The sequence below is a fragment of the Kitasatospora cinereorecta genome (genome assembly GCF_024172095.1).
In the GTDB taxonomy this organism is placed as follows: Bacteria; Actinomycetota; Actinomycetes; order Streptomycetales; family Streptomycetaceae; genus Kitasatospora; species Kitasatospora cinereorecta.
The window spans coordinates 224504-279085 of sequence record NZ_JAMZDX010000003.1; the positions used below are offsets into that span (position 1 = coordinate 224504).

Genomic DNA, 54582 nt, shown 5'->3' on the forward strand with positions numbered 1-54582 from the left:
GGTGCCGGTCGACATCCTGTACACCGAGTACTCCCGCTCCAAGGGCCAGTCCCTCATCAACGGCGTCAACATCCTCTTCGACATCTCGCTCCGGGAGCGTGCGCGCAAATGAAGTACATCTGGATTCAGCTGCTGCTGCTGGTCGGTACCGGCGCCCTGGTCCTGACGTTCGTCCGGCGCTGGGACCGCGCGCACACCCGTGCCTGGAAGCGGATGGCGTTCGCCGCGTTCGTGATCGCCAACGTGTACGCGGTCTTCCGCCCGCAGGACGTCACCTGGATCGCCAACCAGCTCGGCGTCGGCCGCGGCACCGACCTGGTGCTCTACCTGCTGGTCGTGGCGATGGCCTTCATGACCCTGAACAGCTTCATGCGCTTCCGCTCGCTGGAGGCCAAGCTCACCGACCTGGCGCGGGCCATCGCGGTCAACGACGGCCAGCGGGTCAACGACGACCGCTTCACGGCCGAGCAGGCCGAGGTCCGGGCCGAGACGGCCGACCGGTAGCATCCCGTTCGAGAACGAAGGAACAAGGGGGGCCCATGGCTTCGCTCCCGACGGGTCAGACGCCCGTCGCCGTCCATGACGGCGCCGACACCGCGACCGGCCGGTCGATACCGGCCCAGGCCGGCGCGCGGCCGGCAGCTGCGCGGCCCGCGGGTCCGCGAGCGGGCCTGGTAGCCCTGGAGGCCGTGCTGGCCGTGGCGGTGGCCTTCGGGTTCACCGTCCTCAGCATGGCGATCAAGGTGAACCCGATGACCCGGGTCGGCCAGGTCAGCGGCCTGGCCGCGCTCCAGCTGCGATTCATCCTGGTCGCCATCGTGCTGGCGCTCGGCTGGTGGGCGGTCAGCCGCCGCATCTCCCCGGGCACCGGCCTGCGGCTGGCCTGCGCGTCGCTCGCCGGCCTCGCCACCGGCCTGTACGCCGGCGGCATCGCGGTCGCGCTGCGGGGCACCCCCTGGCCGCTGAACGGCTTCCACGGCGACGCCGGACAGCTGGAGGACTGGTCCGTGCTGATCCAGCACGGCAAGCCCATCTCCGGCGTCTACCCGCCGCTGTTCCCCTACCTGCTCAGCTACTGGACGCAGTTCCTCAACCCCGGCCAGCCGGGCGCGGCGCTGAAGATCCTCACGCTGATCCTCACCGCCCTGGCCGGACCGGCCGTCTACCTCGCCTGGCGACTGCTGCTCCCGCCGGTGTGGGCGCTGGCGATCGGCGTGGTCCCGGTCTTCCCGATCTTCACCGCGGCCAAGCCGTACGTCGACATCGTCCTGCTGGTCCTGGTGCCGGTCTTCGCGCACTTCCTGGGCCGGCTGCTCAGGTCGGGCGGACGCACGACCAAGGGCGCGCTGCTGGTCGGCGCCGCCTACGGCGTGGTCTTCGCGCTCTTCTTCCTCTGGTACTCCGGCTGGTTCGTCTGGTCCGCGCCGGGCGCGCTGGCCTGCCTGGTGGCCACCCTGGTGGCCGTCTCGCGCGGCGGCCGGGCCGCCACCGTCCGGGCGCTGCTCACCCTGGCCGCCACCGGCGTGGTGTTCCTGGTGATGGCCGGCCCGTACCTGCTGCGCCTGCTGGCCGGCTCGGGCACCCCCGACTCGTACATGTACTTCGACACCCAGACCGACCCGGCGTACTTCACCATGTGGCTGGGCGACCTGCCGGGCGGCTACACCCACGCGACCTGGCCGCTGCCGGGCGAGCTGGGCGGCGTCGGGGTGTTCGTGGTGCTGCTGCTGATCGGTGTCGGCGTCGCGCTGTGGCTGGGGGCCGAGCTGCCGGTCGTCCAGGTGGCCGGCTTCTTCATGGTCGGCTCCTTCCTGCTCCGCTACTGGTTCGCCTCGCACATGGAGCGCGACCAGTTGGTCCAGCTCTACCCGAGGACCTCCTCCGAACTGCTGTACTGCTGCCTGGCGATGGTCGGAATGGCCGCGTACCTGGCGGTGCGCCGGTTCTCGGTGCGCACCCGCGCGGTGGACGCGCCGCGACGCCCGGCCGGGTCCGCGATGCGCGCCGGCGGCGCCGCGCTGGCCGCCCTGACGCTGTTCTTCGCGCTCGCCGGCTCGGCGACGGTGGACCGCTTCATGCCCTCCAACGAGCACTCGCTCGGCTGGCTGGCCTGGGTCGCGCACAGCAGCCAGCTGCCCAACGGCAAGTGCCCGAAGTTCGCGCCGAACCACGTCTGCGAGGCTCCGCTGCCCTCGCGCTAGGCGCCGCCCGCAAGACTTGGTACCGACCAGCACGCCCGTGTGACCGTTCCCGGGCCGTGTCACACGGGGAGTGTGTGATGGATCAGACCTTGACCGCCGTGGAACCGAAGCCGGGGCCCGAACCCGCCGAGCGGGGTGAGGCCGACAGACCGGCGTCCGGCACGGACCGCGCACTCGAGCGGCTGCGGGCGATCGCCGCCCGCCGCTGGTTCTGGCCCGCGGCCCTGCTGCTCGGCTACCTCTTCCAGGTGGCGTTCCGCGCGTCCCTGGTCGTGCACCGCGCGTACCCGTCGGTCCACGCCGACGAGGACTCCTACCTGGTGCTGGCCCGGGTGCTGGCCGGCCACTCGTCCACCGAGATGCCGGTCGGCGTGGTCATCCCCGGCGGTTATCCGCTGCTGCTGGCCCCGGCGATCCGGTTCGCCAACAACTCGATCACCGCGTACCACCTGATCATGGGGATCAACGCGGTCCTCAACGCGCTGGTCTTCGTGCTGCTGTTCGCGGCGCTGCGCCGGGCCGGCCTCGGCCGCCCGCTCGCCTACCTGTTCGGCACCGCCGCCGCGCTGATGCCGCCGGTCGTCTTCTACTCGCAGTTCGTGATGACCGAGACGATCTTCCCGGTCCTGCTGCTGGGCTGGCTGCTGTGCATGCACGGCTGGCTCTCGCCCGGCACCACCCGGGCCCGCTACCTGTACGGCATCGGGATGGCCGCCACCGCCGCGTACTCGATGGCCACCCACGACCGCGGCGGCGTGATCTGCGCGATCACCGGCGTGGTGCTGCTGGCCGTCCTGGTCCTCGGCTGGGCGCCGCGGCTGACCGCGGTGGTCTCCGCCGTGGTGATGGGCGCCGGGATGGGCGCGGCCAAGCTGCTGGCGTCGTACCTGGAGTCGAAGTTCGACACCACCCCGCCGAGCCAGGTCGGCAACCTGGTCTTCGAGGCGCTGTTCGACCCGGAGAAGCTCCCCCGGACGCTCACCCGGGTCGCCGGTGAGCTCTGGTACTTCATGATGTCCACCTGGGGCATCGGCGCGATCGCGCTGGCCTTCTGCCTGGTGGCGCTGTTCACCTCGCGGGTCGAGCGCCCGACCCGGCTGGTGGCCTTCTCGCTGCTGGCCTCGGTGGTCGGCATCGCGCTCGCCTCGGCGGCCGGCCTCGGCGACGACCCCCGGGTCGACAACTGGGTGTACGCCCGCTACCTGTCCTCCCTGGTCCCGGTCGTGACCGTGATCGGCGTCGCCCTGCTGGTCCGGGCCGGCCGCCGCACGCTGCTGCTGCTGACCGCCGGCGGGCTGCTGCTGATGGGCGCCCTGGGCGAGACCGTGGTCTGGTACGTCGGCCGCGACCTCAAGGGCTACGTCATCCCCTGGGGCGTCCCGGACGCGATGCTGCTGGGCTTCAACTGGACCACCCTGCACCTGGTCCGGGCCACCGAGGTGGCCGTCGTGATCGCCGTCCTGTTCGTGCTGTTCCGGGTGGCCGGCGGCCGCCAGGTGATCTGGGTGCTCGGCCTCGGCCTGACCGCCCTCGCCTTCCTGGCGACCACCGTGATCACCGCCGAGGTCGCCAAGCCGCACTACGACACCCGCAAGTTCGCGGCCACCGGCTTCATCAAGGACGCGGGCATCAAGCGCACCGACAACCTGGTGATGGACTGGGACAACGACTGGGGCATGCGGATGGCCCAGCCGTACGAGGTCTACTGGGGCCGGGTCTGGACCACTGACCTGAAGGGCGGCACCACCCCGCCGGCGCAGGCCACCGTGGCCCTGCTGCGCCTGCCGACGGTCGACCCGAAGGCCCCCGACGCCCCGCGCGACCCGCGCGACCCGAAGGACCCGCACGCGGTCAACCCGGCGGACAGCTGGAAGCTGGCGCCGGCCGGTTGGTACGTCGACAAGGTCAGCTGGAAGGACGGCTGGGTGCTGTGGCGCCATCGCTGACGTCCGCGCCGACGGGCGCGGACGAGGGGGCGGGGAACACCGGGGGAGCCGGGCGGCCGTCGCGCCGCCGGCTCCTGCCGGCCGCCGAGGCCGCGACCGCCGTCGCGGCCTCGCTGGTGTACCCGTGGATCTGCACCACGGTCGACGTCGACCCGGTGGTGCGAATAGGCCAGGTCAGCGGCCTCGGCGCGCTCCAGCTGTACGGCGCGCTGCTCGGGCTGCCGCTGCTCGCCGTCCTGCTGTTCACCGCCCACCGGGGCCCGCTCGCCCGCCACCTGCTGGTGCGCCGCCTGGTCTGCGCGGCCCTCGCCGGCCTGGCCGGCGGTGTGCTGGCCGGCGGCACCGTGATCGCGCTGCACGGCACCCCCTGGCCGCTCGGCGGTCAGGACGGCGACCCGAGCACGCTGGTCGCGATGGCGAACTCGATGATGCACGCCCACCACCTCCCGGGCGTCTACCCGCCCGGCTTCCCCGCCGCCATCGCGCTCTGGGCGAAGCTGAAGTACGGCGGCCTCGGCGGCGGCGGCTTCGCCCTGCACGACCTGCAGATCGTCTGCACCGCGCTGGCCGGCCCGGCCGCGTACCTGGCCTGGCGGCTGCTGCTGCGGCCGGTGTGGGCGCTGGCGATCGCCGTCCTGTCGGTGATCACCTTCCTGGACCCGATCCGGCCGTACAGCCACACCGCGATGATCGTCCTGCTGCCGGTGACCGCGGCGGCCCTGCGCCGGCTCGCCCGGGCCGGTGAACTGTCCACCCGCGCCGCGGTGTTGCGCGGCGCCGGCTACGGCGCCGGGTTCGGGGCGCTGTTCCTCTGGTACTCCGGCTGGTTCCTGTGGTCCGCCCCCGGCGTCCTGGTGCTGGCCCTGGCGGCCCTCCCGTGGCGCGCCGGACGGGCGGCTGTCCTGCGGGCGCTGGCCTTCGCCGGCAGCGCGGTGGCCGGCTTCGTGGTGGTCGGCTCCCCGCTGCTGTACGAGCTGGTCCGCTTCGGCGCCGGCGCGCCGGACCGGTACGCCTACCTCGGTGTGTACGCCGACCCGGGCTACGTGCTCGGCTGGGCCACCGACCGGCCCGGCCAACTGACCTACCACAACTGGCCCGTGCCCGGTGAGCTCGGCGGACAGACCGGGATCGCGGTGCTGCTGGTGGTCGGCGCCGGCCTCGGCGTGGGCCTGGGCCTGCGCCACGTGGCGGTGCGGGTGGCGGCCGCCACCCTGGCCGGCTCCTGGCTGCTGCGGTTCTGGTTCGTCTCCGCCCTGGAGCGGACCCAGACCGTCCAGCTGTATCCGCGGACCACCTGGATCATCATGTACTGCCTGATCGTCCTGGGGGTCCTGGGCGCGATGGCGGCGGTCCAGCGCGGCTCGGCGCTGCTGCGCCGCCCGGACGGCCCGCTCGGCGGCGCGGTGCTGCCCCGCACCCGGGTCCAGCTCGCCGCCGGCCTGGTCTGCAGCCTGGCGCTGTTCGCCGCGATGGGCGGCTCCTGGTCGGTCAACCGGTACATGCCGGAGGACCCGCAGGCCGGAACCATGGGCACCGACGCCTGGCGGGCCCACACCGTCAAGAAGCCGGACGGCAGCTGCCCGGAGCACTCCCCGGTCAAGCAGTGCGAGGACATCGACATCGCCTTCTTCGGTCCGGGCCAGGACCTGGAGGACAAGCTCTGGTGCGGCGCGCTGCCCACCGCCGAGTGGCCCGTCGTGTGCGGACGCCCGGCCCCCTGGACCAAGGGCTGATCCCGGACCGTCCGACGGCGGGGCCCGGTTCCGCCGTTCGGTCGATTGGCGTTTGATCCTCCGGGTGTGGCAGTATGTCCAAGTTGCTCGGTTGAGTGCCGATGCTGCGCGCCTCCCGCCGGGAGGACCGGAAGCGAGTCCCATGTACTCGTCGTTCCCGTGATGGCCGTTCATACGTCCGCGTTCACTGCTTCTGCGGTGGGCGTGTGGGCGTAGTGGTGTGTAACCGACACCGCGGCAGCTGCGGGGCGGACGTACGGGAATCTTCCGGGAAGCGTGGGCGGGGCCTCGACCCGGTACTTCGAAGAACCCACCGCAGGAACCGACGGAGTCATTCGCCGGTTTTTTGCAAGCGCGAGTGCGACACGCCCGAGCGCGGGGGCCGGAGAAGCGGCCGCGTGGCAACAGACGACACAAAGGACTACTGAGTAGCCATGGCGGGACAGAAGATCCGCATCCGGCTCAAGGCCTACGACCACGAGGTCATCGACTCCTCGGCGAAGAAGATCGTCGAGACGGTGATTCGTACTGGTGCGCAGGTCGCGGGCCCGGTGCCGCTGCCCACTGAGAAGAACGTGTACTGCGTCATCCGCTCGCCGCACAAGTACAAGGACTCGCGCGAGCACTTCGAGATGCGTACTCACAAGCGTCTGATCGACATCCTCGACCCCACGCCGAAGACGGTTGACTCGCTGATGCGTCTCGACCTGCCGGCCGGTGTCGACATCGAGATCAAGCTCTGAGAGGCGCACCGAAGATGGCTAAGCAGATTAAGGGCATCCTGGGCGAGAAGCTCGGCATGACCCAGGTCTGGGACGAGAACAACCGGGTTGTCCCGGTGACCGTCGTCAAGGCTGGGCCCAATGTCGTGACCCAGGTCCACACCGCCGACAGCCCGGCCGGCTACGACGCCGTCCAGATCGGCTTCGGCGAGATCGACCCCCGCAAGGTGAACAAGCCCCTCCAGGGCCACTTCGCCAAGGCCGGTGTCACCCCCCGCCGCCACCTGGTCGAGCTCCGTACCTCGGACGCGTCCGAGTACACCCTGGGCCAGGAGATCACCGCCGAGCTGTTCGAGGCGGGTGTCAAGGTCGACGTGACCGGCACCTCCAAGGGCAAGGGCTTTGCCGGTGTCATGAAGCGTCACAACTTCAAGGGCCTCGGCGCCGGTCACGGCACCCAGCGCAAGCACCGTTCGCCCGGCTCCATCGGTGGCTGCGCCACCCCGGGTCGTGTGTTCAAGGGCATGCGCATGGCGGGTCGGATGGGTCACGAGCGCGTGACCACCCAGAACCTGACCGTGCACGCGGTCGACGCGGAGAAGGGTCTGCTGCTCATCAAGGGCGCGATCCCGGGCCCGAACGGCGGCCTCGTCCTCGTCCGCACCGCGGCGAAGGGGCTGTGAAGGAAATGACGACCATTGACATCCTGTCGCCGGCTGGCGACAAGGCCGGCAGCCTCGAGCTGCCCGCCGAGATCTTCGACGCCAAGGTCAGCGTTCCGCTGATGCACCAGGTCGTCGTGGCGCAGCTCGCTGCGGCCCGTCAGGGCACTCACAAGGTCAAGACCCGTGGCGAGGTCCGCGGCGGCGGCAAGAAGCCGTACCGCCAGAAGGGCACCGGCCGCGCCCGTCAGGGCTCGACCCGTGCGCCGCAGTTCGCCGGTGGTGGCGTCGTGCACGGTCCCGTGCCGCGCGACTACTCGCAGCGGACCCCGAAGAAGATGATCGCCGCCGCCCTGCGCGGTGCGCTCACCGACCGGGCCCGCCACAACCGCATCCACGTCGTCACCGGCGTGACCGCGACCGAGGCGCCGTCGACCAAGGCCGCGAAGAGCCTGTTCGGCAAGATCTCCGAGCGCAAGAACCTCCTCCTGGTGGTCGAGCGCGAGGACGAGCTGGGCATCCTGTCCGCTCGCAACCTGGCGAACGTGCACATCCTGGACGCGGGCCAGCTGAACACCTACGACGTGCTCGTCTCCGACGATGTGGTCTTCACCCAGGCCGCCTTCGAGCGTTTCGTGGCCGGTCCGGCCGCGTCCGCGAAGGCCGTTGCCGCTGAGGGCGAGCTCGAAGGGAGCGCCGCCTGATGGCTGCAGAGATCACGAGCAAGACGTACTCGGACCCCCGTGACGTCCTGATCAAGCCGGTCATCTCCGAGAAGAGCTACTCGCTCCTCGACGAGAACAAGTACACGTTCGTCGTGGCTCCCGGTGCCAACAAGACCCAGATCAAGCAGGCCGTCGAGGCGGTCTTCTCGGTCAAGGTCGAGGCCGTCAACACGCTGAACCGTCAGGGCAAGCGCAAGCGCTCCAAGACGGGCTTCGGCAAGCGCAAGGACACCAAGCGCGCCATTGTGACGCTGGCCGAGGGCAACCGCATCGACATCTTCGGTGGTCCGGTCTCCGCCTGACGGGGATCGTGATCGTCGATTAGGACGAGGACGAAAATGGGTATCCGCAAGTACAAGCCGACTACGCCGGGCCGTCGTGGCTCGAGCGTGGCCGACTTCGTCGAAATCACGCGGTCCACGCCGGAGAAGTCGCTGGTTCGCCCCCTGCACAGCAAGGGCGGCCGTAACAACGCCGGTCGTATCACCGCTCGCCACCAGGGTGGCGGTCACAAGCGCGCCTACCGCGTGATCGACTTCCGTCGTCACGACAAGGACGGCGTGCCGGCCAAGGTCGCGCACATCGAGTACGACCCGAACCGCACTGCGCGCATCGCGCTCCTGCACTACGCGGACGGCGAGAAGCGCTACATCATCGCCCCGCGCGGCATCACCCAGGGTGACCGGATCGAGAACGGCGCTGGCGCCGACATCAAGCCGGGCAACAACCTGCCGCTGCGCAACATCCCGGTCGGTACCACCATCCACGCGGTGGAGCTCCGTCCCGGCGGTGGCGCCAAGCTGGCCCGTTCCGCGGGTTCCGGCATTCAGCTGCTGGCTCGTGAGGGCAAGATGGCGCACCTGCGCATGCCCTCCGGCGAGATCCGCCTGGTGGACGCGCGCTGCCGCGCCACCGTCGGCGAGGTCGGCAACGCCGAGCAGTCGAACATCAACTGGGGCAAGGCCGGCCGTATGCGCTGGAAGGGCGTCCGCCCGACCGTGCGTGGTGTGGCCATGAACCCGATCGACCACCCGCACGGTGGTGGTGAGGGTAAGACCTCCGGTGGTCGCCACCCGGTCTCGCCGTGGGGCAAGCCCGAGGGCCGTACCCGTCGCCCGGGCAAGGCGTCGGACAAGCTCATCGTGCGCCGCCGCAAGACCAACAAGAAGCGCTAGGAGCAGGTCAGATGCCGCGCAGTCTCAAGAAGGGCCCCTTCATCGACGACCACCTTCAGAAGAAGGTGGACGTGCAGAACGAGGCGGGCACGCAGAACGTCATCAAGACCTGGTCCCGTCGTTCCGTGATCTCCCCGGCCATGCTTGGCCACACGATCGCGGTCCACGATGGCCGTAAGCACGTCCCGGTGTTCGTCACCGAGTCGATGGTCGGCCACAAGCTCGGCGAGTTCGCTCCCACGCGCACCTTCAAGGGGCACGTGAAGGAAGACCGCAAGTCGAAGCGTCGCTAGTCGCTTCCGAGCTTCAGCGCCAGAACGACTCAATGACTTACTCCTTTAAGGGGACAACCATGGAAGCCAGGGCCCAGGCGCGGTACATCCGCGTTACGCCCATGAAGGCCCGCCGCGTGGTGGACCTCATCCGTGGCCTCAACGCCACGGAGGCCCAGGCCGTCCTGCGTTTCGCTCCGCAGGCCGCCACCGTGCCGGTCGGCAAGGTGCTCGACAGCGCCATCGCCAACGCCGCGCACAACTACAACCACTCCAACGTGGACGACCTCTACATCTCTGAGGCGTACGTTGACGAGGGTCCGACCCTGAAGCGGTTCCGTCCGCGCGCCCAGGGCCGTGCCTACCGGATCCGCAAGCGGACCAGCCACATCACCGTGGTCGTCAGCAGCAAGGAAGGGACCCGGTAATGGGCCAGAAGGTTAACCCGCACGGGTTCCGCCTCGGCATCAGCACGGACTTCAAGTCCCGCTGGTACGCCGACAAGCTGTACAAGGACTACGTCAAGGAAGACGTCGCCATTCGTCGCATGATGACGAAGGGCATGGAGCGCGCCGGCATCTCCAAGGTCGAGATCGAGCGCACCCGCGACCGCGTCCGCGTTGACATCCACACCGCTCGCCCCGGCATCGTCATCGGTCGCCGTGGCACCGAGGCCGACCGCATCCGCGGCGACCTCGAGAAGCTGACCGGCAAGCAGGTCCAGCTGAACATCCTCGAGGTCAAGAACCCCGAGCTGGACGCCCAGCTCGTGGCTCAGGGCGTCGCGGAGCAGCTGTCCTCCCGCGTCTCCTTCCGTCGCGCCATGCGTAAGAGCATGCAGTCGACCATGAAGGCCGGCGCCAAGGGCATCAAGGTTCAGTGCTCCGGTCGTCTCGGCGGCGCCGAGATGAGCCGTTCGGAGTTCTACCGCGAGGGCCGTGTGCCGCTGCACACCCTGCGCGCGAACGTCGACTACGGCTTCTTCGAGGCCAAGACGACCTTCGGCCGTATCGGCGTGAAGGTCTGGATCTACAAGGGCGACGTCAAGAACATCGCCGAGGTCCGCGCTGAGAACGCCGCTGCCCGCTCGGGCAACCGCCCGGCGCGTCCCGAGGGCGGTCGTCCCGCTCGCGGTGAGCGTCGTGGTGGCGAGCGCGGTGGCCGTGGCCGTCGTCCCGCCGCTGCCGAGGCCGCTCCGGCCGCCCCGGCCGTCGAGGCTCCGGCTGCCGAGAACACCGGAACGGAGGCCTGACCCCCATGCTGATCCCTCGTAGGGTCAAGCACCGCAAGCAGCACCACCCGAAGCGCCGCGGCGCCTCGAAGGGCGGCACCGAGCTGGCGTTCGGCCAGTTCGGCATCCAGGCCGTGACCCCGGCCTACGTGACGAACCGTCAGATCGAGTCCGCTCGTATCGCGATCACCCGTCACATCCGTCGTGGTGGCAAGGTCTGGATCAACATCTACCCGGACCGCCCGCTCACCAAGAAGCCGGCCGAGACCCGCATGGGTTCCGGTAAGGGTTCGCCGGAGTGGTGGATCGCGAACGTGCACCCGGGTCGGGTCATGTTCGAACTGTCGTACCCGAACGAGAAGATTGCTCGCGAGGCGCTCACCCGTGCCGCGCACAAGCTTCCGATGAAGTGCCGGATCGTTCGGCGCGAGGACGGTGAGAGCTGATGTCGGCCGCTACCAAGGCTGCTGAGCTTCGCCAGCTGGACAACGAGGCGCTCGTTGCCAAGCTCCGCGAGGCCAAGGAGGAGCTGTTCAACCTCCGCTTCCAGGCGGCGACCGGGCAGCTCGACAACCACGGCCGGCTCCGGCTGGTCCGTAAGGACATCGCGCGGATCTACACCCTGATGCGCGAGCGCGAGCTGGGCATCGAGACGGTGGAGAACGCCTGATGACTGAGAACACCAACGAGACGCGCGGTTTCCGCAAGACCCGTGAGGGTCTCGTCGTCAGCGACAAGATGGACAAGACCGTCGTCGTCGCCGTCGAGGACCGCGTCAAGCACGCGCTGTACGGCAAGGTCATCCGCCGTACCAGCAAGCTGAAGGCGCACGACGAGCAGAACGCGTGCGGCATCGGCGACCGTGTCCTCCTCATGGAGACCCGGCCGCTGTCCGCGACGAAGCGCTGGCGCGTCGTCGAGATCCTCGAGAAGGCCAAGTAACGAAGCCGATGAGGTACGGCCGTATGTGCACCGGGTCCTTGGATGCCGGTGTGAGCAGCGGCCGGCCCGTCGACTCTCGTTGACGATCAGGAGAAAGCTGTGATCCAGCAGGAGTCGCGACTGCGTGTCGCCGACAACACGGGTGCCAAGGAGATTCTCTGCATCCGCGTTCTCGGTGGCTCCGGTCGCCGCTACGCCGGTATCGGGGACGTCATCGTCGCGACCGTCAAGGACGCGATCCCCGGCGGTTCGGTGAAGAAGGGTGACGTCGTCAAGTGCGTCGTCGTCCGCACCGTGAAGGAGCGTCGTCGTCCGGATGGCTCGTACATCCGCTTCGACGAGAACGCCGCGGTCGTTCTGAAGAACACCGACGGTGACCCCCGCGGTACCCGCATCTTCGGCCCGGTGGGCCGCGAGCTGCGTGACAAGAAGTTCATGAAGATCATCTCGCTCGCGCCGGAGGTGCTCTAATCTCATGGCGAACAGCATGAAGATCAAGAAGGGTGACCTGGTCCAGGTCATCACCGGCAAGGACAAGGGCAAGCAGGGCAAGGTCATCCAGGCCATGCCGGCTGAGAACAAGGTCCTCGTCGAGGGTGTCAACCGGGTCAAGAAGCACACCAAGCCGGGCCCCGGCACCCAGGGTGGCATCGTGACCGTCGAGGCCCCGGTGCACGTCTCCAACGTCCAGCTGGTCGTGGAGAAGGACGGCAAGAAGGTCGTTACCCGCGTCGGCTACCGCTTTGACGACCAGGGCAACAAGATCCGCGTTGCCAAGCGGACCGGTGAGGACATCTGATGTCTGAGACGACTGTTGAGAAGGTGACCCCCCGCCTCAAGGAGCGTTACAACTCCGAGGTCAAGGGTCAGCTGCACGAGCAGTTCTCGTACGAGAACGTCATGCTGATCCCCGGCCTGGTCAAGGTCGTGGTCAACATGGGTGTCGGCGAGGCCGCCCGTGACAGCAAGCTGATCGAGGGTGCCATCAAGGACCTGACCGCGATCACCGGTCAGAAGCCGGCCGTCACCAAGGCCCGCAAGTCCATCGCGCAGTTCAAGCTGCGCGAGGGCCAGCCGATCGGTGCCCACGTCACCCTCCGTGGTGACCGCATGTGGGAGTTCGTGGACCGTCTGGTGTCGCTGGCTCTGCCGCGTATCCGTGACTTCCGCGGCCTCTCGCCCAAGCAGTTCGACGGCCGTGGCAACTACACCTTCGGTCTGACCGAGCAGGTCATGTTCCACGAGATCGACCAGGACAAGGTCGACCGTCAGCGCGGTATGGACATCACCGTCGTGACCACCGCTCAGACCGACGATGAGGGCCGGGCGCTCCTGCGCGCTCTGGGCTTCCCGTTCAAGGAGGCGTGAGCCATGGCGAAGAAGGCCCTTATCGCTAAGTCCGAGCGCAAGCCGAAGTTCGGCGTCCGGGCGTACACCCGGTGCCAGCGCTGCGGCCGCCCGCACTCGGTGTACCGCAAGTTCGGCCTGTGCCGTGTGTGCCTCCGTGAGATGGCGCACCGCGGCGAGCTGCCGGGCGTGACCAAGAGCTCCTGGTAACCCTTACCGACTGCTCTGACCCGCGAAGCAGTGTGCCCGGCCCCGACCCTTTTGGGTTTCCCGAGAGGGATCCCGTAAGGTAGTGGGGTCGGGCCCCCTGCCGCGAGATCCGGTCGGATTCTCGCGGCTCTCGTATGAGGGCTCGCAAACCCAGTCTTACTACGTCGCAGGTCCCCTGCGCTTGTGCCTCTTCCGCACTCCTCGGAGTGCGGAAGGGGGACCTGGTGCGGAGAAACCACGGCGAGAGAGGCCTGAGGCCACCATGACCATGACCGACCCCATCGCAGACATGCTCACGCGTCTGCGGAACGCGAACTCGGCGTACCACGACTCCGTGGCGATGCCGGCCAGCAAGATCAAGGCGCACGTCGCCGAGATCCTGCAGCAGGAGGGTTACATCTCCTCCTACAAGGTTGAGGACCCCACCGAGGGCGAGGTCGGCAAGAAGCTGACCATCGAGCTCAAGTTCGGCCCCAACCGTGAGCGCTCCATCGCCGGCATCAAGCGCATCAGCAAGCCGGGTCTGCGCGTTTACGCAAAGTCCACCAACCTGCCGAAGGTCCTCGGCGGCCTGGGCGTGGCGATCATCTCCACGTCCTCGGGTCTCCTCACGGACAAGCAGGCCGCCAAGAAGGGCGTAGGCGGAGAAGTTCTCGCCTACGTCTGGTAATTCGGGAAACGGAGGTACAGCAATGTCTCGCATTGGACGGCTGCCCATCTCGGTTCCCGCCGGCGTGGACGTCACCATCGATGGCCGCGAGGTGTCGGTGAAGGGCCCCAAGGGCTCCCTCACCCACGTCGTCGCCGCGCCGATCGAGATCGGCAAGGGCGAGGACGGCACCCTGCTCGTCTCCCGCCCGAACGACGAGCGGCAGTCGAAGGCCCTGCACGGCCTGACCCGCACGCTGGTGGCGAACATGATCACCGGCGTGACCCAGGGCTACCGCAAGTCGCTGGAGATCAGCGGTGTTGGTTACCGCGTCACGGCGAAGGGCTCCGACATGGAGTTCGCGCTGGGCTACAGCCACCCGATCCTGGTCCCCGCGCCGGAGGGCATCTCCTTCGTCGTCGAGTCGCCCACCAAGTTCCACGTGGACGGCATCGACAAGCAGAAGGTCGGCGAGGTCGCCGCTAAGATCCGCAAGCTGCGCAAGCCCGACCCGTACAAGGCCAAGGGCGTCAAGTACGCGGGCGAGGTCATCCGCCGCAAGGTCGGAAAGAGTGGTAAGTAAGCGATGAGCGTCTCTGTCAAGATCGGCAAGGGCAACGCCTACAAGAGCGCCGCTCGCAAGCGCCGCGCGATCCGCGTTCGCAAGCGCGTCGTCGGCACCGAGGTGCGTCCGCGCCTCGTCGTGACGCGTTCGAACCGCCACATGGTCGCCCAGGTCATCGACGACGCCAAGGGTCACACCCTGGCGTCGGCGTCCACCCTCGACGTGTCCATCAAGGGCACCGAGGGCGACAAGACCGAGCTGGCCAAGAAGGTCGGAAGCCTGGTCGCCGAGCGCGCCAAGGCCGCCGGCGTCGAGTCGGTCGTCTTCGACCGCGCGGGCAACCGGTACGCCGGCCGCATCGCCGCCCTGGCGGACGCGGCCCGTGAGGCCGGGCTCGACTTCTAAGCCGCTCGTCGACTCTGTCGGCGGACGTAAACGAGAGAGGTAATTCCAATGGCTGGACCCCAGCGCCGCGGTAGCGGCGCCGGCGGCGGCACGGGTGGCGAGCGGCGCGACCGTAAGCGCGACGAGCGGGGCGGCGCCCCGGTCGCCGAGAAGACCGCTTACGTCGAGCGCGTTGTTGCCATCAACCGTGTGGCCAAGGTTGTCAAGGGTGGTCGTCGTTTCAGCTTCACCGCGCTGGTCGTGGTGGGCGACGGTGACGGCACCGTGGGTGTCGGTTACGGGAAGGCGAAGGAGGTTCCGGCCGCCATCGCCAAGGGCGTTGAGGAGGCCAAGAAGAACTTCTTCAAGGTTCCCCGTATCCAGGGCACCATCCCGCACCCGATCCAGGGCGAGAAGGCCGCCGGCGTCGTGCTGCTGAAGCCGGCGTCCCCCGGTACCGGTGTTATCGCCGGTGGCCCGGTGCGTGCCGTCCTCGAGTGCGCCGGCGTTCACGACATCCTGTCGAAGTCGCTCGGCTCGGACAACGCGATCAACATCGTGCACGCCACCGTGGCTGCTCTGAAGGGCCTCGTGCGCCCCGAGGAGATCGCCGCCCGTCGTGGCCTGCCCCTGGAGGACGTGGCTCCGGCCGCCCTGCTCCGGGCCCGTGCGGCTGGGGTGAGCGCCTGATGGCTCGCCTCAAGGTCACCCAGACCAAGTCGTACATCGGTAGCAAGCAGAACCACCGTGACACCCTCCGTTCGCTCGGCCTCAAGCGGCTGAACGACACCGTGGTGAAGGAGGACCGCCCGGAGATCCGCGGCATGGTCCACACCGTTCGTCACCTCGTCACGGTCGAGGAGGTGGACTGACATGGCGGACTCGCCGATCAAGATCCACAACCTGCGGCCCGCCCCGGGCGCCAAGACCGAGAAGACCCGTGTGGGTCGCGGTGAGGGCTCCAAGGGTAAGACCGCCGGTCGTGGTACCAAGGGCACCAAGGCCCGCTACCAGGTTCCGCAGCGCTTCGAGGGTGGCCAGATGCCCCTCCACATGCGCCTGCCGAAGCTGAAGGGCTTCAAGAACCCGGCCCACAAGCAGTTCCAGGTCGTGAACCTGGACCGCCTGGCCGAGCTCTACCCGAACGGTGGCGAGGTCACCGTGGCCGACCTGATCGCGAAGGGCGCCGTTCGCAAGAACGAGCTCGTCAAGGTCCTCGGCCAGGGCGACATCGCGGTGGCGCTGCAGGTGACGGTGGACGCCGTCTCCGGCTCCGCCGCCGAGAAGATCACCGCCGCCGGCGGCTCGGTCACCGAGCTGATCTGACGTAGGTGTCGACTCCGGGCCCCGCGCCCTCCTTCCAGGGGGTGCGGGGCCCGTTGCCGTTTGTGCGGGACTTGTGCGTCAAAACCGGGCAAGCCGTACCCCATGAGTGGGGGAGCGGCCTTCCACGCTTCTGTGGAGCGCCCGCGCACTGTTAGAGTCCCTGGAGTTCCCCCTTACCCCACATCAGGACCGACCCTCCCGCCGATGCGGCCGGGAGGCGCAGGAGGCACCGTGCTCAGTGCGTTCGCGCGGGCGTTCCAGACGCCCGACCTGCGCAAGAAGCTGCTGTTCACGCTGGGCATCATGGTGCTGTTCCGGCTGGGCGCGCACATTCCCGTACCCGGGGTCAACTTCACCGCGGTCAACAGCTGCGTGAAGGAGACCAAACAGGGTCTCTTCGGCCTGGTCAACCTGTTCAGCGGCGGAGCGCTGCTGCAGCTGACCATCTTCGCGCTCGGCATCATGCCGTACATCACGGCCAGCATCATCCTCCAGCTCCTCACCGTGGTCATCCCGCGGCTCGAGCAGCTGAAGAAGGAGGGTCAGGCCGGTACCGCGAAGATCACGCAGTACACCCGCTACCTCACCATCGCGCTGGCGATCCTCCAGGGCACCGGCATCATCGCGACCGCGTCCAGCGGCGCGCTGTTCTCCGGCTGCATCTACGCCCGCGACATCGTGCCGGACCAGTCGATCTTCCGGATCGCCACGATGGTGATCACCATGACCGCGGGCACCACCGTGATCATGTGGCTGGGTGAGCTGATCACCGACCGCGGCATCGGCAACGGCATGTCGATCCTGATCTTCACCTCCATCGCGGCCGGCTTCCCCGGCTCGATGTGGGCGATCAAGCAGTCCGGCAAGCTGCTGGACGGCTGGGGCGAGTTCTTCGCGGTGGTGCTGGTCGGCGTCGTGGTGGTCTGCCTGGTGATCTTCGTCGAGCAGGCCCAGCGCCGGATCCCGGTGCAGTACGCCAAGCGCATGATCGGCCGCCGGGCGTTCGGCGGCACCTCGACCTACATCCCGCTCAAGGTCAACCAGGCGGGCGTGATCCCGGTCATCTTCGCCTCGTCGCTGCTCTACATCCCCGCGCTGGTGGTTCAGCTCACCAACTCGCAGGCGGGCTGGGCGACCTGGATCCGGACCAACTTCGTCAAGGGCGACCACCCGATCTACATGGTCACGTACTTCGTGCTGATCGTGTTCTTCGCCTTCTTCTACGTGGCCATCTCCTTCAACCCCGAAGAAGTTGCCGACAACATGAAGAAGTATGGTGGGTTCATCCCGGGCATCCGGGCCGGCCGACCGACGGCCGAGTACCTGAACTACGTGCTCACCCGCATCACGTGGCCGGGTTCGCTCTACCTGGGCCTGATCGCGTTGATCCCGATGATCGCCCTGGTCGCCTTCGGACAGCAGACCAACTTCCCGTTCGGCGGCACCAGCGTGCTGATCGTCGTCGGCGTCGGACTCGAAACTGTGAAGCAGATCGAGAGCCAGCTCCAGCAGCGTAATTACGAAGGGTTCCTCCGCTGATGCGTATCGTCCTCGTCGGACCCCCCGGGGCCGGGAAGGGTACTCAGGCGCACGTCCTGGCCAAGACCCTGTCCATTCCCCACATCTCCACCGGAGACCTGTTCCGCGCCAACATCAGCCAGGGCACCCCGTTGGGCCTCGAGGCCAAGGCGTACATGGACGCGGGTCGCCTGGTGCCGGATGAGGTCACCATCGGGATGGCCAAGGACCGGATGCTCCAGCCGGACGCCGCGGGCGGCTTCCTGCTGGACGGCTTCCCCCGGAACCTCGGCCAGGCCAAGGCCCTGGACGAGATCCTCGCCGAGGAGGGCATCGCCCTCGACGGCGTGCTCGACCTCGAGGTCCCCGAGGACGAGGTCGTCAAGCGGATCGCCGGCCGCCGGCTGTGCCGCAACGACGGCGCGCACGTGTTCCACGTGGTGTACAACCCGTCGAAGACCGACGGTGTCTGCGACGAGTGCGGTGGCGAGCTCTACCAGCGCTCGGACGACACCGAGGAGGCCGTCCGGGTCCGTCTGGAGGAGTACCACTCCAAGACCGAGCCGATCATCGGCTACTACCAGGAGCAGGGCCTCCTGGTGACCATCTCCGCCCTGGGGAAGGTCGACGAGGTGACCGAACGCGCGGTCGCCGCCCTGAAGAGCAACGACTGACGCACGGCGTCACCGGACGGCCGGGAAGCCCCCCGCAGGGGCGTCCCGGCCGTCCGTGCGTCCGTGCGTCGTACCGTGGTGTAGAAGCAGCTGACGATGGAAGGCGTTGACCAGATGGTGGAGATCAAGACCCCCGAGCAGATCGCGAAGATGCGGGCGGCCGGGCTGGTCGTCGCGGAGGCCCTGAAGGCCTGCCGCGAGGCCGTCGCGCCGGGGGTGACCACCCAGGAGCTCAACGACATCGCGGACAAGGTCATCACCGACCACGGCGCCACCTCGAACTTCCGCGCCCACCACGGCGGCCTGTGGTTCCCCGGCGTGATCTGCGCCTCGGTGAACAACGAGGTCGTCCACGGCATCCCCGGCGAGCGGGTCCTCCGTGAGGGTGACCTGATCTCGATCGACTGCGGCGCGATCCTGGACGGCTGGCACGGCGACGCGGCGATCACCGTGGCGGTCGGCGAGACCGCCCCGGAGAACACCGCGCTGTCCAAGGTGACCGAGGGCTCGATGTGGGCCGGCATCGCCCAGATGAAGAAGGGCAACCGCCTGGTCGACGTCTCCCGGGCGATCGAGGGCTTCATCCGCCGCCAGCCGCTGCCGCCCAAGGGCAAGTGGGGCATCACCGAGGGCTACGGCGGCCACGGCATCGGCACCGCCATGCACATGGAGCCGCACGTGCTGAACTACGTGGCCGGCCGCGGCAAGGGTCCGAAGCTGATCCCCGGCACCGTGCTGGCGATCGAGCCGATGGTCTCGCTCGGCACCCCGCACACCACCGTGCTGGACGACGAGTGGACGGTCGTCACCGACGACGGCACCTGGGCCTCGCACTGGGAGCACTCGGTGGCCGTCACCGAGCAGGGCCCGCTGGTGCTGACCGCCTTCGACGGCGGCCGGGCCGAGCTGGCCAAGCTGGGCGTGGTGGCCGCGCCGGACCCGCTGGGCTGAGCCCGGACCGGCCGTCGGCTGAGTCGTCCGTCTCATTGAGGGCCTCGGGGTTTGTACCCCCCGAGGCCCTTGTCCTATTTTCATCAGTTGAACAGTCGGTGATGCAGGACGCAGGGGAGAGACAGTGCTCAAGGGCTTCCGCGACTTCATGATGCGCGGCAACGTGATCGACATGGCCGTCGGTGTGGTGATCGGTGCCGCCTTCACCGGTGTGGTCACCGGCTTCGTGTCGGCGTTCCTCACCCCGCTGGTCGGCGTGGTGGTCGGCGCGGCCGGCGACTTCGGCTCCTACAAGTTCAGCGCGGCGGGCGTCACCTTCCCGTACGGCCAGTTCCTGAACGTGCTGATCGCCTTCTTCATGACCGCCGCGGTGCTGTACTTCTGCGTGGTGCTCCCGGTCACCAAGGCCACCGAGCGCTACCTGCCGAAGAAGCCGAAGACCCCGAAGCGCCCCTGCCCGGAGTGCCTCACCGAGATCCCGCAGGCGGCCAGCCGGTGCTCCGCGTGCACCGCCCACGTGGAGCCGGTGGCAGCGACCCTTCGCTGAGCGTGTAGCATGGACTGTCGGCTCACTCGTAGCGTGTTTCAGCACGCCCTCACCCCACTCGGGATGAGGTGATGCCTGGTTCGCACGAGCGTTCCGCATACGGTAGCCGGACCCCGAAGGGTGGATCTCGCAGTTCATGGCTAAGAAGCAAGGCGCCATTGAGATCGAGGGCACCGTGATCGAGTCTCTTCCGAACGCGATGTTCAAGGTCGAGCTGCAGAACGGTCACAAGGTCCTCGCGCACATCAGCGGCAAGATGCGCATGCACTACATCCGCATCCTTCCGGATGACCGGGTCGTGGTGGAGCTCAGCCCCTACGACCTGACCCGCGGCCGGATCGTCTACCGATACAAGTAACAACGCCAGATCTAGACCCCGGAGAACCTGAATCATGAAGGTCAAGCCGAGCGTCAAGAAGATCTGCGACAAGTGCAAGGTGATCCGCCGCCACGGCCGGGTCATGGTGATCTGCGACAACCTGCGCCACAAGCAGCGCCAGGGCTGATCTCTCCCCAGCATTTCTCGTAGGACCTTCGCGCGACGCGCAACAACGTCATAAGCGGGCCGCCCGATCCGATCCCACGGACTGCCACCCCCGGTCAGAGGCCGGGGCTCCTTGTCGAGAGACATCGAGTAGGCGGCACGCAAGACCTCTGAAGAAGCACAGGAGCCATCAATGGCACGCCTTTCCGGCGTTGATCTCCCCCGCGAGAAGCGGATCGAGATCGCCCTCACCTACGTCTACGGCATCGGCAAGACCCGCGCCCAGCTGGCGCTGGCCGAGACCGGCGTGAACCCGGACATCCGCGTCCGTGACATCACCGAGGAAGACCTCGTCAAGCTGCAGAAGTTCGTCGACGCGAACTTCGAGGTCGAGGGTGACCTCCGCCGTGCCGTCGCCGCCGACATCCGCCGCAAGGTCGAGATCGGCTGCTACGAGGGTCTGCGTCACCGTCGCGGCCTTCCGGTCCGCGGCCAGCGCACCCACACCAACGCGCGTACCCGCAAGGGCCCGCGTCGCGCGATCGCCGGCAAGAAGAAGCCGGGCAAGAAGTAGTCCGTCCCGTAACCGGACATCCCTCCGGCCCGCGGGTTAGCGGACCGACCACCTCAGTAGGAGAACAGACTTATGCCCCCCAAGGGTCGTCAGGCTGCCGGCGCGAAGAAGATCCGCCGCAAGGAGAAGAAGAACGTCGCTCACGGGCACGCCCACATCAAGAGCACGTTCAACAACACCATCGTTTCGATCACCGACCCCGCGGGCAACGTGATCTCCTGGGCCTCTGCCGGCCACGTCGGCTTCAAGGGCTCGCGCAAGTCCACCCCGTTCGCCGCGCAGATGGCCGCCGAGTCGGCCGCGCGTCGCGCGCAGGAGCACGGCATGCGCAAGGTCGACGTCTTCGTCAAGGGTCCGGGCTCCGGCCGTGAGACCGCGATCCGCTCCCTCCAGGCCACCGGCCTCGAGGTTGGCTCGATCCAGGACGTCACCCCCACCCCGCACAACGGCTGCCGTCCGCCGAAGCGCCGCCGCGTCTGACGCTGCAGCGCCGCGCTGAAACCTCGTTCGGGGTCCCGTTTCGTACGGGACCCCGTACGCTTGAGTCCGTCGGCATCAAATAGTGGGTGCCGAAGACAACTGGAGGAACACCTCTCATGCTGATCGCTCAGCGTCCCTCGCTGACCGAAGAGGTCGTCGATGAATTCCGCTCGCGGTTCGTGATCGAGCCGCTGGAGCCGGGCTTCGGCTACACCCTCGGCAACTCGCTCCGCCGCACCCTCCTCTCCTCGATCCCGGGCGCCGCTGTCACCAGCATCCGGGTCGACGGTGTCCTGCACGAGTTCACCACCGTGCCGGGCGTCAAGGAGGACGTGACCGACCTCATCCTCAACATCAAGCAGCTGGTCGTCTCCTCGGAGCACGACGAGCCGGTCGTGATGTACCTGCGCAAGCAGGGCCCGGGTGTGGTCACCGCCGCCGACATCGCGCCCCCGGCCGGTGTCGAGGTGCACAACCCCGAGCTGGTCCTCGCCACGCTGAACGGCAAGGGCAAGCTGGAGATGGAGCTGACCGTCGAGCGCGGTCGCGGCTACGTCTCCGCCGTGCAGAACAAGGCCTCCGGCCAGGAGATCGGCCGCATCCCGGTCGACTCGATCTACAGCCCGGTGCTGAAGGTCACCTACAAGGTCGAGGCCACCCGTGTCGAGCAGCGGACCGACTTCGACAAGCTGATCGTCGACGTCGAGACCAAGCCCGCCATGCGTCCGCGTGACGCCATGGCCTCGGCCGGCAAGACCCTCGTCGAGCTGTTCGGCCTCGCCCGCGAGCTGAACGTCGACGCCGAGGGCATCGACATGGGCCCGTCCCCGACGGACGCCGCCCTGGCCGCCGACCTGGCGCTGCCGATCGAGGAGCTCGAGCTCACCGTTCGGTCGTACAACTGCCTCAAGCGCGAGGGCATCCACACCGTGGGTGAGCTCGTGGCCCGCTCCGAGGCCGACCTGCTCGACATCCGCAACTTCGGTGCGAAGTCGATCGACGAGGTCAAGGCGAAGCTGGCCGGCATGGGCCTGGCCCTCAAGGACAGCCCGCCCGGGTTCGACCCGACCGCCGCCGCCGACGCCTTCGGCGCCGACGACCTGGACGACCAGGGCTACGCGGAGACCGAGCAGTACTAAGAAGGATTCGGGCCGGGGGCGGTCCCTTGTGGACCGCCCCCGGCACCGTGCAAGTCGTACGGGCACAGTGTCCGTACGCCCGCTGCGGTACCTGGTACGGCCGCAGTCGGAGATTCGAGGAGTAATTCCATGCCGCGTCCCACCAAGGGTGCCCGCCTCGGCGGCGGCCCGCACCACGAGCCGCTGCTGCTCGCCGGTCTGGCCCGTGAGCTGTTCCAGTACGGCCGCATCACCACCACCGAGGCCAAGGCCCGTCGCCTGCGCCCGCTGGCGGAGAAGCTGATCACCAAGGCGAAGAAGGGCGACATCCACAACCGTCGCCTGGTGCGCAAGACCATCACCGACGTCTCGGTGCTGCACACCCTCTTCACCGAGATCGCGCCGCGCTTCGAGAACCGCCCGGGTGGCTACACCCGTATCACCAAGATCGGCACCCGTCGTGGCGACAACGCCCCGATGGCCGTGATCGAGCTGGTCGAGGGCGAGATCGCCACCAAGGCGACCGTCGCCGAGGCCGAGGCCGCCGCCAAGCGCGCGGTCAAGGAGGCCGAGCAGGCGGAGGCCACCGAGGCCGCTGCCGACGAGGCCACCGAGGCCTGACACCTCTAGGTGTTCGTTCGGGCCCGTTCTCCCATCCGTGGGGGAGCGGGCCCGTTCCGTGTCCATGGGAGATGAAGTGAACGACTGCGCCGAGCAGCCCCCCGTCAAGGACGGCCCGGCCGACGGGTACGTCCGGATCCGGCTGGACCTGGCGTACCAAGGGGCCGAGTTCTCCGGCTGGGCGCGACAGCGCGGCCGCCGCACCGTGCAGGAGGAGATCGAGATCGCCCTGCAGATCGTCACCCGCAGCGCCGAGCACTACCCGCTCACGGTGGCCGGCCGCACCGACGCCGGGGTGCACGCCCGCGGCCAGGTCGCGCACGTCGACCTGCCGGTCGAGCTGTGGGCCGCGCACGGCGAGAAGCTGCTGCGCCGGCTGGCCGGCCGGCTCCCCGCCGATGTGCGGATCTACCGGGTCGCCGCGGCGCCGTACGGCTTCGACGCCCGCTTCTCGGCGATCTGGCGCCGGTACGCCTACCGGGTGGCCGACCACCCGGGCGGGGTGGACCCGCTGCTGCGCGGACACGTGCTCTGGCACGACCGGCCGCTGGACATCGAGCGGATGAACGCCGCCGCGAAGCTGCTGCTGGGCGAGCACGACTTCGCCGCGTACTGCAAGAAGCGCGAGGGCGCGACCACCATCCGCACCCTGCTGGAGCTGCACTGGGACCGCGTTCCGGTGGACGGCTACGCGACGCAGGAGGGCTCGCTCGCGGTGGCGACCGTCCGGGCCGACGCCTTCTGCCACAACATGGTGCGGGCGCTGGTCGGGGCGATGCTGCTGGTCGGCGACGGGCACCGGCCGGTGGAGTTCCCCGGCGAGGTGCTGGCCGGCGGGGTGCGCAACTCCGCGGTCAACGTGATCCGGCCGTACGGGCTGACCCTGGAGGAGGTCGGCTACCCGGCCGACGAGCTGCTCGCCGAGCGGAACCGGGCCGCCCGCCGGATGCGGACGCTGCCCGGTACATAAAACCGGAATTGGACAATCGGGCATTTGCGGACTTCCGCTGTGATGCCCGTCACTCGCCGCTCGGTACCCCTCCGTAAACGGCCCGCACCCCGCTGTGCGACCATCTTCAGGTCGCGGGAAGCGACGCCGTGGAAGCAGTCTTTGGAGTTGTGCCGCTATGAGTGCCCGCAGGGATGCCGATCTTGTCGTGATCGGCCTGGGTTACGTCGGTCTTCCCTTGGCGCGCGGGGCCGCCCGGGCAGGTTTGCGGGTGATCGGCCTGGACCGGAGCACGAAGGTCGTGGACGGTCTGAACGCGGGCGAATCGCACATCGACGACATTTCCGACGCACAACTCGCGGAAATGCTGGAGAAGGGTTTCTCCGCCACCACCGACGGGTCGGTCATAGCCTCCGCCAAGGCGGTGGTGATCTGCGTTCCGACGCCGCTGACCGAGCACGGCGCACCCGATCTGACCGCGGTGAACAGCGCCGTCGCCGTGGTGGCGGAGCACCTGACCCCCGGCACGCTGGTGGTGCTGGAGTCGACGACGTACCCGGGCACCACCGACGACGTGGTCCGCCCCGCGCTGGAGGCGACCGGCCTGCGCGTCGGCACCGACTTCCACCTCGCCTTCTCGCCCGAGCGGATCGACCCCGGCAACCCCGACTTCGGCCTGGAGAACACGCCCAAGGTGGTCGGCGGCTGCACCGCGGACTGCACCAAGGCGGCCCGCGGGCTGTACGAGCGCTTCGTGGGCGAGGTGGTCGAGGCCAAGAGCCCGCGCGAGGCCGAGATGGCCAAGCTGCTGGAGAACACCTACCGGCACGTCAACATCGCCCTGGTCAACGAGATGGCGATGTTCTGCCGCGAGATCGGCGTCGACCTGTGGGACGCCATCCGCTGCGCCTCGACCAAGCCGTTCGGCTTCGCGCCGTTCTACCCGGGTCCGGGCGTCGGCGGGCACTGCATCCCGATCGACCCGAACTACCTCTCCTACAAGGTCAGGTCGCTGGGCATCCCGTTCCGGTTCGTCGAGCTGGCCCAGGAGATCAACCAGCGGATGCCGGTGCACGTGGTCCAGCGCGCCGTCGACCTGCTCAACACCCGCGGCAAGGCGATGAACGGCTCCCGGGTGCTGCTGCTCGGCGTGACCTACAAGCCGGACATATCCGACCAGCGCGAGACGCCGGCCACCGCCGTGGCGGTCGAACTGCTGCGCCGCGGCGCGGACGTCCGCTACTACGACCCCAACGTCCCCGCCTGGGACGTGGCCGGCGTTCCGGTGGAGCGGGTCACCGACTACCTTGCGGAGGCGGCCGGCGCCGACCTCACCGTCCTGCTGCAGCCGCACAGCGAGATCGACCTCACCGAGCTGGCCGACCGCGCGTCCCTGCTCTTCGACACCCGCGGCAAGACGGTCGGGCATCCGCAGGCGGTGCAACTGTGAGCAAGTCCCGCGACGACGCCCGGAGAAACCAGCCGGCGCCGAGCGCGGTGGCCGGCCGGACGCGCGGGGACCGCCAGGGCCACCGCAGGAAGCGGCACCTCAAGGTGTCGTACGTGGTCTTCGCGCTGCTCGCCGCGTTCATCGCCACCAAGATGGACAAGTCCTCCATCCACTTCTACTCGCTGGCGGCCGTCGGCCTGCTGACGATCAAGATGTTCCTGGCGCTGTTCTACCGGCCGAAGCGCGCCGGCACCCAGGACCTCCAGAAGCTGGACGAGATGTGGGTGACCGCGGTCCTCCCCATCTACAACGAGGACCCCTCGATGTTCGAGCAGGGCCTGCGCAGCCTGCTCGCGCAGAGCCGCCTCCCCAACGAGGTGCACATCATCGACGACGCCAGCGCCGACCCCACGGGTCTGGCGGTGGCCCGGCGGATGGCGCGGGAGTTCGAGGACGCCGGCGTGGTGTTCAAGGTGAGCCCCCAGCCGGAGAACAAGGGCAAGCGCGAGGCGCTGGCCCGCGGCTTCCTGCACGCCCCGTACTCGGACGTCTTCCTCTGCGTCGACTCCGACACGGTGCTGACCCGGGACACCGTCCGCGAGCTGATCGTGCCGCTGGTCGACGACCGGGTGATGGCCTCGACCGGCATGGTGCTGGCGCTCAACCACGACGCCAACCTGTTCACCCGGTTGCAGGACCTGCGGTACGGCAACTCGTTCCTGTTCGAGCGGGCCGCGTACTCCCAGCTCAACTCGGTGCTCTGCTGCTGCGGCGCGCTGTCCGCCTACCGCGGCGACCTGGTCCGCAAGTACCTGCCGGACTTCCTGAACCAGCAGTTCCTCGGCAAGCCGGCGGTCTTCGGCGACGACCGCCGGATGACCAACTACTGCCTCACCGAGGGCCAGGTGGTCTTCCAGGAGTCCGCGGTCGGCTACACCGCCGTCCCGGAGAAGCTGCCGCACTTCCTGCGCCAGCAGGTCCGCTGGAACAAGTCCTTCTTCCGCGAGTCGCTCTGGGCGCTGCGCAACCAGCGGATCACCCGGCCCGCGTTCTGGCTGACCGTGATGGAGATGGGCCTGTGGCTCGTCTTCGGCTCGGCGATGGTCTACTCGCTGGTGGTCAGCCCCATCCTGAACCCGTACGCCTTCCTGCGGCACGCGAGCGACTACCTGATGTTCATGGTCCTCATGGGCTACCTGCGCAACGTGCGCTACCTGGACTTCCCCCGCCGGAACATGGGCCTGATCAAGCGCTTCGGGATGTTCATGCTCGCGCCGGTCTACGGTGTGATCCAGCTGACCCTGCTCACCCCGCTGCGCTTCTACGCCCTGCTCACCCTCAACAAGGGCAAGTGGGGCACCCGCGAGGCCGGTGTGGAGGTCACCGTGGACTCCGGCAGCGGCGGCGACTACTCGGCGATGTGGAACGAGGACGAGCCCGGCTTCCCGGGCGCCGCCCTCAGCGGGGTCTGATCCGGCCCACCGAACGAGGACGGTCCCCCGCGCCCGGTGGCGCGGGGGACCGTTTCGCGTTTCGGCCGTCCCTCAGGACCAGTGCTTCATCGCCTCGGAGACCGTGATGACCGGCATGCCGCGGGCCGCGATCGCCTCCATGACCGTGGCGAAGCCGGTCTGGGTGATCTGGGTGCTCGCGGTCGGGTTGTCCGGGACCAGCTCGTGGAAGCAGAGGATGAGCCAATCGCCGCTCTTGGCGCAGCGGTCGAGCTTGCCGCCCTGGCCGATCACCTCGGCCAGCGTCGAACCGCCGGTGTTGGTGCCGTCATTGAGACCGGTCAGCGCCTTCAGCCGGTAGGGCATGGCGGGCGTGAACGACTCGATGGTCTCGTAGATGATCGAGCGGGCGGTGGCGAAGTGCCGGGCGGCGATCCGGTCCACCCCGACGCCGTCCGAGGTGGTCTGGAAGGAGCCGTGCGGGTAGGCGAAGTTGTCCTTGCTGAAGTGGTTGGACTCCAGCCAGTCCCGCAGCCGTCCCATGTCCTCGTCCACCTGCTGCGCGCTCAGCTGGTTGTAGCCCGAGTTGTGGGCGTCGGTGGAGAACGAGTGCCCGGCCATCTCCCAGCCGGAGGAGTCCTGCATGCCGCGCATCTGGTCGACGGTGAGGAAGCCGTTGGTGCCGGCCGCCTGCGCGATGTTGTACATGGTGCCGGCGAAGCGGTGCTCGTTCATCGCGGGCAGCGCCAGGTCGTGGACCGAGGAGCGCGAGTCGTCGAAGGTGATCGAGACCGCGCCGCGCGGGAAGGTGGTGCGGGTGTCCGGCAGCACCTCGATCGCCTGGAGGTGGTACGTCACCGGGCCGCCCGCGTCGTCGTACGCGACGAAGGACATGTCGGTGAAGCCGGTGGTGGTGGAGGGGACACCGGTCTGGGAGAGGCTGTACGACCCGGAGGTGTTGGTGACGTCGGCCCACTGGATGTGCACGACGACCCACTCGCCGGACTGCACGTAGTTGGCGGCCTTGGTGGAGTGGGTGTGGAACTGCCACTGGAAGCAGTTGGCCAGCGAGCTCGTGCCCAGGTAGAAGGCCAGCTTGTGCAGGTGGGTGACGTCGTCCACGCGCAGGGTGAACCTGATCATCTTGTTGGTCAGGTCCATCTTCGGCATGCCCGTCCTGCGGACGTAGCTCTGCCGGCCCGAACCGTCGGTGGTGACCCGGACGGCCTGGCTGCCCTGCATGAACAGCGCGGTGTCGTTCAGCTCGTACGACTTGGTGCCGGCGCCGCCCGCGGACCAGCCGTGGCCGTTCTGGAACTGCTGGGTCCAGGTGGCCCGCCGGCTGCTCGGGGTGTAGCCGCCCGGGGTGAGGATCGGCAGGTCCGAGCCGGGGGTGTTGAACGGCGAGGGCACCGCACCGGGCGCCTTGGACGGGCCGGAGGCGGAGGAGGTGGGCTTCGTGCCCCCGCCGCCGTCGCCGCACCCGGCGAGCAGCGCCCCCGACGCGGTCAGGAGGCCGCCGGTACCGGCCAGGCGGAGGGCGGAGCGCCGGCTGATGGCGCGCGATGTCGGCAGGAAGCTCATGGTGGCTCAGTTCTTGGGGACGGTGTTCACGTAGTTGGTGCCGCCGGTGTAGAAGTCGGCCACCGCCTTGTCCACGTCGGCCTGGGACATCGCCTGGTTGGCGTTGTAGTAGAACCAGTTGACCTTCATGTCCCAGCTGCGCTGGGCGCTCTTGAAGGGGAGGTCGATGAACCAGGCGTTGAAGTTGACGCCCATGGTCTGCCGGGGGAAGTACTTGCCCGAGCTGCTGAACAGCTGCTTGCCGTCCAGGGAGTAGGTGGCGACGCCCTTGGCTGCGGTGATCACCAGGGTGTGCCAGCCCTGGAGGCTGGTGTTCTGCCGCTTGGTGGCACGGTCGTTGTTCTTGGCGCTGTACCAGCTGGTGGTGTCCAGGACCGGGCCGGGGGAGCCCCAACCGCCGTTCGGCATGTACTCGTTGTCGAGCTCGCTGTAGAGCGCGTCGTCCGGCGAGATGGTGTAGAAGGACTGGTTGATGTGGTCGCCGGCCTGGCCCGAGCTGGGCTGGTCGTTGAAGTAGATCCGGGCCGCGAAGGTGCCGGTCAGGAAGTCGGTGTCGGCGTTCTCCAGCTGGGACTGGCTGGTGTTCTCCTTGGTGCCGTCGGTGCTGGCCCGCAGGTTCAGGGCCTGCCCGCCCTGCGCGCTCGGGTCACCGGGGAAGCTGACGCCCGCGGCGGACCAGGTGTCGGCGATGCCCGGGCCGCCCTTGCTGGTGCGCACGCGCCAGCCGTGCTTGTTCAGCGCCGGGTCGGTCGGGCCGGTGTAGTGGAAGTTGTCGAACAGCACGCCGGCCGGCACGGCCGGCTTCGCGGCGTCGGCGGACGGCTGCGCGGAGGACTTGGGCTGGCCGCTCGGCTCGTTGCCCCAGTCCAGCTGGCCGCGGACGTACGCGGTCACCAGCTTGGACGGCTTGAAGGTGGTGGACTTGGCGTTGAACGACAGGTCGTTCGACTGGTCCAGGTCCTGGTGGTCCTGGCGGAACAGCTGGAGCTGCAGGCCCTTGCTGTTCTGGGCCGGGGCCAGCGTGCCGGCGGCCGGGGTGAAGCTGAGCTCGAGGTAGTGGTCGGCGCCGGTGGCGGCGTTGGCCAGGGCGACGATGGTGCCGTTGATGTTGGAGCAGCCGACGCCGGCGGCCTCGATGCAGTTGAACGCGTAGGGGTGGTCCCCGTCGGCGGTGAAGTAGTACCGGACCGTCACGTCGGCGAGCGCCACCGGCTTCTTGGAGGAGTTGATGACCTCCAGCCAGGGCTTGGCGACCGGCGCGGCGGCCGGGGTGTCGGTGCGGTACCGGACGGTCAGGTCGGTGGGCTCCGGGTTGGCGGCCCGCCACACCGGGTAGAGGGCGTTGCCGGCGGCGCCCAGCGCGAGCACCAGGAGCAGTACCTTCAGCGTGTTCCACACGCGACGACGCGACGCGCTGCGGCCAGATCCCACGAAAAAGCTCCTAGCACGGATGCGAGCGCGTTACTGATCGCGCGCGTTCAGACGATCGTCAAAACCGACCACAACCCGGGTCATCCTAGCTTCACCCGAACGGCACCCCTCAGGGCCCCCGGGCCGCTGGGCCGGGGGGCCGTGAGGAGTGCTCAGGTGGTCAGAAGCGGAACCAGGTGGCCCGGGCGGCGGTGTCGCCGGCCGAGCGGGTCTTGGCGAGCTGGGCGACCGACTCGGGGGCCAGCGCCTGGTCCCACACCTGGACGTCGGCGATCGAGCCGCCCCAGGCGTCGACCCAGTGGGACTTGAACCGGGCCCGACCGATCTCGATCGGTCCGTTGGTCGACAGGATCCCGGTCACCGGGGTGGTCTTGGCGAGCACGCCGTCGACGTACAGGGAGATGGCCTTCTCCTTGACGTCGTACACGCCGGTCAGCGTGGTCCACTGGCTGGCCGGGTCCACGCCGCCGGTGGCGGCGGGGTCGGTGGGGGCGGACAGCGCCTCGATGGCCTTGCCGCTCTCGGCCGCGGTCTGCACCTTGAACACCCACTGGTTCTTGGCGCCGCGACCCAGGTAGAAGGAGAAGAAGCCGTCGCTGCCCTGCGAGACGGCGGCCCGGGGCTCCTGCGGCGCGGTGTTGCGCACCACGGTGGAGATGGTGAAGCTCGCGCAGGTGTTGACCACCACGGAGTTGACCTCGGCGTAGCCGTCGGTGGTGCCCTTCAGGGTCAGGGCCAGGCCGCTGTGGCCCTCGACGGTGCCGACCTGGGTGGACGAGCCGAGCCGCAGGTCGTTGCTGGCCTTGGACGGCGCGGCGGTCGGGGCGACGCAGTTGGCCGCCTGGTCCGCCGAGGTGGAGGCCTTGTCGGTCGGCGAGTCGCCGCCGGGCTTGTACAGCACCACCGCGGCCGCCACGATGCCGGCCACCACCAGGGTGCTCACCGCGCCGATCGCGACGCGCACCAGGCGCTTGCGCTTGTTGGCCCGCTCGTTGTGCTCCGCCAGGGCGTACCAGTCCGGCTCGGCGGGGCTCGCCAGCGGCGGGTAGCCGTAGCCGCCCTGCATCTGCGGCGGGTAGCCGTAGCCGGACGCCGGCGGGAAGCCGTACGCCGGGTTCACGGGCGGCTGCTGCCCCGGAGTCTGCGAGTCCTGCCCGCCCGGTTCCGGTGCGGTCCCCATCCCATCGCTCATAAGCGCGAATCCTAAGGCACCGGGCCCGCGCGCCCGTGGGAAGGTGCCCGAATCGGTACCAAAACCGTTTGGGGTCGCTGTGTGGGCCTTGGCAGAATCCGGGGCATGGGACACGTCGAGATTTCACATCTGGAGTACTACCTGCCGGACGGGCGGGTGCTGTTCGACGACGCGTCCTTCCGGGTCGGCGAGGGCGCGGCGGTGGCGCTGGTCGGCGCCAACGGCGCGGGCAAGACCACTCTGCTGCGCATGATCGCCGGCGACGTGCAGCCGCACGGCGGTTCGGTGACGGTCAGCGGCGGGCTCGGCGTGATGCGCCAGTTCGTCGGCACCACCGGCCGGGAGGACGCCCGGGAGACGCCCGGCGCGCTGCCGGCCGACGCCTCGGTCCGCGACCTGCTGGTCTCGGTCGCCCCGGCCAGGATCGCCGTCGCCGCCCGCGCGGTGGACGCCGCCGAGCTGGCGATGATGGCGCAGGACGACGAGAAGACGCAGATGGCGTACGCCCAGGCGCTCTCCGACTGGGCCGACGCCGGCGGCTACGAGTACGAGGCCGACTGGGACGTGTGCACCGTGGCGGCGCTCGGCATCCCCTTCGACAAGGCGCAGTGGCGCGGGCTGAACACCCTCTCCGGCGGCGAGCAGAAGCGCCTGGTGCTGGAGGCGCTGCTGCGCGGTCCGGACGAGGTGCTGCTGCTCGACGAGCCGGACAACTACCTGGACGTGCCGGGCAAGCGCTGGCTGGAGGAGGCGATCAGGGCCACCTCGAAGACCGTGCTGTTCATCTCGCACGACCGCGAGCTGCTCTCCCGCGCCGCCGACAAGATCATCGCGGTGGAGTCCGGCGCGGCCGGCTCCAGCGTCTGGGTGCACGGCGGCGGCTTCGAGTCGTTCCACCAGGCCCGCCAGGACCGCTTCGCGCGCTTCGAGGAGCTCGGGCGGCGCTGGGACGAGGAGCACGCCAAGCTGAAGAAGCTGGTGGTCAACCTGCGCCAGGCCGCCGCGGTCAGCCACGCGCTGGCCACCCGCTACGCGGCCGCGCAGACCCGGCTGAAGAAGTTCGAGGAGGCCGGCCGGCCGGAGGAGCCGCCGCGCGAGCAGTCGATCACCATGCGCCTGAAGGGCGGCCGCACCGGCGTGCGCGCCTTCACCATGGAGGGCCTGGAGCTCACCGGCCTGATGAAGCCGTTCGACCTGGAGGTCTTCTACGGCGAGCGGGTCGCGGTGCTGGGCTCCAACGGCTCCGGCAAGTCGCACTTCCTGCGGATGCTGGCCGGCGACGCCTCGGTGAAGCACGGCGGCAGCTGGAAGCTCGGCGCCCGGGTGGTCCCCGGCCACTTCCGGCAGACCCACGCCCACCCCGAGCTGTTCGGCCGCACGGTGCGCTCGATCATCGAGGAGGAGCACGCGCTCAGCCGCGGCGCCGCGATGTCGGCGCTGCGCCGCTACGAGCTGGACCGGCAGGAGGAGCAGAAGTTCGAGTCGCTCTCCGGCGGCCAGCAGGCCCGGCTGATGATCCTCAAGCTGGAGCTGTCCGGCGTGACCGCGCTGCTGCTGGACGAGCCGACCGACAACCTGGACCTGGAGAGCGCCGAGGCGCTGCAGCAGGGCCTGGAGGCGTTCGACGGCACCGTGCTCTGCGTGACCCACGACCGCTGGTTCGCCCGCAGCTTCGACCGCTTCCTGGTCTTCGGCTCGGACGGCCGGGTGTACGAGTCGCCGGAACCGGTCTGGGACGAGACGCGAGTGGTCCGCGACCGCTGAGTTTGGATCCGGCCGCCCCCTGGCGGTATCGTTGACCCTTGTTGTGCGTATTGGCTCGCTCCATCTCACGTGAGAGGTCGGTACGCCGGAGTCACCGAGGCCGTCGATCAGCGGCCGCCGTCCTGATTGCGTCCAGGACCAGGCAAGGCTGATCTCCTCGTCCCGCGTGCTCCCGTCAGGACCCACTCACTGAAAAGCGAAGGCTACGACCGTGCGTACGTACAGCCCCAAGCCCGGCGACGTCCAGCGTCAGTGGCACGTGATCGACGCGACCGACGTCGTGCTCGGCCGCCTGGCCTCCCAGGCCGCCAGCCTCCTGCGGGGCAAGCACAAGGCGATCTACGCGCCGCACGTTGACACCGGCGACTTCGTCGTCATCATCAACGCTGACAAGGTGCACCTCTCGGGCAACAAGAAGACCCAGAAGATGGCGTACCGCCACAGCGGCTTCCCGGGCGGTCTCCGCTCGGTCCGCTACGACGACCTCCTCGACAAGAACCCCGAGAAGGCTGTCGAGAAGGCCATCAAGGGCATGCTCCCCAAGAACACCCTGGGCCGTCAGATGCTCTCGAAGCTGAAGGTCTACTCGGGCGACCAGCACCCGCACGCTGCGCAGCAGCCGGTGCCGTTCGAGATCACCCAGGTCGCGCAGTAATTCCGGCCACCCGACCCCATCACTGAATCGCAGGAGCTGAGGAACACCGTGGCCGAGACTGCCATCGAGAGCACCCTCGAGGTCGACTTCGACGAGAACGTCGAGGAGTACACCTCCGAGTCCGAGTACACCACCGAGTCGCTGGCCGGCCGCTTCGGCGAGGCCGTCCCCGGCGCCGGCCTCGGCCGCCGCAAGGAGGCGATCGCCCGCGTGCGCATCGTCCCCGGCACCGGCCAGTGGAAGATCAACGGTCGCACCCTGGAGAACTACTTCCCCAACAAGGTGCACCAGCAGACCGTGAACGAGCCCTTCAAGCTCCTCGAGCTGGACGGCCGTTACGACGTCATCGCCCGCATCGCGGGTGGCGGCGTCTCCGGTCAGGCCTACGCGCTGCGCCTCGGCGTGGCCCGCGCCCTGAACGAGGCGGACGTGGACAACAACCGCGGCCCGCTCAAGAAGGCCGGCTTCCTGACCCGTGACGCCCGCGCCGTCGAGCGCAAGAAGGCCGGTCTGAAGAAGGCCCGCAAGGCGCCGCAGTACAGCAAGCGCTAATCGCATCCCGCGAGTGCGACCCGTACGCCCCGGAGTACTTTCGAGTACTCCGGGGCGTCGTGCTCCCGGCCTCGTGCGGAGGTCGTGGGGTGATTCGATGGACAGCCGGTCGGGGACGGCGTGAACGCTGAGAGCAGGGACGGAAGCATGGGACGACTCTTCGGTACCGACGGAGTGCGCGGTGTGGCCAACGTGGGCCTGACCGCCGAACTCGCCCTCGGCCTGTCGGTCGCGGCGGCACACGTGCTGGGTGACGCGGGGGCCTTCGAGGGCCACCGCCCGGTCGCCGTGGTCGGCCGCGACCCGCGCGCCTCCGGCGAGTTCCTGGAGGCCGCCGTCATCGCCGGCCTGGCCAGCGCCGGCGTGGACGTGCTGCGGGTCGGCGTGCTCCCCACGCCCGCCGTGGCCTATCTCACCGGCGCCCTCGGCGCCGACTTCGGCGTGATGCTCTCCGCCAGCCACAACGCCATGCCCGACAACGGCATCAAGTTCCTCGCCCGCGGCGGCCACAAGCTGGACGACGCCATCGAGGACGCCATCGAGGCCCACTACCACCGCTACGGCGTCGGCGACGACGAGTGGAAGCGCCCGACCGGCGCCGACGTCGGCCGGGTCCGCCAGTACACCGAGGGCTTCGACAAGTACGTCGCCCACCTGGTCGCCGTCCTGCCCAACCGCCTCGACGGCATCAAGGTGGTCATCGACGGCGCCCACGGCGCCGCCGCCCGGGTCGCCCCCGAGGCCTTCGCCCGCGCCGGCGCGGAGGTCGTCTTCACCCTCGGCGCCGAGCCCACCGGCCTCAACATCAACGACGGTGTCGGCTCCACCCACCTGGACAAGCTCCGGACCGCCATGAAGGAGCACGCCGCCGACCTCGGCATCGCCCTCGACGGCGACGCCGACCGCTGCCTGGCCGCCGACGCCGACGGCAACGAGGTGGACGGCGACCAGATCATCGCCGTCCTCGCGGTCGCCATGAAGGAGGCCGGGACGCTGCGGCGCAACACCGCCGTCGCCACCGTGATGTCCAACCTCGGCTTCAAGCTGGCCATGGAGCGCGAGGGCATCGAGCTCGTCCAGACCGCGGTCGGCGACCGGTACGTGCTGGAGGAGATGAAGCAGCACGGCTTCGCCCTCGGCGGCGAGCAGTCCGGCCACGTCATCCTGCTCGACCACGCCACCACCGGCGACGGCACCCTGACCGGCCTGATGCTCGGCGCCCGCCTGGCCGCCACCAAGCAGCCCCTGGCCGACCTCGCCTCGGTGATGACCCGTCTGCCGCAGGTGCTCATCAACGTCAAGGGCGTGGACAAGAACCGGGTCGAGACCTGCGAGGAGCTGCAGGCCGCCGTCCGCGAGGCGGAGGCCGAGCTGGGGTCGACCGGGCGGGTGCTGCTGCGCAAGTCCGGGACCGAGCCGCTGGTGCGGGTCATGGTCGAGGCGGCGGACGAGGAGCAGGCCAACGCCGTCTGCGAGCGGCTGGCCGCGGCCGTCCGTACCCACCTCGGGTAACCAGGCAACACCCAGGGGCGCGAGGAACTGCGCGAGAAACACACCACCCGGGGAGGTTCGGCCCGATCGTTCGGCGCCCACCTCCCCGGGTGGTCGGTCGCGCAGTTCTCCCCCAGCCTTCGGCCGGGAGGTACCCCCACGCGCCCCTGTTGGCGTTCCCGTGTGCCTACAGCTTGCGCAGCAGGGCTCGGCGGACCTTGTGGTCGGCGCCCTTCTGCAGGATGAGGGTGGCCCGGCCGCGGGTGGGCAGGACGTTCTCCAGCAGGTTGGGCCGGTTGATGGTGCGCCAGACCTGGCGGCCGTAGTCCATCGCCTCCTCTTCCGGCACCTCGGTGAAGCGGCGGAAGTAGGAGTTCGGGTCCTGGAAGGCGGTCTGACGGAGCTTCCGGAACCGGTCCAGGTACCAGCGTTCGATGTCGTCGGTGCGCGCGTCGACGTAGATGGAGAAGTCGAAGTAGTCGGCGACCGCCATCCGGGTCCGGCCGTCGGTGCCGGGCAGGGCGGGCTGAAGGACGTTCAGGCCCTCGACGATCAGGATGTCCGGGCGCTCCACGGTCAGCTTCTCGTCCTGGACGATGTCGTACACCAGGTGCGAGTAGACGGGCGCGGAGACGCTCTCCTTGCCGGCCTTCACGTCCGCGACGAACCGCATCAGGGCCCGCCGGTCGTACGACTCCGGGAAGCCCTTGCGGGCCATCAGGCCGCGGCGCCGCAGCTCGGCGTTGGGGAGCAGGAAGCCGTCGGTGGTGACCAACGCCACCCGCGGGTGCTCGGGCCAGCGGGCCAGCAGCGCCTGCAGCAGGCGGGCGGTGGTGGACTTGCCGACCGCGACGGAGCCGGCCACGCCGATGATGAACGGGGTGCGGGTGCGCTCGGTGTCCGGGGTGTCCAGGAAGGTGCCGAGGGCGCCGCGCAGCTCGTGGGTGGCGTGGATGTACAGGTTGAGCAGCCGGGACAGCGGCAGGTAGACGTCGCGGACCTCGTCCAGGTCCAGTGCGGTGCCCAGGCCGCGCAGCCGCTCCACCTCTTCGGCGGTCAGCGGCAGCGGGGTGCGCTCGCGGAGCGCGCTCCACTCGGCGCGGGACAGATCCACGTACGGTGAGGGGGTGGGCGTGGGGGCGCCCCTCGTACAGAGTTCGGTCAGCACGTCCTCCATTGTGGGCCGTCTCGCCGAGGACGGGTGGTGTGGTGTCGGTCACCAGCCGTCGCCGCGGTCGTGACCTGGGAGTGTTCTTCGCCGCATATGCTGACGCACATGTGCGGAATTGTTGGATATGTAGGGCCTCAGACGGCTCTGGACGTGGTGATCGCAGGCCTGCGCCGGCTGGAGTACCGGGGCTACGACTCGGCCGGTGTCGCGGTGCAGACGCAGGCGGGCGACGGGCAGTGGTCGCTGGCCACGGACAAGCGGGCGGGCAAGCTCGCCAACCTCGAGAAGTCGCTGGCCGAGTCCCCCCTCCCGGCCGGCACCACGGGCATCGGCCACACCCGCTGGGCGACCCACGGCGGCCCGACGGACGCCAACGCCCACCCCCACCTGGACGACGACCGCAAGGTCGCCGTCGTCCACAACGGCATCATCGAGAACTTCGCCGCCCTGCGCGCCGAGATCGCCGAGCGCGGCCACACCCTCCGTTCGGAGACCGACACCGAGGTGGTCGCCCACCTGCTCGCCGAGGCGTACGACGGCGACCTGGCCGAGGCCATGCGCGTGGTCTGCCGCCAGCTGGACGGCGCCTTCACCCTGGTCGCCGTGCACGCGGACGCCCCGGACGTGGTGGTCGGCGCCCGCCGCAACTCCCCGCTGGTGGTCGGCGTCGGCGAGGGCGAGAACTTCCTCGCCTCCGACGTCGCCGCGTTCATCGCGCACACCCGCGAGGCGATCGAGCTCGGCCAGGACCAGGTCGTCGAGCTGCGCACCTCCGGCGTGACGGTGACCAACTTCGACGGCACCCCCGCCGACGTGCGCGAGTACCACGTCGACTGGGACGCCTCGGCCGCCGAGAAGGGCGGCTACGACTACTTCATGCTCAAGGAGATCGCCGAGCAGCCGAAGGCCGTCGCCGACACCCTCCTCGGCCGGATCGGCACCGACGGCCGGCTCACCCTGGACGAGCTGCGCATCCCCGACCAGGTGCTGCGCGAGGTCGACAAGGTCGTCATCGTGGCCTGCGGCACCGCGTTCCACGCCGGCATGATCGCCAAGTACGCGATCGAGCACTGGACCCGCATCCCCTGCGAGGTCGAGGTCGCCTCGGAGTTCCGCTACCGCGACCCGATCATGGACGACCGCACCCTGGTCATCGCCATCTCCCAGTCCGGCGAGACCATGGACACCCTGATGGCGCTGCGCCACGCCCGCGAGCAGGGCGCCAAGGTGCTGGCCATCTGCAACACCAACGGCTCCACCATCCCGCGCGAGTCCGACGCGGTGCTCTACACCCACGCCGGCCCCGAGGTCGCGGTCGCCTCCACCAAGGCGTTCCTGACCCAGCTGGTCGCCTGCTACCTGGTCGCGCTGTACCTCGGCCAGGTCCGCGGCACCAAGTGGGGCGACGAGATCTTCACCATCATCCGCGAGCTCGGCGACGCGCCGAAGCAGGTGGAGCAGGTGCTGGAGACCATGGAGCCCGTCCGCGAGCTGGCCCGTTCGCTGGCCGACGCCAAGTCGGTGCTGTTCCTCGGCCGCCACGTGGGCTTCCCGGTCGCCCTGGAGGGCGCGCTGAAGCTCAAGGAGCTCGCGTACATGCACGCCGAGGGCTTCGCCGCGGGCGAGCTCAAGCACGGCCCGATCGCCCTGATCGAGGAGGGCCTGCCGGTCGTCGTGGTCGTGCCGTCGCCGCGCGGCCGCTCGATCCTGCACGACAAGATCGTCTCCAACATCCAGGAGATCCGCGCCCGCGGTGCCCGCACCATCGTGATCGCGGAGGAGGGCGACGAGGCGGTCGTGCCGTACGCCGACCACCTGATCCGCATCCCGGCCACCCCGACGCTGCTCCAGCCGCTGGTGTCCACCGTCCCGCTCCAGGTCTTCGCCTGCGAGCTGGCCACCGCCAAGGGCCACGAGGTCGACCAGCCGCGCAACCTGGCGAAGTCGGTCACCGTCGAGTAGTCGGTCACGCCGCTTCGGTGCCCCTGCGGTGGCTGCGTCCTACCGCAGGGGTGCCGTGTCGAGCGTGAACGAGAACGGCGCGGGCAGCTCCAACGGCTTGCCGAAGGTGACCTCGCTGTGGGCCTGGTAGTCGCCGTCGGACGGGTCGGTGAACAGCGTGACCGTGCCATGGCCGCGGTCGACCAGCAGGTAGCAGGGGATCCCGGCGGCCGCGTAGCCGCGCCGCTTCGCCTCGCGGTCCCTGACCGGGTTGGTCGAGGTGATCTCGAAGACCAGCAGCACCCCGCCCGGCCCTGCCCACGGCTCGGCGTCCTCGAAGTGGCCGACCGGGCTGATCGTGCCGTCCGGGATGAAGTGGCCGCCGGGCACGACCAGACCCTTGTTGCCGGAGACATCCAGATCGATTGCGGATCTGCGGACGAACTGCTTGTTGATCAACGAGAACGCGGTCTCGTGCGAACCGTCCGGCGGCGGGGTCACGACGATCTCCCCGTCGATCAGCTCGGCCCGGTAGCCGGGCGGCGTCTCCAGCTCCAGGAACGTTTGGAGGAGGCCGTTCTCCGCAGGCAGCGGCTGCTGGACGGCTGGCATGGCGACCATGGCCCTTCTCCCTCCCGTGGGTCCGGGCCACACGCTAGGCGGACCGGCCGGGGCGGGAAGGGGATCGAAGCGGTTCTCACCCGAAAGTGTGCCGTAAGGTCCCCGGGCAGGAGCGGATTCCAGGGAGTGGCGGAGTGATCATCGGGGTCGGGATCGACGTGGCGGAGATCGAGCGGTTCGGGGCCTCCCTGGAGCGGACGCCGGAGCTGGCCGCGCGGCTGTTCACGCCGGGGGAGCTGGTGCTGCCGTCCGGGCAGCGGCGCGGGGTCGCGTCGCTGGCGGCCCGGTTCGCGGCCAAGGAGGCGCTGGCCAAGGCGCTGGGCGCGCCGGTCGGCCTGCACTGGACGGACGCCGAGGTGTGCGTCGAGGACTCCGGCCGGCCGGTCCTGCGGGTCACCGGGACGGTCGCCGCCCGCGCCGCCGAACTCGGCGTGAAGTCGTGGCACGTGTCGCTGAGCCACGACGCGGGCGTAGCGTCGGCGGTGGTGATCGCGGAGGGTTGATCGCCGGGGCCGAGCCGTCCGGGAGGCAGGACATGCGCCACGCACACGCCGTCGAGCAGGTACGGGCCGCCGAGGCCGCGCTGATGGCGCGGCTCCCCGAGGGCACGCTGATGCAGCGCGCCGCCGCCGGGCTGGCCGCCGTCTGCGTGCGGCTGCTGCCCGGGGTGTACGGCAGCCGGGTGCTGGTGCTGGCCGGCAGCGGCGACAACGGCGGCGACGCCCTCTACGCGGGCGCCCGCCTCGCCCGGCGCGGCGCCTCGGTGCGGGCGCTGCTGTTCGCCCCCGACAAGGCCCACCCGGGCGGTCTGGCCGCCCTGCTGGCGGCCGGCGGACGGCTGACCGCCGACCCGGAGGAGTTCGGCCGCGCGGACCTGGTGCTGGACGGCATCGTCGGCATCGGCGGCCGCGGCGGACTGCGGCCCGCCGCGCAGCCGTACGCGACCATGCGCCGGCGCGGACCGGTGGTCGCGGTGGACGTCCCCAGCGGGGTCGACCCCGACACCGGCGAGGTCGACGGCGTCGCGCTGCGCGCCGACGTGACGGTCTGCTTCGGCACCCACAAGCCCGGCCTGCTGGTCGACCCCGGCGCCTCGTACGCGGGCGTGGTGCACCTGGTGGACATCGGCCTGGACCTGTCCCGGGCGCAGGTGGAGGTGCTGCAGCACGCGGACGTGGCGGCGCTGCTGCCGGTCCCCGCCGCGGAGAGCGACAAGTACCGGCGCGGCGTGGTCGGCATCGCCGCCGGATCGGCCCGCTACCCGGGCGCAGCGCTGCTCGCCGTCGCGGGCGCGCTGCGCGGCGGGGCCGGGGCCGTGCGGTACGTCGGCACGGCCGCCGAGGAGGTCGTGCGGCGCTACCCCGAGACGCTGGTCACCGAGGGCGGCCCCGCCGGCGCCGGGCGGGTGCAGGCCTGGGTGGTCGGCCCCGGCTCCGGCGAGGGCGCCGAACGGGCCCTGACCGAGGCGCTCGCCGGCGGCGTGCCGGTGCTGGTCGACGCGGACGGCCTGACCGAACTCGCCCGGCTGGGCCCGGACGCCCTGCGGGAGCGGACCGCGCCCACCGTGCTCACCCCGCACACCGGGGAGGCGGCCCGGCTGCTGGCCGGCGCGGACGGCGGCGCCCCGCCCGCCGCGGACGACCTGGCGGCGCGACGGCTGGACACCGCGCGGCGCCTCGCCGCGGCGTACCGGGCAACGGTGCTGCTCAAGGGTTCGACGACGGTGGTGGCCGAGCCGACCGGCGAGGTCCGGGTCAACCCGACCGGCACGTCCTGGCTGGCGACGGCCGGCAGCGGCGACGTCCTCGCCGGGCTCACCGGCTCCCTCCTCGCCGCCGGCCTGGCCCCCCTGGACGCCGCCTCCGCCGCCGCCTACCTCCACGGCCTGGCCGGCCGCGCCGCCGCCCACGGCGAGGTGCCCGTCGCCGCCCTGGACATCGCCCGCGCCCTGCGGGCCGCCTGGCGCACCGTCCGCGAGTAGGCCGCCGCCCCGGCGACAGGCCGCCTCCGGCGGGGATTTGCGGGGGCGGTGGACGGACGGGACAGCGCGGGCCGCGGTCGGACGTCGGTGCAGGGCTGGCCGCCTGCCGGGGCGGGTTTCGGGTGGTCGGGCGGGGGCTCGGGGCGGGTGGTCGGTGCGCCCGCAGCGGAGGCACTTCTTCCGTCTGGGAGACTGATACGCGATGACGACTGCGAACACCACCGGGACGGCGGGTCTCACCCAGGGGGCCCGCGCCGAGGCGACCATTGATCTGGGCGCGCTGCGCGACAACCTGGCCGCACTGCGGGACCGCACGGGCGGCCCGGAGCTGATGGCCGTGGTGAAGGCGGACGCGTACGGCCACGGCGCGGTGCGGTGTGCCCGGGAGGCGGTCGCGGCGGGCGCGCGCTGGCTCGGCACGGCGACCCCCGAGGAGGCGCTGGCGCTGCGCGCGGCCGGGATCGGCCCGGAGCAGGCGCGGGTGCTGTGCTGGCTGTGGACGCCGGGCGGCCCGTGGCGGGAGGCGGTGCGCGCGGAGGTCGACATCTCGGTGAGCGGCCGCTGGGCGCTGGACGAGCTGCTGGCGGCGGTCCGGGAGACCGGTGTCCCGGCGCGGGTGCACCTGAAGGCGGACACCGGGCTGGGCCGCAACGGCTGCCAGCCGCACGACTGGCCGGACCTGGTGGCGGCGGCGCTGCGCGCCCAGGCCGAGGGGCTGCTGCAGGTCGTCGGCATCTGGTCGCACTTCGCCTGCGCCGACGAGCCGGGCCACCCGTCGATCCAGTTGCAGCTGGACTCCTTCGCGGCGGCGCTGGAGCACGCCGAGCGGGCGGGTGTCCGTCCCGAGGTGCGGCACCTGGCGAACTCGCCGGCCACGCTGACGCTGCCGCAGTCGCACTACGACCTGGTCCGTCCGGGCCTGGCGATGTACGGGCTGTCCCCGGTGCCGGAGGTCGGTGCGCCGGCGGACTTCGGGCTGCGGCCGGTGATGTCGCTGAGCGCCCGGCTGGCGCTGGTGAAGACGGTGCCGGGCGGCCACGGGATCAGCTACGGGCACCACTACACGACGTCCGGCCCGACCACGCTGGGCCTGGTCCCGGTCGGCTACGCGGACGGGGTGCCGCGGCACGCGAGCAACTCGGGCCCGGTGCAGATCGGCGGTACGTGGTACACGGTCGCCGGGCGGGTGGCGATGGACCAGTTCGTGGTGGACCTGGGCGGGGACTCTCCGGAGGTCGGCGAGGAGGTCCTGCTGTTCGGCAGCGGGGAGCACGGCGAGCCGACCGCCGAGGACTGGGGCCGGGCGTGCGGCACCATCTCGTACGAGATCATCACCCGGATCGGGGCGCGGGTGCCCCGGCGCTACGTCGGCGGCCTCGCGTGAGCGCGTCCGGGCGGGCGGACCGCCGGCCATGACGGAGTCCGTCGAGAGCGGCACGGTCGCCGCGGTGGCGAAGGCGGCGGACGCCGCGAGCGGGGTGAGCCGGGCCGGGCTGATCGGCATCTCGCTGGGTGTGGTGGCGGCCGGCGCGGCGGCGGGTGTGGCGATAGAGCGGCTGACGGTGGGTCGGGCGATGCGTCGCCGGGCCCGCGAGGAGCTGGACGCCGCCGCCCCGTTCGGTTCGCTGCGCGGGCGGCCGCGCACGGTGACCGCCCCGGACGGCACCGAGCTGTACGTGGAGCTGGACGGCACCGGCTGGGCCGAGCCGGTGGAGGTCCACCCGGAGCCGGACGGCGGGCGGCGCGGTTGGTTCCCCCGCCGGCGGGGCGAGAGCGCGCCGGTGGACCGCAGCGGACTGCCCGGCCTGCTGGGCGGCTCGGGGGCGCTGGCCCGGGCGGCCGGCCGGCGGAGCCTCGGTGGCCCGAAGGCGGCGCCGGAGCCGCTGACCGTGGTCTTCTGCCACGGCTACTGCCTCAACCAGGACAGCTGGCACTTCCAGCGGGCCGCGCTGCGCGAGGGCATGCGGCTGGTCTTCTGGGACCAGCGCAGCCACGGCCGCTCCGAGCGTTCCCGCTCCCACCTGGACGGCGAGCCGGCCTCGATCGACCGGCTGGGCGCCGATCTGAAGGCGGTGATCGACGCCGTCGCGCCGCAGGGACCGCTGGTGCTGGTGGGCCACTCGATGGGCGGCATGACGGTGATGGCGCTGGCCGACCGCCATCCCGAGCTGTTCCGCGACCGGGTGGCCGGGGTCGCGCTGATCGGCACCCTGGCCGCCGACTGGGACTCCGTCACCCTCGGCCTGCCCTCGGTCGGCGCCAAGCTGCTCAAGCGGATGGCGCCCGGCGTGGTGCGGCTGCTGGGCCGCCAGGTCGAGCTGGTGGAGGCGACCCGGCGGCTGGGGGCGGACGTCAGCTCGGTGTTCTACCGGCGGTTCTCCTTCGGGACGAAGGACGTGGACCCGGCCGTGGTCCGCTTCGCCGAACAGCTGCTGGACGCCACCCCGATCGACGTGGTCGCCGAGTTCTATCCGGCGTTCTCCGCCCACGACAAGCGGGCCGCGCTGGCCGCGCTGGACGGCATCCCGACCCTGGTCCTGGTCGGCACCAGGGACCTGCTGACCCCGCCCGAGCACAGCGAGGCGATCGCCGCGGCGCTGCCCGGCGCCGAGCTGGTGCGGGTCCAGGACGCCGGCCACCTGGTGATGCTGGAGCGTCCGGAGACGGTCGACCGCAGGCTCGCCGAGCTGCTCGTCGCGGCCGCCGCCCACGCGCACGCCGCCCCGCTCCCGCCGTCCGTGCAGGAGCTCGCGGACCGCGAGGCCGCCGACCGGGAGCCCGCCGGCGGCACCTGAGACCGGGCCGCGCGGCACCAGACCACCGTTCCAGACCTTCCGGAAGGACACCGAGGCCCCGATGGGTACGCAGACCACTCTCACCGTCGACTCCGCCGCGCGGATGAACCGGCTCGGCCACGCCCTCGCCGGGCTGCTGCGCCCCGGCGACCTGGTGCTGCTCTCCGGCGAGCTGGGTGCGGGCAAGACCACGCTGACCCGCGGCCTGGGCGAGGGGCTGGGCGTCCGCGGCGCCGTCACCTCGCCCACCTTCGTGATCGCCCGGGTGCACCCGTCGCTGAGCGGCGGCCCCGCGCTGGTGCACGTGGACGCGTACCGGCTGGGCGGCGGCCTGGACGAGATGGAGGACCTCGACCTGGACGTCTCGCTGCCCGAGTCGGTGGTCGTGGTGGAGTGGGGCGAGGGCAAGGTCGAGCAGCTCTCCGAGGACCGCCTGGAGGTCCGGATCGAGCGGGCGCTCGGCGGTGAGGCGGCCGAGGACGACAGCGATCCCCGCCGGGTCACCGTCACCGGCCTGGGCGTGCGCTGGGCGGACGCGGATCTCACCGGATTGAGTGAGGGCTGAGCGGGTTTGCCCGCCACCCTCCCGGCGAGGTGTTGCGGCGGGGTGTTCGCCCGTGATGGGATGGGCGGCAGCAGGTTAGGTATGCCTAACTAGGGAGGCGCCCCATGGCGAGCACCACCCCCGCCGCGACGCCCGCGCCCGACGGCCGGGCCACCGGACCCGAGCCCGTCCGGTGCGCCGAACCCGCCGAGTCCGCCGAGGCCGCGGAGTCCACCGAGAGCCGTTCCGAGGTGCCGATGAGCGCCCTGCTGGCGTCCTGCCGGGCCGCCGCCGCGCTGTCCACCCCGCCGGATCCCCAACCCCGCCCGGAGCCGAGAGCCGCCTGACGCCCGGACCCGGCCCGGATCCGCACCGCTACGGGATCACGACCACCCGGGTGCCGTTGGGGGCGAAGTCCCAGAGCGACTGGCCGTCCGCGCGGGTCGAGCGGATGCCGCCGGTCTTCACCTTGGGGTCGGCCGGGGGCACGGGGGCGTTCTCGTCGACCGCCGCGCTGAAGCCGAACACCGTGCCGGCCTGCTGCGCGAACCGGACCACGTGCTCGATCTGCCGACCGTCGGTGCCGGTGCCCGCGGCCGTCCGCCCGAACACCGTGTAGCTGCCGGCGGCCGGGTCCACCGAGCCCGGGACGACCTTGAAGGCGCCCACCACCTGCGGGTTCTTGCGCGGATCCACCAGCCACACCTGGTGCGCCTTCAGCGCGTACACCACCCGCAGGCCGGCGCCGGAGTCGTTCGGCAGCGCGGGGGCGGCCGGCTCGGCCGGGGCGGTGGCGGAGGGGGACGGCGCCGCGGTGGCGGCCGGCACGGCTGCCGCGCGCGGGGCGAGGCCGTTCGCCTGGAAGGCCAGCGCGCCGACCACGGCCATGGCCCCCAGGGTCAGACCGCCGACCACCACACCCGGACCCAGCTTCGCCACGTCAGCTCCCACCGTCGGCTCGTGCTCTCGCCGCCCATCGTGCCAGTTCCGCTCCGCTCGGTCCGACTCATCCGATGGTGTGCCCGCGCGGGTCTCGGGCGCCGCCCGGCACCCTCTAACCTTGACCCGTGCTGCTGCTCGCGTTCGACACCGCTACCCCCGCCGTCACCGCCGCCGTCCACGACGGCGCGGCCGTCCTCGCCGAGGCCTTCCAGGTCGACGCCAGACGCCACGGCGAACTGCTACTCCCCACCGTGGAGCGGGTGCTGCGCGAGGCGGGCGTGGACAAGCACGACCTGACCGGCATCGCGGTCGGCGTCGGCCCAGGACCGTACACCGGCCTGCGGGTCGGCCTGGTCACCGCCGCCGCCCTCGGCGACGCGCTCGGCGTGCCGGTGCACGGCGTCTGCACGCTGGACGCGATCGCGCACCAGGCCCGCCGCGAGGGCCTCACCGGCCCGTTCACGGTGGCCACCGACGCGCGGCGCAAGGAGGTCTACTGGGCCGCGTACGACGCGGAGGGCCGGCGGACCGAGGGCCCGTCGGTGGACCGACCGGCCGAACTGGCCCCGCCGGAGCGCTCGATCGGCGCCGGGGCGCTGCTGTACGATCTGCCCGCCGCGAGCGGTCCCGAGCACGTCTCGGCCGGGGCGCTGGCCGACTTCGCGGCCACCGAGCTGGCGGCCGGCCGTCAGCTGCTGCCCAACGCGCCGCTGTACCTGCGCCGCCCGGACGCCCAGGTGCCGGCCGGCTACAAGGCGGTGCTCCCGACGTGACGACCGCGACCCTGCGGCCGATGCGCTGGTGGGACATCGAACCGGTGATGGAGCTGGAGCTCCGGCTGTTCCCCGAGGACGCCTGGTCGCGCGGCATGTACTGGTCCGAGCTGGCCGAGGCGCACCCCGGCGGCACCCGGCACTACACCGTGGCCACCGCGCCCGACGGGACCGTCCTCGGCTACGCCGGGCTGATGGCGGTCGGCGTCGAGGGCGACGTCCAGACCATCGCGGTCGACACCGGCCACCAGGGCGCCGGCCTCGGCGCCGCCCTGCTCACCGACCTGGTCGAGGAGTCCGTCCGGCGCGGCTGCGAGGAGGTGCTGCTGGAGGTGCGGGTGGACAACGTCCGCGCCCAGCAGCTGTACGAGCGCTTCGGCTTCCGGCCGGTCGGCATCCGCCGCGGCTACTACCAGCCGGCCGACGTGGACGCGCTGGTGATGCGCCTCGACCACGAGCCGGCCCACCCGACGCACGACCCGACGCACGAATCGAAGGACCCGAAGAATGGCTGACGAACCGCTCGTCCTCGGCATCGAGACCTCCTGCGACGAGACCGGCGTCGGCATCGTCCGCGGCACCACCCTGCTCGCCGACGCGGTCGCCTCCAGCGTCAACGACCACGCCCGCTACGGCGGCGTGGTGCCGGAGATCGCCAGCCGGGCGCACCTGGAGGCGATGATCCCGACCATCCGGCGCGCGCTGGACACCGCCGGGGTCAAGGCCACCGACCTGGACGGCATCGCGGTCACCGCCGGCCCCGGCCTGGCCGGCGCCCTGCTGGTCGGCGTCAGCGCCGCCAAGGCGTACGCCTGGGCGCTGGACAAGCCGCTGTACGGCGTCAACCACCTCGCCTCGCACATCTGCGTGGACCAGCTGGAGCACGGCCGGCTGCCCGAGCCGACCATGGCGCTGCTGGTCTCCGGCGGGCACTCCTCGCTGCTGCTGTCCACCGACATCACCAGCGACGTCCGGCCGCTCGGCGCGACCATCGACGACGCGGCCGGCGAGGCCTTCGACAAGGTCGCCCGGGTGCTCGGCCTGGGCTTCCCCGGCGGCCCGGTGGTCGACCGGATGGCCCGCGAGGGCGACGGCTCGGCGATCGCCTTCCCGCGCGGCCTGAGCTCCGCGAGCGACCCCGCGTACGACTTCTCCTTCTCCGGCCTGAAGACCGCCGTCGCCCGCTGGGTGGAGGCCAGGCGCCGGGCCGGCGAGGAGGTGCCGGTCGCCGACGTGGCGGCGTCCTTCCAGGAGGCGGTCACCGATGTGCTGACCCGCAAGGCGGTGCGGGCCTGCAAGGACAGCGGCGTCGACCACCTGATGATCGGCGGCGGCGTGGCGGCCAACTCCCGGCTGCGCGAGATGGCCCAGCAGCGCTGCGACAAGGCCGGCATCCAACTGCGGGTGCCGCGCCCGGGCCTGTGCACCGACAACGGTGCGATGGTCGCCGCCCTCGGCTCCGAGATGGTTTGGCGCGGCCGCTCGGCCTCCGCCTTCGACCTGTCCGCCGACTCCTCGATGCCGGTCACCGAGGTGCACGTGCCGGGCGCCCCGGACGGCCACGGCGACGTCCACGCGCACGCCCACGAGGCGCTCAGGTCGTGACCCGGGCTCACATGTGGGAGGCCCGGGCCGCCGAGGGCCGCGGCCCGGAGCTGGACGCCTGGGTGCGCGGGCACGCCCTGCCCGCGCTGCGCGGCTCGGCCGGGCTGCTGCGCACCGAACTGTTCGCCGCGCCCGGCGACCGCGTCCTGCTGATCACCTGGTGGGCGGACGAACCGTCACAGGTCGCCGACCCGCCGCCGGAGCTGCTCGCCCGACCCGTCCACCGGTGGAGCTTCACCAGCACCCACGTCGAGTAGCGTTTCCCTCCTGAGAGTTCACTGAGAGATTCCGGGGGAGCCCGACGGTGGGGAAGAGGTACGGCGCGTTCGCGCTGACGGTACTGGTGGCTGTCACGGCGACGGGCTGCGGGGGAGCCACGCCCGCCGCCCCGGCGCGGAACGCGGCGAGCGGCCAGGCCGCCCCCGCCGCCCTGCCCTCCCAGAGCCCGAGCGGGGGCGCCGACGCCGCGCCGGCGGACGCCGCCGCCTGGTCCAAGTGGGGCCTGGAGCCGCTGGCCGCGGCGCCCGCCGCCCCGGCCGACAAGCCGATCAAGCTGACGAAGACGGGCTCCGTGCCGGTCTTCAGCGACGTGCCGACCAAGGACAAGGTCGTCTTCGTCACCATCGACGACGGCGCCGAGAAGGACCCGAAGTTCGTCGAGATGCTGACCGAACTCAAGGTCCCGATCTCGATGTTCCTGACCCGCGACATCGTCAAGAACGACTACGGCTACTTCAAGCCGCTGCAGGCGCTCGGCAACCACATCCAGAACCACACGGTCACGCACGCCATCATGAGCAAGTCGTCGCCGGAGAAGCAGCACGCCGAGATCTGCGACGACCAGAGCGCGCTCACCCAGCAGTACGGCACCGCCCCGATGCTGTTCCGCCCGCCCTACGGCGACGGCGCCAACACCCCGACCCTCAACACCTCGGTGCAGCAGTGCGGTCCGCGGGCCATCGTGCTGTGGCGCGAGTCGATGCAGATCCACGACATGCAGTACCAGGCCGCCGACAAGAAGCTGAAGCCAGGCGACATCATCCTGGCCCACTTCCGCGGCCCGAAGGACCTCAAGGGCGAGACGATGACCGAGATGTTCGCCGAGCTGCTGCGCCGGATCCACGAGCAGGGCTTCGCGGTCGCCCGGCTCGAGGACTACATCCAGCCGCCGGCCTGACCCGCCCCCGGGTCAGGCGGGCTGACCCAGCATCATCAGCGGGCCGTGCTCCGTCCGGGAGAGGATCACCGTCACGGAGTTCGGCCCGGACGGCTTGAGCTGGCGGCGCAGCTCCTCCGGGGTGATCGCCATCCCGCGCTTCTTGATCACCACGGTGCCCACCGCGCGCTCCCGCAGCAGCGCCTTGAGCTTCTTGACGTTGTACGGCAGCACGTCGGTGAGCTCGTACGCGTGGGCGAAGGGCGTCGGCAGCAGCCGGTCCGCCGTCACGTAGGCGATCATCGGGTCGACCAGGCGCCCATCCACCTGCTCGGCCACCTCGGCGACCATGTGCGCGCGGATCACCGCGCCGTCCGGCTCGTACAGGTAGCGGCCGACCTCGCCGGCCGGCGGGTCGGGCAGCCGGCCGCCGGCCAGCGTGCGGTCGCCGGGCAGCAGGGTGGCCCGGTGCGGCCGTTCGGCGCCGGCGCCGGTGCCGAACCAGATCACCGCCTCCTTGACCTCGCCGTGGTCCGACACCCACTCCGCCTCGGCGCCCTCCGGCACCAGCTCGTGCGGGATGCCCGGCGCCACCTTCAGCGCCCCGTACGGCGTGCGCCGGGCGGCCTCGACCGCCCAGGAGAGCGGCGGCGAGTACGCCTCGGGGTCGAACACCCGGCCGCGCGAGGTGCGCCGCGCCGGGTCTGTGAACACCGCGTCGAAGCCCGCCACGTCCACCTCGGTGACGTCCGCGCAGCGCACCTCGATCAGCTCGGACAGGCCGAGCGCCGCCGCGTTCGCCTCCGCCACCGCACAGGTCAGCGGGGAACGGTCGACCGCCAGCACCGACACGCCCGACCGCGCCAGCGCGATCGCGTCCCCACCGATCCCGCAGCACAGGTCGGCCAGCCGCTTGACGCCGAGTCCGGCGAACCGGCGCGCCCGCCAGTCGGCGACGCTGCGCCGGGTCGCCTGCTCGACCCCGTCGGGGGTGAAGTACATCGCGTCCGCGTCCGCGCCGAACTTCTCCCGGGCCCGCTGACGCAGCCTGGCCTGCTCGAATGCCGCCCGGACCAGCTCGGCCGGGTACTCGCGGCGCAGCCGGGTGGCCAGCGCCAGCTCCTCGGCGGGGGTGAACTCGCGCAGTTCGGCGAGCAGCTCGCGGCCCTGGTCGGTCAGCAGGGCCCGGAACGATTCGATCTCCACGGGCCCCATTCTTCTACGACCCGCCCGCGACGCCATTGGCACTCTGGTTGACTGAGTGCTAACAGAGTCCTATGGTCGTTCCTGGCACTCCCCCCAGGGAGAGTGCTAACGCGACGGAGCGTGCCTGACCCCCGCGACGGCAGGCGCGCGAACGTCGCCACCTACCTGTTAGACAACCCCGTAATCTCCGAAGGGGAGCTCGGACGTGACCACCAGCAGCAAGGTTGCCATCAAGCCGCTCGAGGACCGCATTGTGGTCCAGCCGCTCGACGCCGAGACCACCACGGCCTCCGGCCTGGTTATCCCGGACACCGCCAAGGAGAAGCCCCAGGAGGGCGTCGTCCTGGCCGTCGGCCCGGGCCGCTTCGAGGACGGCCAGCGCCTGCCGCTCGACGTCGCCGTCGGTGACATCGTCCTGTACTCGAAGTACGGCGGCACCGAGGTGAAGTACCAGGGCGAGGAGTACCTGGTCCTCTCGGCTCGCGACGTCCTCGCGATCATCGAGAAGTAAGTCGTTCCAGCCCGCCCCGGATCCGTGTCGCCGTCGTGTGACAGGGGCCCGGGGCGCGGTTGTTGGCTCACGTAGGCATTGAACCCAGAGGAAACGGGACCATGGCGAAGACCCTGCAGTTCGACGAGGACGCCCGCCGCTCGCTGGAGCGCGGCGTCAACAAGCTGGCCGACACCGTCAAGGTGACCATCGGCCCCAAGGGCCGCAACGTCGTCATCGACAAGAAGTTCGGCGCCCCCACCATCACCAACGACGGTGTGACCATCGCCCGCGAGGTCGAGCTCGACGACCCGTACGAGAACCTCGGCGCGCAGCTGGTCAAGGAGGTCGCCACCAAGACCAACGACGTCGCGGGCGACGGCACCACCACCGCCACCGTGCTGGCCCAGGCCCTGGTCAACGAGGGCCTGCGCAACGTCGCCGCCGGCGCCGGCCCGGCCGCCCTGAAGAAGGGCATCGACAAGGCCGTCGCCGCCGTCACCGAGCACCTGCTCTCGGTCGCCCGCGAGATCGAGGGCAAGGACGACGTCGCCGCCGTCGCGTCCCTCTCCGCGCAGGACCCGCAGGTCGGCGAGCTGATCGCCGAGGCGATCGACAAGGTCGGCAAGGACGGTGTGATCACCGTCGAGGAGTCCAACACCTTCGGCGTCGAGCTCGAGTTCACCGAGGGCATGCAGTTCGACAAGGGCTACCTGTCGCCGTACTTCGTCACCGACGCGGAGCGTCAGGAGGCGATCCTCGAGGACCCGTACATCCTGATCAACCAGGGCAAGATCTCCTCCATCCAGGAGCTGCTCCCGCTGCTGGAGAAGGTCCTGCAGGCCGGCTCCTCCAAGCCGCTGCTGATCATCGCCGAGGACGTCGACGGCGAGGCGCTGTCCACCCTGGTGGTCAACAAGATCCGCGGCACCTTCAACGCGGTGGCCGTCAAGGCCCCGGGCTTCGGTGACCGCCGCAAGGCCATCCTCGGCGACATCGCCACCCTCACCGGCGGCCAGGTCGTCTCCGAGGAGGTCGGCCTCAAGCTCGACCAGGTCGGCCTGGAGGTGCTCGGCAGCGCCCGCCGCATCACCGTCACCAAGGACGAGACCATCGTCGTCGACGGCGCCGGCGCCTCCGACGCGGTCGCCGGCCGGGTCAACCAGATCAAGGCCGAGATCGCCAACACCGACTCGGACTGGGACCGCGAGAAGCTGCAGGAGCGCCTGGCCAAGCTGGCCGGCGGCGTCTGCGTCATCAAGGTCGGCGCGGCCACCGAGGTCGAGCTCAAGGAGCGCAAGCACCGCCTGGAGGACGCCATCTCCGCGACCCGCGCCGCGGTCGAGGAGGGCATCGTCGCCGGTGGCGGCGCCTCCCTGGTGCACGCCGCCAAGGTGCTCGAGGGCGGCCTGGGCCTGGACGGCGACGAGGCGACCGGTGTCGCCGTCGTCAAGCGCGCCCTGGTCGAGCCGCAGCGCTGGATCGCCCAGAACGCCGGCCTCGAGGGCTACGTCATCGCCCACAAGGTCGCCGAGCTGGAGGCCGGCCACGGCTACAACGCCGCCACCGGCGAGTACGTCGACCTGGTCAAGGCCGGCGTCATCGACCCGGTGAAGGTCACCCGCTCCGCCCTGGAGAACGCCGCCTCCATCGCCTCCCTGCTGCTCACCACCGAGACCCTCGTGGTGGAGAAGAAGGAGGAGGAGGCCGACAACGGTCACGGCCACTCCCACGGCGGCCACGGCCACAGCCACTGAGCTGAGGCACAGCGCCAACAGTAGGGGCGCGAGGAACTGCGCGACCGGCCATGCACTCCCGTAGTGCCGGGCCGGAGCGCGGGTCCTCGCGCCCCTCGTGGTTTCCGTATCGTTGACGCGTGATCGAAGCTCGCCACCTGCGCGTCCTGCGCGCCGTCGCCCGGACCGGCTCCTACTCGGCGGCCGCCCGCGAGCTGGGCTGCACCCAGCCGGCGGTCAGCCAGCAGATGAAGGCGCTGGAGAAGGCGGTGGCCACCCCGCTGGTGGTCCGCTCCGGCCGGGAGACCCAGCTGAGCGAGGCGGGCCGGGTGCTGCTGAAGCACGCGACCGGCATCCTGGCCGGCCTCTCCGCGGCGGAGGAGGAGGTCGCGGCGATCGCCGGACTGCGGGCCGGACGGGTGCGGCTGGTGTCCTTCCCGACCGCGAGTTCCACTCTGGTGCCGCGTTCGGTCGCCCGGTTGCGCGCCGCCCATCCGGGGGTCCGCGTGTCGCTGGTGGAGGCGGAGCCGCCGGAGTCGCTGGCGATGCTGCGCGGCGGCGAGTGCGAGGTGGCGCTGGCGTTCCGGTACCCGGACTCGCAGGGCGGCGCGGTGAGCCGGCCCGCCCCGCACGCCACCCTGCGCGAGGCGCGGGCCGAGGCGACCCTGGAGGCGGCGGCGACGGCGGCGGCCAACGACTGGTCGGACCTGGTGGTGCGCCCGCTGCTGGACGATCCGCTGGTCGGCGTGGTGCCGGCCGGCCATCCGCTGGCCGAGCGGGGCGAGGCCGATCCAGTGGATCTGGCGGAGCTGTCCGGGGAGCAGTGGATCGCGGGCTGCCCGCAGTGCCGCGGGCACCTGGTGGAGCTCTGCGAGAACGCGGGCTTCGAACCGCGGATCGACTTCGCCACCGACGACTACCCCGCGGTGGTCGGCCTGGTGGCGGCCGGGCTGGGGGTCGCGGTGCTGCCGGGGCTGGCCCTGGAGTCGGTGCGGCAGTCGGGGGTGGCGGCGGTACCGGTGCGGGTGGCGTCGGGGGATCCGGCGCGGCGTCAGGTGGTGGCGCTCACCCTGCCGGACCTGGCGGAGGTTCCGGCGGTGGACCTGATGCTGGATCAGCTCGCCGCGGCGGTCGACGCCGGCTGACCCGCGCTCCGCGTCCCGCCCCGCGGGCAGCCGAATGCGTATCGCACGCAGGGCCCCACGTGCGAGGAAACGTTTCTTCTGCGGTCGACCGGGGCTCGTGCCCCGCCTGCGTTCAGCGGCGGATGGTACCCGGCATCGCCAGCGGGACCTCGACCATCCGGTTGCGCGCGCGGCCGAGCAGTTCCTCGCGCTCGTCCTCGGTCAGTCCGCCCCAGACGCCGTAGGGCTCGCGGACGGCCAGGGCGTGTGCGGCGCACTGCGCGCGTACCGGGCAGCGCATGCACACCTCTTTGGCACTCGCCTCGCGCGAACTCCGGGCGGCCCCGCGTTCGCCCTCGGGGTGGAAGAAGAGCGAGCTGTCCACGCCGCGGCAGGCTGCGGACAGCTGCCAGTCCCAGAGGTCGGCGTTGGGGCCGGGGAGGCGGGAGAAATCTGCCATGGCTCTTACCCTTCGAGGACTCGGGACCTGGCAGCTCGGCGAGGCTGCACGGGGCCGGTAGGGACACCTGGAAATATGACTTACGCCAACCAACAGGACAAGTCACCCACAGAGCGACACAACAGTCAATGACCGGATGGAAGCTATAAAAACGGACAAACGGGGCAAGAGGTTTGACGGATTCGCTGCGGCAGACGGGTGGTGCACAGGGCGTGGACGGCTGTTGGAAGGCGCGCGGGGCGCGGGCGGCGCGCGCGAGCAGCACAAAAGTGCGGCGTGTGCACCGCGAGGTGGCTGATCCGTGACGGATCGGCCACGTACAGTGGTGGAGATGGCCCTGAAGGCCGTAACTCATTCGAGTGACGGTCGTTGGATGTGCGGAGGCGGTTAGCGGGCGCTGGAGCCCGGGAACGATCGCGGTGGCATCGGCGATCAACCGGGGTCCGTCGCCAATCGGCCGT

Annotated in this window: 66 protein-coding genes (1 of these 66 running past the window's edge); 58 read left to right on the forward strand and 8 right to left on the reverse strand. The window is 70.6% G+C overall.

Features of this window, described 5'->3' with window-relative positions:
• From FHR36_RS14615 to FHR36_RS14805, 39 genes are all read left to right on the forward strand, one after another.
• On the forward strand, positions 1–112 hold the final stretch of the coding sequence (locus tag FHR36_RS14615; protein ID WP_253797131.1) for a glycosyltransferase family 2 protein. Its footprint begins 578 nt before the window's first position; only the last 112 of its 690 coding nucleotides appear in the window; its start codon lies off the left edge, out of view; its stop codon occupies positions 110–112.
• A complete protein-coding gene (locus tag FHR36_RS14620) occupies positions 109–504 on the forward strand; it encodes a DUF2304 domain-containing protein (protein WP_253797133.1) in 396 nt (131 codons plus the stop codon). Before FHR36_RS14615 ends, FHR36_RS14620 begins: the two co-directional genes overlap by 4 nt.
• Before the next feature lie 35 nt (positions 505–539).
• Entirely contained in the window at positions 540–2201 is a 1662-nt protein-coding gene (locus FHR36_RS14625; protein WP_253797137.1) for a hypothetical protein, read from the forward strand.
• A gap of 77 nt (positions 2202–2278) precedes the next feature.
• Positions 2279–4147 carry a hypothetical protein gene (locus FHR36_RS14630; RefSeq protein WP_253797139.1) on the forward strand — a complete coding sequence of 623 codons (1869 nt, stop codon included), beginning with the start codon at positions 2279–2281 and terminating at the stop codon, positions 4145–4147.
• A complete protein-coding gene (locus FHR36_RS14635; RefSeq protein WP_253797146.1) occupies positions 4132–5880 on the forward strand; it encodes a hypothetical protein in 1749 nt (582 codons plus the stop codon). Before FHR36_RS14630 ends, FHR36_RS14635 begins: the two co-directional genes overlap by 16 nt.
• Positions 5881–6314: 434 nt before the next feature.
• Positions 6315–6623, forward strand: coding sequence for a 30S ribosomal protein S10 (rpsJ, locus tag FHR36_RS14640; protein WP_012785157.1), 309 nt, complete (start codon positions 6315–6317; stop codon positions 6621–6623).
• 14 nt (positions 6624–6637) lie between these two features.
• Positions 6638–7285 carry a 50S ribosomal protein L3 gene (rplC, locus tag FHR36_RS14645; protein ID WP_035863529.1) on the forward strand — a complete coding sequence of 216 codons (648 nt, stop codon included), beginning with the start codon at positions 6638–6640 and terminating at the stop codon, positions 7283–7285.
• Between the two features lie 5 nt (positions 7286–7290).
• Positions 7291–7968, forward strand: coding sequence for a 50S ribosomal protein L4 (gene rplD, locus FHR36_RS14650; RefSeq protein WP_253797148.1), 678 nt, complete (start codon positions 7291–7293; stop codon positions 7966–7968).
• A complete protein-coding gene (gene rplW / locus FHR36_RS14655) occupies positions 7968–8291 on the forward strand; it encodes a 50S ribosomal protein L23 (RefSeq protein ID WP_380230564.1) in 324 nt (107 codons plus the stop codon). Before rplD ends, rplW begins: the two co-directional genes overlap by 1 nt.
• Before the next feature lie 36 nt (positions 8292–8327).
• Positions 8328–9164 carry a 50S ribosomal protein L2 gene (gene rplB / locus FHR36_RS14660; protein ID WP_253797150.1) on the forward strand — a complete coding sequence of 279 codons (837 nt, stop codon included), beginning with the start codon at positions 8328–8330 and terminating at the stop codon, positions 9162–9164.
• Between the two features lie 11 nt (positions 9165–9175).
• Entirely contained in the window at positions 9176–9457 is a 282-nt protein-coding gene (rpsS, locus tag FHR36_RS14665) for a 30S ribosomal protein S19 (protein ID WP_014136283.1), read from the forward strand.
• 59 nt (positions 9458–9516) lie between these two features.
• Positions 9517–9864, forward strand: coding sequence for a 50S ribosomal protein L22 (gene rplV, locus FHR36_RS14670; protein ID WP_030232471.1), 348 nt, complete (start codon positions 9517–9519; stop codon positions 9862–9864).
• Complete coding sequence (gene rpsC / locus FHR36_RS14675; protein WP_253797158.1) at positions 9864–10688, forward strand: 30S ribosomal protein S3; 825 nt, start codon at positions 9864–9866, stop codon at positions 10686–10688. The genes rplV and rpsC overlap by 1 nt, the downstream gene beginning before the upstream one ends.
• A gap of 5 nt (positions 10689–10693) precedes the next feature.
• A complete protein-coding gene (gene rplP, locus FHR36_RS14680; protein WP_014136280.1) occupies positions 10694–11113 on the forward strand; it encodes a 50S ribosomal protein L16 in 420 nt (139 codons plus the stop codon).
• Positions 11113–11337 carry a 50S ribosomal protein L29 gene (gene rpmC / locus FHR36_RS14685; protein WP_253797160.1) on the forward strand — a complete coding sequence of 75 codons (225 nt, stop codon included), beginning with the start codon at positions 11113–11115 and terminating at the stop codon, positions 11335–11337. The genes rplP and rpmC overlap by 1 nt, the downstream gene beginning before the upstream one ends.
• Entirely contained in the window at positions 11337–11609 is a 273-nt protein-coding gene (rpsQ, locus tag FHR36_RS14690) for a 30S ribosomal protein S17 (protein ID WP_253797170.1), read from the forward strand. Before rpmC ends, rpsQ begins: the two co-directional genes overlap by 1 nt.
• Positions 11610–11708: 99 nt before the next feature.
• On the forward strand, positions 11709–12080 hold the full coding sequence (rplN, locus tag FHR36_RS14695; protein WP_030300391.1) for a 50S ribosomal protein L14: 372 nt from the start codon (positions 11709–11711) through the stop codon (positions 12078–12080).
• 16 nt (positions 12081–12096) lie between these two features.
• Positions 12097–12408 carry a 50S ribosomal protein L24 gene (gene rplX / locus FHR36_RS14700; RefSeq protein WP_030263484.1) on the forward strand — a complete coding sequence of 104 codons (312 nt, stop codon included), beginning with the start codon at positions 12097–12099 and terminating at the stop codon, positions 12406–12408.
• Positions 12408–12977, forward strand: coding sequence for a 50S ribosomal protein L5 (rplE, locus tag FHR36_RS14705; RefSeq protein ID WP_253797172.1), 570 nt, complete (start codon positions 12408–12410; stop codon positions 12975–12977). Before rplX ends, rplE begins: the two co-directional genes overlap by 1 nt.
• A 3-nt stretch (positions 12978–12980) precedes the next feature.
• Positions 12981–13166, forward strand: coding sequence for a type Z 30S ribosomal protein S14 (locus tag FHR36_RS14710; protein WP_008747480.1), 186 nt, complete (start codon positions 12981–12983; stop codon positions 13164–13166).
• A 262-nt stretch (positions 13167–13428) separates the two neighbouring features.
• Complete coding sequence (gene rpsH, locus FHR36_RS14715; RefSeq protein WP_045305887.1) at positions 13429–13836, forward strand: 30S ribosomal protein S8; 408 nt, start codon at positions 13429–13431, stop codon at positions 13834–13836.
• Positions 13837–13858: 22 nt separating this feature from the next.
• Positions 13859–14398 carry a 50S ribosomal protein L6 gene (gene rplF / locus FHR36_RS14720; RefSeq protein ID WP_253797174.1) on the forward strand — a complete coding sequence of 180 codons (540 nt, stop codon included), beginning with the start codon at positions 13859–13861 and terminating at the stop codon, positions 14396–14398.
• Positions 14399–14401: 3 nt separating this feature from the next.
• Positions 14402–14785 (forward strand): 50S ribosomal protein L18, encoded by a 384-nt coding sequence (gene rplR / locus FHR36_RS14725; protein ID WP_253797177.1) that lies wholly within the window; start codon positions 14402–14404, stop codon positions 14783–14785.
• Between the two features lie 48 nt (positions 14786–14833).
• Positions 14834–15454 carry a 30S ribosomal protein S5 gene (rpsE, locus tag FHR36_RS14730; RefSeq protein ID WP_030457410.1) on the forward strand — a complete coding sequence of 207 codons (621 nt, stop codon included), beginning with the start codon at positions 14834–14836 and terminating at the stop codon, positions 15452–15454.
• Entirely contained in the window at positions 15454–15636 is a 183-nt protein-coding gene (gene rpmD, locus FHR36_RS14735; protein WP_014136270.1) for a 50S ribosomal protein L30, read from the forward strand. Before rpsE ends, rpmD begins: the two co-directional genes overlap by 1 nt.
• 1 nt (position 15637) lies before the next feature.
• Entirely contained in the window at positions 15638–16090 is a 453-nt protein-coding gene (gene rplO / locus FHR36_RS14740; RefSeq protein WP_253797179.1) for a 50S ribosomal protein L15, read from the forward strand.
• A gap of 231 nt (positions 16091–16321) precedes the next feature.
• Positions 16322–17629 carry a preprotein translocase subunit SecY gene (gene secY / locus FHR36_RS14745; RefSeq protein ID WP_253797181.1) on the forward strand — a complete coding sequence of 436 codons (1308 nt, stop codon included), beginning with the start codon at positions 16322–16324 and terminating at the stop codon, positions 17627–17629.
• Positions 17629–18282, forward strand: coding sequence for an adenylate kinase (locus FHR36_RS14750; protein WP_253797183.1), 654 nt, complete (start codon positions 17629–17631; stop codon positions 18280–18282). The genes secY and FHR36_RS14750 overlap by 1 nt, the downstream gene beginning before the upstream one ends.
• A 114-nt stretch (positions 18283–18396) precedes the next feature.
• Entirely contained in the window at positions 18397–19233 is an 837-nt protein-coding gene (gene map, locus FHR36_RS14755) for a type I methionyl aminopeptidase (RefSeq protein WP_253799268.1), read from the forward strand.
• 124 nt (positions 19234–19357) lie between these two features.
• Complete coding sequence (gene mscL / locus FHR36_RS14760; protein WP_253797192.1) at positions 19358–19780, forward strand: large conductance mechanosensitive channel protein MscL; 423 nt, start codon at positions 19358–19360, stop codon at positions 19778–19780.
• A 136-nt stretch (positions 19781–19916) separates the two neighbouring features.
• A complete protein-coding gene (infA, locus tag FHR36_RS14765; protein ID WP_003956442.1) occupies positions 19917–20138 on the forward strand; it encodes a translation initiation factor IF-1 in 222 nt (73 codons plus the stop codon).
• 34 nt (positions 20139–20172) lie between these two features.
• Positions 20173–20286 (forward strand): 50S ribosomal protein L36, encoded by a 114-nt coding sequence (gene rpmJ / locus FHR36_RS14770; protein WP_003956441.1) that lies wholly within the window; start codon positions 20173–20175, stop codon positions 20284–20286.
• Between the two features lie 171 nt (positions 20287–20457).
• Positions 20458–20838, forward strand: a complete 381-nt coding sequence (rpsM, locus tag FHR36_RS14775) for a 30S ribosomal protein S13 (RefSeq protein WP_253797209.1) — start codon at positions 20458–20460, stop codon at positions 20836–20838.
• A gap of 72 nt (positions 20839–20910) precedes the next feature.
• Positions 20911–21318: a 30S ribosomal protein S11 gene (rpsK, locus tag FHR36_RS14780; protein WP_253797211.1), complete on the forward strand. Its 408-nt coding sequence runs from the start codon at positions 20911–20913 to the stop codon at positions 21316–21318.
• A gap of 116 nt (positions 21319–21434) precedes the next feature.
• Positions 21435–22457, forward strand: a complete 1023-nt coding sequence (locus tag FHR36_RS14785; protein WP_014136256.1) for a DNA-directed RNA polymerase subunit alpha — start codon at positions 21435–21437, stop codon at positions 22455–22457.
• A 129-nt stretch (positions 22458–22586) separates the two neighbouring features.
• Positions 22587–23057, forward strand: coding sequence for a 50S ribosomal protein L17 (rplQ, locus tag FHR36_RS14790; protein WP_253797225.1), 471 nt, complete (start codon positions 22587–22589; stop codon positions 23055–23057).
• A gap of 64 nt (positions 23058–23121) precedes the next feature.
• Positions 23122–24027 (forward strand): tRNA pseudouridine(38-40) synthase TruA, encoded by a 906-nt coding sequence (truA, locus tag FHR36_RS14795; protein ID WP_253797227.1) that lies wholly within the window; start codon positions 23122–23124, stop codon positions 24025–24027.
• Positions 24028–24184: 157 nt separating this feature from the next.
• Complete coding sequence (locus tag FHR36_RS14800) at positions 24185–25456, forward strand: nucleotide sugar dehydrogenase (RefSeq protein ID WP_253797235.1); 1272 nt, start codon at positions 24185–24187, stop codon at positions 25454–25456.
• Positions 25453–26928 carry a glycosyltransferase gene (locus FHR36_RS14805; protein WP_253797237.1) on the forward strand — a complete coding sequence of 492 codons (1476 nt, stop codon included), beginning with the start codon at positions 25453–25455 and terminating at the stop codon, positions 26926–26928. Before FHR36_RS14800 ends, FHR36_RS14805 begins: the two co-directional genes overlap by 4 nt.
• Before the next feature lie 72 nt (positions 26929–27000).
• Here the strand turns inward: FHR36_RS14805 and FHR36_RS14810 are convergent, their stop codons facing one another.
• The 3 genes from FHR36_RS14810 to FHR36_RS14820 form a co-directional block, all read right to left on the reverse strand.
• On the reverse strand, positions 27001–28491 hold the full coding sequence (locus FHR36_RS14810) for a polysaccharide deacetylase family protein (protein ID WP_253797239.1): 1491 nt from the start codon (positions 28489–28491) through the stop codon (positions 27001–27003).
• Positions 28492–28497: 6 nt separating this feature from the next.
• Positions 28498–29889: a cellulose binding domain-containing protein gene (locus tag FHR36_RS14815; RefSeq protein ID WP_253797241.1), complete on the reverse strand. Its 1392-nt coding sequence runs from the start codon at positions 29887–29889 to the stop codon at positions 28498–28500.
• Positions 29890–30082: 193 nt separating this feature from the next.
• Entirely contained in the window at positions 30083–31102 is a 1020-nt protein-coding gene (locus tag FHR36_RS14820) for a LamG domain-containing protein (protein WP_253797244.1), read from the reverse strand.
• 117 nt (positions 31103–31219) lie between these two features.
• Here FHR36_RS14820 and FHR36_RS14825 point away from each other — a divergent pair, with 117 nt between their 5' ends.
• The 4 genes from FHR36_RS14825 (at position 31220) to glmM (ending at position 35597) form a co-directional block, all read left to right on the forward strand.
• A complete protein-coding gene (locus FHR36_RS14825) occupies positions 31220–32878 on the forward strand; it encodes an ABC-F family ATP-binding cassette domain-containing protein (RefSeq protein WP_253797247.1) in 1659 nt (552 codons plus the stop codon).
• A gap of 211 nt (positions 32879–33089) precedes the next feature.
• Positions 33090–33533, forward strand: coding sequence for a 50S ribosomal protein L13 (gene rplM / locus FHR36_RS14830; protein WP_253797250.1), 444 nt, complete (start codon positions 33090–33092; stop codon positions 33531–33533).
• 48 nt (positions 33534–33581) lie between these two features.
• On the forward strand, positions 33582–34085 hold the full coding sequence (rpsI, locus tag FHR36_RS14835; RefSeq protein ID WP_253797252.1) for a 30S ribosomal protein S9: 504 nt from the start codon (positions 33582–33584) through the stop codon (positions 34083–34085).
• A gap of 147 nt (positions 34086–34232) precedes the next feature.
• On the forward strand, positions 34233–35597 hold the full coding sequence (glmM, locus tag FHR36_RS14840; protein WP_253797259.1) for a phosphoglucosamine mutase: 1365 nt from the start codon (positions 34233–34235) through the stop codon (positions 35595–35597).
• 166 nt (positions 35598–35763) lie between these two features.
• Here glmM and coaA read toward each other — a convergent pair whose 3' ends face one another.
• Positions 35764–36753 carry a type I pantothenate kinase gene (coaA, locus tag FHR36_RS14845; protein WP_253797261.1) on the reverse strand — a complete coding sequence of 330 codons (990 nt, stop codon included), beginning with the start codon at positions 36751–36753 and terminating at the stop codon, positions 35764–35766.
• A gap of 99 nt (positions 36754–36852) precedes the next feature.
• Between coaA and glmS the strand changes: the two genes are divergently transcribed.
• The gene (gene glmS, locus FHR36_RS14850) at positions 36853–38709 is read left to right on the forward strand and encodes a glutamine--fructose-6-phosphate transaminase (isomerizing) (RefSeq protein ID WP_253797263.1); all 1857 of its coding nucleotides are present in this window, start codon (positions 36853–36855) and stop codon (positions 38707–38709) included.
• A gap of 39 nt (positions 38710–38748) precedes the next feature.
• On the opposite strand, the gene FHR36_RS14855 is transcribed toward glmS, so the two are convergent.
• Positions 38749–39309, reverse strand: a complete 561-nt coding sequence (locus tag FHR36_RS14855) for a Uma2 family endonuclease (RefSeq protein ID WP_253797267.1) — start codon at positions 39307–39309, stop codon at positions 38749–38751.
• 134 nt (positions 39310–39443) lie between these two features.
• Between FHR36_RS14855 and FHR36_RS14860 the strand changes: the two genes are divergently transcribed.
• From FHR36_RS14860 to FHR36_RS14885, 6 genes are all read left to right on the forward strand, one after another.
• The gene (locus tag FHR36_RS14860; RefSeq protein WP_253797270.1) at positions 39444–39812 is read left to right on the forward strand and encodes a holo-ACP synthase; all 369 of its coding nucleotides are present in this window, start codon (positions 39444–39446) and stop codon (positions 39810–39812) included.
• A gap of 32 nt (positions 39813–39844) precedes the next feature.
• The gene (locus tag FHR36_RS14865) at positions 39845–41290 is read left to right on the forward strand and encodes an NAD(P)H-hydrate dehydratase (protein ID WP_253797272.1); all 1446 of its coding nucleotides are present in this window, start codon (positions 39845–39847) and stop codon (positions 41288–41290) included.
• A 202-nt stretch (positions 41291–41492) separates the two neighbouring features.
• Positions 41493–42674, forward strand: coding sequence for an alanine racemase (gene alr / locus FHR36_RS14870; protein WP_253797279.1), 1182 nt, complete (start codon positions 41493–41495; stop codon positions 42672–42674).
• Between the two features lie 28 nt (positions 42675–42702).
• Positions 42703–44085, forward strand: coding sequence for an alpha/beta fold hydrolase (locus tag FHR36_RS14875; RefSeq protein ID WP_253797293.1), 1383 nt, complete (start codon positions 42703–42705; stop codon positions 44083–44085).
• 61 nt (positions 44086–44146) lie between these two features.
• Positions 44147–44650 (forward strand): tRNA (adenosine(37)-N6)-threonylcarbamoyltransferase complex ATPase subunit type 1 TsaE, encoded by a 504-nt coding sequence (gene tsaE, locus FHR36_RS14880; RefSeq protein ID WP_344586093.1) that lies wholly within the window; start codon positions 44147–44149, stop codon positions 44648–44650.
• Between the two features lie 104 nt (positions 44651–44754).
• A complete protein-coding gene (locus tag FHR36_RS14885) occupies positions 44755–44976 on the forward strand; it encodes a hypothetical protein (RefSeq protein ID WP_253797296.1) in 222 nt (73 codons plus the stop codon).
• A 28-nt stretch (positions 44977–45004) separates the two neighbouring features.
• On the opposite strand, the gene FHR36_RS14890 is transcribed toward FHR36_RS14885, so the two are convergent.
• Positions 45005–45568 (reverse strand): hypothetical protein, encoded by a 564-nt coding sequence (locus tag FHR36_RS14890; RefSeq protein ID WP_308199348.1) that lies wholly within the window; start codon positions 45566–45568, stop codon positions 45005–45007.
• A gap of 128 nt (positions 45569–45696) precedes the next feature.
• On the opposite strand from FHR36_RS14890, the gene tsaB reads away from it, so the two are divergent.
• From tsaB to FHR36_RS14915, 5 genes are read left to right on the forward strand one after another with little or no spacing between them, the layout of a single operon-like run.
• Positions 45697–46344: a tRNA (adenosine(37)-N6)-threonylcarbamoyltransferase complex dimerization subunit type 1 TsaB gene (gene tsaB, locus FHR36_RS14895; protein ID WP_253797305.1), complete on the forward strand. Its 648-nt coding sequence runs from the start codon at positions 45697–45699 to the stop codon at positions 46342–46344.
• A 20-nt stretch (positions 46345–46364) separates the two neighbouring features.
• Positions 46365–46859, forward strand: a complete 495-nt coding sequence (gene rimI / locus FHR36_RS14900) for a ribosomal protein S18-alanine N-acetyltransferase (protein WP_253799276.1) — start codon at positions 46365–46367, stop codon at positions 46857–46859.
• Positions 46852–47949: a tRNA (adenosine(37)-N6)-threonylcarbamoyltransferase complex transferase subunit TsaD gene (tsaD, locus tag FHR36_RS14905; RefSeq protein WP_253797307.1), complete on the forward strand. Its 1098-nt coding sequence runs from the start codon at positions 46852–46854 to the stop codon at positions 47947–47949. The genes rimI and tsaD overlap by 8 nt, the downstream gene beginning before the upstream one ends.
• A complete protein-coding gene (locus FHR36_RS14910; protein ID WP_253797308.1) occupies positions 47946–48206 on the forward strand; it encodes a hypothetical protein in 261 nt (86 codons plus the stop codon). The genes tsaD and FHR36_RS14910 overlap by 4 nt, the downstream gene beginning before the upstream one ends.
• A 47-nt stretch (positions 48207–48253) precedes the next feature.
• Complete coding sequence (locus FHR36_RS14915) at positions 48254–49126, forward strand: polysaccharide deacetylase family protein (protein WP_253797309.1); 873 nt, start codon at positions 48254–48256, stop codon at positions 49124–49126.
• 12 nt (positions 49127–49138) lie between these two features.
• Here the strand turns inward: FHR36_RS14915 and FHR36_RS14920 are convergent, their stop codons facing one another.
• Entirely contained in the window at positions 49139–50320 is a 1182-nt protein-coding gene (locus tag FHR36_RS14920) for a class I SAM-dependent methyltransferase (protein WP_253797313.1), read from the reverse strand.
• Between the two features lie 196 nt (positions 50321–50516).
• On the opposite strand from FHR36_RS14920, the gene groES reads away from it, so the two are divergent.
• The 3 genes from groES to FHR36_RS14935 all read left to right on the forward strand — a co-directional run bounded on the left by groES (position 50517) and on the right by FHR36_RS14935 (position 53682).
• Entirely contained in the window at positions 50517–50822 is a 306-nt protein-coding gene (gene groES / locus FHR36_RS14925; protein ID WP_014136232.1) for a co-chaperone GroES, read from the forward strand.
• A 101-nt stretch (positions 50823–50923) separates the two neighbouring features.
• A complete protein-coding gene (groL, locus tag FHR36_RS14930) occupies positions 50924–52558 on the forward strand; it encodes a chaperonin GroEL (RefSeq protein ID WP_253797323.1) in 1635 nt (544 codons plus the stop codon).
• A 119-nt stretch (positions 52559–52677) separates the two neighbouring features.
• Positions 52678–53682, forward strand: coding sequence for a LysR family transcriptional regulator (locus FHR36_RS14935; protein ID WP_253797325.1), 1005 nt, complete (start codon positions 52678–52680; stop codon positions 53680–53682).
• A gap of 112 nt (positions 53683–53794) precedes the next feature.
• Here FHR36_RS14935 and FHR36_RS14940 read toward each other — a convergent pair whose 3' ends face one another.
• On the reverse strand, positions 53795–54121 hold the full coding sequence (locus FHR36_RS14940) for a WhiB family transcriptional regulator (RefSeq protein ID WP_253797327.1): 327 nt from the start codon (positions 54119–54121) through the stop codon (positions 53795–53797).
• Between the last annotated feature and the right edge of the window lie 461 nt (positions 54122–54582).

Bases quoted from the DNA above. Each gene is read 5' to 3' on its own strand.
- FHR36_RS14620 (WP_253797133.1), top strand. From the start codon at position 109: ATGAAGTACATCTGGATTCAGCTGCTGCTGCTGGTCGGTACCGGCGCC.
- FHR36_RS14625 (WP_253797137.1), top strand. From the start codon at position 540: ATGGCTTCGCTCCCGACGGGTCAGACGCCCGTCGCCGTCCATGACGGC.
- FHR36_RS14630 (WP_253797139.1), top strand. From the start codon at position 2,279: ATGGATCAGACCTTGACCGCCGTGGAACCGAAGCCGGGGCCCGAACCC.
- rpsJ (WP_012785157.1), top strand. From the start codon at position 6,315: ATGGCGGGACAGAAGATCCGCATCCGGCTCAAGGCCTACGACCACGAG.
- rplC (WP_035863529.1), top strand. From the start codon at position 6,638: ATGGCTAAGCAGATTAAGGGCATCCTGGGCGAGAAGCTCGGCATGACC.
- rplD (WP_253797148.1), top strand. From the start codon at position 7,291: ATGACGACCATTGACATCCTGTCGCCGGCTGGCGACAAGGCCGGCAGC.
- rplW (WP_380230564.1), top strand. From the start codon at position 7,968: ATGGCTGCAGAGATCACGAGCAAGACGTACTCGGACCCCCGTGACGTC.
- rplB (WP_253797150.1), top strand. From the start codon at position 8,328: ATGGGTATCCGCAAGTACAAGCCGACTACGCCGGGCCGTCGTGGCTCG.
- rpsS (WP_014136283.1), top strand. From the start codon at position 9,176: ATGCCGCGCAGTCTCAAGAAGGGCCCCTTCATCGACGACCACCTTCAG.
- rplV (WP_030232471.1), top strand. From the start codon at position 9,517: ATGGAAGCCAGGGCCCAGGCGCGGTACATCCGCGTTACGCCCATGAAG.
- rpsC (WP_253797158.1), top strand. From the start codon at position 9,864: ATGGGCCAGAAGGTTAACCCGCACGGGTTCCGCCTCGGCATCAGCACG.
- rplP (WP_014136280.1), top strand. From the start codon at position 10,694: ATGCTGATCCCTCGTAGGGTCAAGCACCGCAAGCAGCACCACCCGAAG.
- rpmC (WP_253797160.1), top strand. From the start codon at position 11,113: ATGTCGGCCGCTACCAAGGCTGCTGAGCTTCGCCAGCTGGACAACGAG.
- rpsQ (WP_253797170.1), top strand. From the start codon at position 11,337: ATGACTGAGAACACCAACGAGACGCGCGGTTTCCGCAAGACCCGTGAG.
- rplX (WP_030263484.1), top strand. From the start codon at position 12,097: ATGAAGATCAAGAAGGGTGACCTGGTCCAGGTCATCACCGGCAAGGAC.
- rplE (WP_253797172.1), top strand. From the start codon at position 12,408: ATGTCTGAGACGACTGTTGAGAAGGTGACCCCCCGCCTCAAGGAGCGT.
- FHR36_RS14710 (WP_008747480.1), top strand. From the start codon at position 12,981: ATGGCGAAGAAGGCCCTTATCGCTAAGTCCGAGCGCAAGCCGAAGTTC.
- rpsH (WP_045305887.1), top strand. From the start codon at position 13,429: ATGACCATGACCGACCCCATCGCAGACATGCTCACGCGTCTGCGGAAC.
- rplF (WP_253797174.1), top strand. From the start codon at position 13,859: ATGTCTCGCATTGGACGGCTGCCCATCTCGGTTCCCGCCGGCGTGGAC.
- rplR (WP_253797177.1), top strand. From the start codon at position 14,402: ATGAGCGTCTCTGTCAAGATCGGCAAGGGCAACGCCTACAAGAGCGCC.
- rpsE (WP_030457410.1), top strand. From the start codon at position 14,834: ATGGCTGGACCCCAGCGCCGCGGTAGCGGCGCCGGCGGCGGCACGGGT.
- rpmD (WP_014136270.1), top strand. From the start codon at position 15,454: ATGGCTCGCCTCAAGGTCACCCAGACCAAGTCGTACATCGGTAGCAAG.
- rplO (WP_253797179.1), top strand. From the start codon at position 15,638: ATGGCGGACTCGCCGATCAAGATCCACAACCTGCGGCCCGCCCCGGGC.
- FHR36_RS14750 (WP_253797183.1), top strand. From the start codon at position 17,629: ATGCGTATCGTCCTCGTCGGACCCCCCGGGGCCGGGAAGGGTACTCAG.
- map (WP_253799268.1), top strand. From the start codon at position 18,397: ATGGTGGAGATCAAGACCCCCGAGCAGATCGCGAAGATGCGGGCGGCC.
- infA (WP_003956442.1), top strand. From the start codon at position 19,917: ATGGCTAAGAAGCAAGGCGCCATTGAGATCGAGGGCACCGTGATCGAG.
- rpmJ (WP_003956441.1), top strand. From the start codon at position 20,173: ATGAAGGTCAAGCCGAGCGTCAAGAAGATCTGCGACAAGTGCAAGGTG.
- rpsM (WP_253797209.1), top strand. From the start codon at position 20,458: ATGGCACGCCTTTCCGGCGTTGATCTCCCCCGCGAGAAGCGGATCGAG.
- rpsK (WP_253797211.1), top strand. From the start codon at position 20,911: ATGCCCCCCAAGGGTCGTCAGGCTGCCGGCGCGAAGAAGATCCGCCGC.
- FHR36_RS14785 (WP_014136256.1), top strand. From the start codon at position 21,435: ATGCTGATCGCTCAGCGTCCCTCGCTGACCGAAGAGGTCGTCGATGAA.
- rplQ (WP_253797225.1), top strand. From the start codon at position 22,587: ATGCCGCGTCCCACCAAGGGTGCCCGCCTCGGCGGCGGCCCGCACCAC.
- truA (WP_253797227.1), top strand. From the start codon at position 23,122: ATGGGAGATGAAGTGAACGACTGCGCCGAGCAGCCCCCCGTCAAGGAC.
- FHR36_RS14800 (WP_253797235.1), top strand. From the start codon at position 24,185: ATGAGTGCCCGCAGGGATGCCGATCTTGTCGTGATCGGCCTGGGTTAC.
- FHR36_RS14810 (WP_253797239.1), bottom strand. From the start codon at position 28,491: ATGAGCTTCCTGCCGACATCGCGCGCCATCAGCCGGCGCTCCGCCCTC.
- FHR36_RS14820 (WP_253797244.1), bottom strand. From the start codon at position 31,102: ATGGGGACCGCACCGGAACCGGGCGGGCAGGACTCGCAGACTCCGGGG.
- FHR36_RS14825 (WP_253797247.1), top strand. From the start codon at position 31,220: ATGGGACACGTCGAGATTTCACATCTGGAGTACTACCTGCCGGACGGG.
- glmM (WP_253797259.1), top strand. From the start codon at position 34,233: ATGGGACGACTCTTCGGTACCGACGGAGTGCGCGGTGTGGCCAACGTG.
- coaA (WP_253797261.1), bottom strand. From the start codon at position 36,753: ATGGAGGACGTGCTGACCGAACTCTGTACGAGGGGCGCCCCCACGCCC.
- glmS (WP_253797263.1), top strand. From the start codon at position 36,853: ATGTGCGGAATTGTTGGATATGTAGGGCCTCAGACGGCTCTGGACGTG.
- FHR36_RS14855 (WP_253797267.1), bottom strand. From the start codon at position 39,309: ATGGTCGCCATGCCAGCCGTCCAGCAGCCGCTGCCTGCGGAGAACGGC.
- FHR36_RS14865 (WP_253797272.1), top strand. From the start codon at position 39,845: ATGCGCCACGCACACGCCGTCGAGCAGGTACGGGCCGCCGAGGCCGCG.
- alr (WP_253797279.1), top strand. From the start codon at position 41,493: ATGACGACTGCGAACACCACCGGGACGGCGGGTCTCACCCAGGGGGCC.
- FHR36_RS14875 (WP_253797293.1), top strand. From the start codon at position 42,703: ATGACGGAGTCCGTCGAGAGCGGCACGGTCGCCGCGGTGGCGAAGGCG.
- tsaE (WP_344586093.1), top strand. From the start codon at position 44,147: ATGGGTACGCAGACCACTCTCACCGTCGACTCCGCCGCGCGGATGAAC.
- FHR36_RS14885 (WP_253797296.1), top strand. From the start codon at position 44,755: ATGGCGAGCACCACCCCCGCCGCGACGCCCGCGCCCGACGGCCGGGCC.
- rimI (WP_253799276.1), top strand. From the start codon at position 46,365: ATGCGCTGGTGGGACATCGAACCGGTGATGGAGCTGGAGCTCCGGCTG.
- tsaD (WP_253797307.1), top strand. From the start codon at position 46,852: ATGGCTGACGAACCGCTCGTCCTCGGCATCGAGACCTCCTGCGACGAG.
- FHR36_RS14920 (WP_253797313.1), bottom strand. From the start codon at position 50,320: ATGGGGCCCGTGGAGATCGAATCGTTCCGGGCCCTGCTGACCGACCAG.
- groL (WP_253797323.1), top strand. From the start codon at position 50,924: ATGGCGAAGACCCTGCAGTTCGACGAGGACGCCCGCCGCTCGCTGGAG.
- FHR36_RS14940 (WP_253797327.1), bottom strand. From the start codon at position 54,121: ATGGCAGATTTCTCCCGCCTCCCCGGCCCCAACGCCGACCTCTGGGAC.